Origin of the sequence: Paenibacillus barcinonensis (assembly GCF_003217495.1) — a bacterium.
Taxonomy (GTDB): domain Bacteria; phylum Bacillota; class Bacilli; order Paenibacillales; family Paenibacillaceae; genus Paenibacillus; species Paenibacillus barcinonensis.
This window is the reverse complement of the sequence record NZ_QJSW01000011.1, coordinates 78,021-132,751: the sequence shown is the minus strand read 5'-3', so window position 1 is coordinate 132,751 and position 54,731 is coordinate 78,021. Positions and strand designations below refer to the sequence as shown.

The following is a 54,731-nucleotide window of genomic DNA, read 5'->3' as shown; positions in this document are numbered from 1 at the left end:
TAAGGCTGAAATCCATCATCTGATTGATGCGTGAGTCGATCTGACTGGACAGAAACGTGAGCTGCTTCGTATTGGAGATTTGCAGTTCTTTGCTAACCACTTCATAGGTGACGCTGTTCGAATACGTGTACATGATCACAATCGGGATGAACAGAATGATGATCAACAGATTGATTTTGGCGAACAGGCTGAAGCGGGATCGGATACCCTTTTGAAAAATGTTAAAGCGCTCCCATGTATGCATGAAAAGTCTCCTTTGTTTTCACAAACTAACAAAACCCTATCGACCCTAACAATGTTATATAGTCAGACCTCGGAATGGCTTGATACTATTTATATCAGAGAACCCGAACACACACAAAAACTTTTTTTGGGAACAGGAGAAGGTCATATGGAGGCTAAATTGGAGGGTCAACGGCTCCCGCAGGCGAAGGTGGGCAACAAGCTGGAACAGAAGAGAAAAAAACGATACAAGCAGCCGTGGGTGCTGCACTTCATGGTACTGCCAGCGGCTATTATGGTCTTTATTTTTTCATATATCCCGATGTCGGGTATTCTGATGGCGTTTCAGGATTACAAGCCTGCGCTGGGATTCGCGAATTCGGAATGGGTAGGACTGAAGCATTTCAGGTATATGTGGGAAAATGATTACTTCCTGCAGATTACGTGGAACACGCTGTTCTTTGCCTGCTCGAAAATTATTATGAATCTGATCATTCCGTTTATCTTTGCACTATTGCTTAATGAGGTGCGGAAGATGGCACTGAAACGCACGATTCAGACACTGGTGTATCTGCCACACTTTCTGTCCTGGGTTACGCTGTCCGGTATTCTGATTGATATTCTGGCACAGACGGGCATATTAAATCAGTTTCTGGTATCGGTATTTGGCATCAAGCCAATCTTCTTCCTTGGGGATGGCAACTGGTTCCGCTTCACGGTTATTGTCAGCGATGTCTGGAAGGAGTTCGGCTTCAACACGATTATCTTCCTAGCAGCCTTGGCGGGCATCAATCCTTCTCTGTATGAAGCGGCTGAAGTGGATGGAGCGGGGCGCTGGAAGCAGACGATGTACATTACGATTCCAGCTCTGATTCCCATCGGGATTGTTATCGCTACACTGGCGCTGGGGAATGTGCTCAATGCCAACTTTGACCAAATCTTCAACCTGTATAGTCCATTAATCTATCAGCAAGGGGATATCATTGATACGTTTGTGTATCGCGAAGGTCTCCTGAGCGGTCAGTTCAGCTTTGCTACGGCGGTCAATCTGTTCAAATCGGTCATCAGTCTGATCCTCATCGTGATCTCGTACCGACTGGCGTACCGTTTTGCCGGATACCGAATTTTCTAAGAAAGGATGATGATGAACCATGTATCATAAAACGCTGCCTTATCGCATCTTCAGCATCTTCAACAATGTGTTTCTGACCATCCTTTCGGTGCTCTGCTTGCTGCCGCTGTATCACTTGCTGATGGTATCCCTCAGCTCGTCCGCACCTGCGAATGCCGGACTGGTCACATTCTGGCCGATAGGTTTCACGTTCGAAGCCTATGCCAAGACGTTTGATAACGCCAACTTCCTGTCCTCCCTGTGGGTATCCGTGAAGCGGACGGTGCTGGGTACGGGGCTTGCGCTCATCGTTAATACGCTTGCGGCGTATGCACTATCGAAGGAAACGCGTGTGTTCCGCGCTCGGAACATCTATCTGTGGTATTTTGTCATCACGATGCTGTTCAGCGGCGGGCTCATTCCGGGATATATCCTCATTCTAAAGCTCGGTCTGATGAATACGCTTTGGGCATTGATTTTACCGGGGCTGGTGGCGGTATTCAACATCATTCTGCTGCTGAATTTCTTCCGTACGGTGCCGAAGGACTTGGAGGAAGCGGCCTTTATTGATGGTGCAGGTCATTTCCAGTCGTTTATCAAAATCTACCTGCCTGTGTCCGTGCCGGTTATTGCTACAGTGTCCCTCTTTATGATGGTTGGCCACTGGAACGCGTATTTTGACGGGATCATCTACATCCGCGATTCGGAGAAGCTGCCGCTCGCGACGTTTATGCAGACGATCATCGTGCAGGCTGATATGACCAAGCTTGACCCGCAAGCGATTGCGAACCTGTCCCAACGGACGATCCGGGCATCGCAAATCTTCATCAGCGCACTGCCGATCCTGCTCGTGTACCCGTTCCTGCAACGTTACTTTGTAAGCGGGATTGTGGTTGGGGCTGTGAAGGAGTAGGGATGTAAGCGTAATTTGCAGGACAACAAAAGGATTGTGAAAAGGGAGCCGCCAAACTGGGGAAGGCCAGGGAGGTGGCTTCTTTTGTTGTTGTTAAAAATGCCTGATTTGTTTGGTTAAATTTATTTGAATAAAATGGTACGATAGGAAAAATAAAAATGATATTCAAAATCTCTATTAACCATAGAGGGGGCGGTTACATCGTGAAAAAGATGATGGTGGCCTCAAGAGTTCGAGATTGAAGCGGGCCTATCCAGCCCTTTCATTTAAATGTGCAATTAATCTATAGCGACCCCTTTCAGCCAATTGAGGTTACAGACGAATACGTCATTATGCCAATCAGAACGGATTACTTCATGAAGCCGGACTGGTGGAACGAGCGCTTCAAAGAGAGGTATTGAGAACGGCAGTTTTGCTATGGCCTAATTACAGGGGGGCAGTTCACACTATATTAGGGGGAAATGAAATGGAATTCAGAAAAATTACGTGGGATAATTTCATTGAATGTATCGAACTCAAAGTCTCTCCAGACCAGCAGCAATTTATCTCTTCGAATCAGCATGCACTTGCAGAAGCGTACATAGCCTCGGATGAGGGGCAGATCATTATTACCTTTGCGGTATATAAGGAAGAACGAATGGTCGGATTTATTTCGATGTATTATGACGATGGGGATGGGAATTTCGATTACAGCAGCTATGGCATCTTCAAAATGATGATTGATCATCGGTACCAAGGCCAAGGATACGGCAGAGAAATGGTCGAGAAAGCGATTGAGTATGCACAATCAGCCCCTCGCGGGAAAGCCAAAGTGGTAGAGTTAACATATAAACCAGAGAATACGGCTGCCAAGAAAATCTATGACTCACTTGGTTTTCGGCTTACGGGTGATGTACTAGCTTGTGGTGAGGTGCAGGCGATATTAGCGCTGTAACAAGATTTTCGGAGTAGTTTAATGACATTCGAAGGACGTGAGCGAGATGTTCTCATGGATATATCAGCGTTATAGATTATGGTTTTGGTTCGTTGTATTTGTCGCTTCTGTATCAGGAACTGTGTACAAATGGTCTTCTAAGCAGGAAAGAGGCTAGATATGAGAAAATTGACCTTGGATGAATATGCTTCAGTGCTGCCGCTGCTGGATTCGATTCAGAATAAAGCTGTATATGCACTTTCTGTGATTCACGGTACACAGGAAGGCTGTGTGTATGTCAATGAAGGAAAACGAACCACCTCGGTATTTATTACAAGTTGTGGTGGTTTCTATGGTTTGGCTGGGGACGAAACGAACGATGCTTTTACTCAGGATGTCATTCAGTATATGAATAATGAATCCAACCATCCTGACTTTTTTGCTTTGGGTGTCTATACCAAGGATTGGGAGAACAAGCTGCATGACTACCATATTAAGCATTCGCGGAAAATCTCGCGTACATATTATCGTTTTAATCAAGACCGTTTCATAAATTCATATGGGGAGTTCGATATAACGCTGGAAAAGCCGTTTAAGTATTACCCGCTAGACCTCGATATCTCTACAATATACAGGGAACAGTTCTACCCGTACTATCAGCTCGTATGGTCATCAGCCGAGCAGTTCTGCGCACATGGAATAGGACATTTTATTATGAAGCACGACGAACTGATCAGTGTCTGTACTTCCCCTTATGTGGGTGGAGGATACGCAGAGATCGACGTGATTACGATTGAACAGTATCAGCGGAAGGGATTAGCGAGTGTGGTTGGTTTACATTTTATCCAAGACTGCCTATCCCGAAATCTCATTCCCAACTGGAGCTGTCATACCGATAATGCAGCATCCAATGAGCTGGCTCGCAAATTAGGATTTGAAGAGATCGGGGAACATTCGATGTATTGGTATCATGTATGACAGAAATAATGCCAGTTAACAACATGATATAACATTCGTTGATGACACCTCCAAAGATCAAGTAATTGTTAAGGAGCGGAAGAAGCGCATTGTCCCCTTCCGTCTAGTCCTGTTATAATTCCCGTATATCGACTGCATTGGGGGTTATGACGTGGCAATATGGACTGTGCCGGATTGCTCGTTCGCTAGAAAGCCTTACGCAAAGCCTGAATAGGGGCGGACTTTGTGTAGGGCGCGATAAAAGAGATCGTTTGCCCTGGAAGCAACATTCATATCATGGTTCAACCCGCAGGCTTTGCACCTTATTTGCTTGACTACTATAAATAAGGGGCTGAAGGCCATGCAAACACCATTTATTCATAATCATCAATATAACTACATCTATAAACAAGCTGAATTTCTGCTAAAAACGCTACGCTCGGTCGTGGACCCCAAAGTGTTGGATACGGTCCGCTACACCGTCAGTACGAATGCCGTAGGCATCTTCGATGATCTGACGCTGGAACGGAAACAGCTGCTGGAGCAGCTATCCACGTATGCTACGCCGCATGACGTGCAGCTCTACCTGAATCAGCTGCAGGACTATCTGATTCCATACCCGCAGGTCACAGCTAAGCAGATCCAAAAGCTGTTTCCCAAGGCCAAAAAGCTCAAGCTGCCTAATCTGGAATCCATGGATTACGCACACACCACCTATCTGAGATGGATCGACATTGCGACAAGCCGTTTGTTCATCGTGTATCCGCACGAGGGCAGGTTCCTTGGAATTGAGGGACGAATCACGCCTACGAACAAGAAAGGGTATTGTATGTTCTGCCATCGCCATCAGGAGCTTGGATTCTACAATGTGAAGACCAAGGCTAACTCGGCGGACAATTTTGCCTCCATGGGTCAGTATGTGTGCATGGATGACAAGGCGTGCAACGAGAGTATTACGGAGATCAGCATGCTGGAGAAATTTTTGCTTGCAGCGATTAAATAGCCGGAGATTTGTGAGCAGTGAATAAAGCGAAGCAACGTATAATTGCAAAGCAACACGAAACACACACAAGGTCGCTCAGTTGAGCGGCCTTTTTTGCTGTGTGTGATGCGGGGATTTTTACTTACCATAACCGCTCAAGGAAAGCGGAAACGGGTGATTTATTTTTCAAATGTTGTTAGCGGCTCGGTAGAATGGCTGGCATAGTTAACGCCCAACGCGTACGCCTGATGCAGCAGTTCCTCATAATGCTCCGGCGGGGCTTCTAGGGTATTGTAGAGAAATTCAACCCTCGAATTGCACACGCCACAGTAATCGGCGATACCAACATTGAGCAGATTACGAATCGAATCACTGTAGCTGCGTTTATTCATCTGCTCTTCGGTCACACCGGCAAGGGCAATCCACAGAATCTGCTGATGATGCAGCTTATTCGCACCGTAGGCATATCCGTTGTTCATCACACGGTCAATGTACCCTTTCAGCATCGCTGGCAGATGCCACCACCACAGAGGGAAAACAAAAGCAATGGCATCGTGTTTCTTGAGCCGCTTTATCTCGGTTTCAATCTGAGGGGAGAAGCGCTGAATATCTTGAGAATAGTCTGGTTCATCTGCTGCTCGAAGGATCGGGTCAAAGCCAATCTCATGTAAATCCACAATCTCCGCTTGATGACCTCCTGCTGCCAGACCTTGAATAAAACGATCCGTGACCTGGAAGGTCAGGGAATCTTTACGTGAATGGGACACAACGACTAATACGTTCATGAACAATCACAACCTTTCTGGAGCGTGGTTTGGTAGCCATGGCTCCTTCGATGATGCTATTATAAACAGGACTGAGAACATCTGGAAGTACGCACTTTGATGTTCTATAGGGAGATGAAAGTACCCATGGAACATAAAAACACCTTGGTTGGAAGGTCGTACTGACGCTCGGTATAGAGATGAATGAAAGGTGCAGACAGGTTGTTTTAATGATGAAAAGAGACTGGGTAAACAATGTTGTTCAACGGATATGGGCTATGGGGGGAACTGCGGTGACGGAACAAGACAAGACGGAAGCAAATACGAGTGTTCCTAAGAAATATAAGGTTGGCGTGGAGGCGGCTTTGGAGGTGATGGGCGGGAAGTGGAAGCCGCTCATTATTTATCATTTGTTCACTGGGTGCAAACGGACCTCGGAGCTGCGGCGGCTGATCCCGGACATTACGCAGAAGATGCTGACGACCCAGCTCAGAGGGCTGGAAAAAGACGAGATTGTACAGCGCAAAGTATACTCCGAAGTGCCTCCCAAGGTGGAGTATGAGCTTACGGAATACGGGTGGGGACTCAAGCCTGCGCTGGATCTTCTATGCTACTGGGGGGAAGAGCATCTGGATAAGGTTTATGGGGATCGGTCGAAGGTGCTGGAGGACTTTAAATCTTCAGAAACGTGAAGAACGGGAGGGCAGAAATACATGGACGATACCGTAAATGCTCAAGGTGTAAACCGGGCGAATCAAACGCAACAAGCGAATCAATTCGGCCATTCTGACCAAAACACGCAAGCTACTAAGGCTACACAAGCTGAGCAGTCCACTAAGGTTACTCCGGCAAATCCACCTAATCAACCGGGTAAACCCAAACAGGCTGTGCCCGTTCGCTGTGAGGGGGTTGCTGTCGTACTTTTAAAAAAGTGGCTGGACTAGTACCATGTGCTGATGCTCAAGCGGGATGGTCGGATGCTGCATAACGAATGGTGTTATATCGGAGGCGGTATTGAGCATGGTGAGAAGGCATGGGAAGCCGCCCTTCGGGAAATTCGGGAGGAAACGGGCATCACGGAGGTGCGTTTATATAGTTCGAATCAGTTCGAGCAGTTCTATTCACCTGTAGAGGATTATATCTATATGGCTCCTGTATTTGTAGGTTATGTGCATGAGGATCAGCCTGTACAATTAAATCATGAGCATAGCGAGCAACGATGGATGACGTTTGAAGAAGCGAAACAGCACGCAGCATTGCCCGGGATCGATGATATTCTGGACTTTGTCGAAAAGCATTTTGCCAAGAAGACTCCTTCCAAGTGGCTGCGGATTAACGGGGAGAATAAATAGGAGGGATATCTCATTACATACAAGACGATTTATCCAAGAGCTGTATTGAATCTCATATGTATGCTGGTTATTGAAATTCTTTTTCTGAGAAATGTTATTTTCGACGAGAATGGTATCCTGAAGTATACCCTGATCGTTATTTTGACCTTTATTCTAGGTTATATCATTTTTCTCATTCGGCGTTTGTTGTTCTCCAAACCAAGCATTACGCTGGAAAGTGATCATGTGATTTCTACAAAACATCGGAGATATGATGCATCCCAGATTGAGTGTATTTACATCAATTACAGACGAATCGGGTTTAAATTATATGGCAAACGGCTTGTGCCGATGGATTTATGCTTTTATTTTCACCGAGATCAGGAGATCGCAGGGGTAGAAGTCGTCCATGAATGGGCTGCGCGAAACGACAAAGAGATAAAACACAAATTCTTTCAAACCTTGGCGTAGCAAGATACGTCCGTTGAATATAAGAGTTGTAGAGGTTTTGGAATTCACAAGATCAGTCGTCGCTCACACGGTCATCGAATATGACATGGTCAAAAATCACCCGAAGCAGTTAACCGCGTATTATAAACGGACACATATCCCTGATGCAGCTAAATCTGTACGCATCAATATAGAAGATATAGGACGAAGTTTAACTTGTATAGCAGGAGAGGTGCCTATGAAATATTTAACAAAAGAGTGGTATGAGACTTGTCAGCAGACAGGGCTTCATTTTGGCATGAGAGTACATAAAGGTGCGACTTTACTGGACGAAGCTCTCTTTCAACGGCTGTATAAACGGAAGGAAAAAGAGCATGTCAAGCTCCAGCGAGATGTGTATAATACCGATCCCCGATTCATGCTGGAGCATGATGGTCAGGTCATGACCAGGGTAGACAAAGCATTTAGCGGGGAAGAGGTGACGGAGGAAGATCAGCTCGTGTATCATATGCCTCCCGAAGAGCGTGCCCATATCGAGACGCTGATTGCTGAGTACGATGCTCGTCCTGCTTTTGATGAGAAGCAGTGTAAAGACGAATATGCAGAAGCGATGGAGTGGAACTTCAAATACCAAGCGGAGAGATTACCCTCGGAAATTTTCAGGAAAATAGCGGATATTCGTGTGTTTGCTCTGGGTTATTGCACACGCGAAGTCATGCAGCAGCTCAAGAAAAAGAGTGCAGAATATACAAAAGAGATGGAAGTTGTGCTGCAGGAGTACAGAGATGCTATGGTAAAGCAGGATATTCCGGCTGACGTTCACCTTAAGCTGCAATTTCATGATTGTAAGGTGACGGACCTGCTGACGGGCGATGAGCTTGTCCTGCGGTTTGATACAAGAGGCGGCTTCACCGAGATCAACAAACTCACGCTAACCGATGCTGAAATGCTCAAGCAAGAAGGCAAGATTGTTGGTAGTTACTGGCTGTATGATGAGCTGTATCGAATCGACAATGGATATGAGCTTCATGTCCTTTTGAACGGAGAACCAATGTCGGAATTGATTGTACGTTGCACTGATATTGTTGCCGAGATTGAATGAGGAAGAGAAACTAGATTAGGATTCACATGGATTGCACTATGCGTGTGTCATACCTATACTACATATTATTGATGAGAAGGTGTGACGACGGCGTGAGGCCGCACACTAAAGTGCATCGGGCTTAATTCAGCCTGTTTTATTGCATATGTTACAATGAAAAAATGAACTGAACTTGATGTTAGGAGTGATTGCATGATTGCCAGAACATGGCATGGGGCGGTGCCGCTGGAGAATAAGCAAGCTTTTTTGGATTATGAGTATGAGACAGGGGTAAAAGATACGTTGGCAGTAGAAGGAAATCGCGGCGCGTATTTAAAGGTTGTAGAGCAGGGAGCGTATGCACATTTTTTCCTGTGTACGATGTGGGAGGATATGGAGTCGATGATGGCATTTGCAGGACCTGAGCCTACCATTGCGGTAACGTATCCCAAGGATGAGGAATTAGGCTTGATCTCTGATCCAATCGTGATTATACAGGAAGTGACAAGTGCGGATAATCCGTTTGAGAACACATATGCATAACAACAATCCACACGTTCAAGATATTAATATGCTGTTTCAGGAGCATCGAATTGAGGAAGATATCGTAGAAGCAGAACAACTGTCAGGTACGACGGCGGGACGTGTGTTCAAGCTGCGTGCGAGCTCAGGTGAGCAGTATATTTTGAAATGGGATGATCCAGAACAAATTCGCATTGCCCGGCAGTTTCTGGAGACGTACCGTGATGTAAGGCTGCTGCCAAATCTCCTCTTTACGGGCTCGGACAGCACCTATTTTGTATATAGCTATATGACAGGTGAGACTCATTACAATCGGGGACCGAAGAAGGTGTGGTTAACCCGGCTAGTGAAAGAACTGTTTAATACCTATGTGCGTGTGGTGGATACAGCGTCATGGGGAAGAATGGAGCTTCCATGCAGGACGTGGAGGGAATTCAATCAGATTAGTATTGATGAGGCCAGAGAGAATCTGGGTGACGTGCTTGGCACGGAGGATTATGATCTGGTTCAAATTCTCGTCAATCGTCTATTCCAGAAGGATGAGGACGCGAGGTTTCTTTTGCATGGGGATACAGGAGTTCATAATTTTGTGTTTGAGCAAAAGGAATTGATCGGGGTCATTGACCCTTCTCCCATGGTGGGACCGGTTATTTATGATTTTCTGTACGCCTTTTGTTCCTCACCTGATGACCTTGATCCCGCCATGTTATGGGATGTATTCGGACTTCTGCAACACGCAGACATGGATCAATCCAGATTGGTGGAAGAAGCACTGGTCCATTTGTACTGCCGAATCGGGCTCAGTAATAAACATCATCCGCAGGACTTGCCCGAGTATCTCCAAGCATGGAATGAATGGAGACAGCACCAATAATATAATACATACAGTACAGGAGTGGGATAAATGAAAGCATGGTTATTCGATTATTATCCGCCAAACAACACAATTGAGTTCAGGAGCTCAGATGACCTGGAATTGATATACGAAGCTCTATCCTCTGATCAACCGATGATCCAGGAATGGTCTGCGCTGACAGTAGATTTCGAGGATACGGGCAGGCCAGCAGATATTCTGAACAGGTTCAATGGAGCACTTGTCATTAGTAAAAAGGTAAAAGATATTCTGGAGCAGCAATCCATCGAACAGATCGAGTTTCTCCCCATTTTAACCGATGCAGGAGAAGCATATTATATTCTTCATGTATTAAACATCATCGATTGCATAGATACGGAAACATCGAAAGTAAGAATGGTTCATGGCGACACCAACCAGTTTGACGAGTATTCACTTGTTTTACATGCAGAAGCTTTAGAGCAACAACATATGTTTCGAATTAAATATCCTCAGAAAGAACGAACGCTGCCATACATATATGTATCCGATTCATTACAAGACATGTTAAGTGCATCGATTGTAGGTTATCAGCTCGTTGAAATTTGGGATTCGGAGTTTTCATGGAAAGAGAAGGAAGAAGAGCATGAACGAATGAGTAAGGAAATTGATAAGTCCTTAATGACTTTTTTTGATTTTGAACAAGCGAAGAAGTTCGCCCGCAAAAATAAAGGCAAGATGGTGTTTTCCGGTAAATGGGCAATCAAGGCAGACAAAGACAAGCAGATATGGTTAGGTAATCTTCAGTTGGATGGGAGCTATTCATGGATGGTGCCGAGTTACTATCCTCCTGTGTTGTTAGGGCTTAGGTGGGGAATTGTGGAAAAACGGGACACCTGGTTTAGTCGACTTGGCAAAGGATTCACGCGATAGCTTTTTTATAAAGATTTAAACAGTCCCATTCAGAAGCGATGCTGTCCTTTGAACAAAAGAAGAGGCGTGCGCAGGTGGGGATAAGTTATTTTTTCTCAAAGCACTGGTTAATGATCGGATTCTAGCGGCTGATTTGTTGTTGGGATAGCCAGAGTCGCAAGTTTATGTTGTGTCAGAGTAATGGTATTGTATAGGGCCTTGGTTTCGTGCCAGGGCTCTTGATAATTTTATATTTTATTAAAAATGCCTAAATAAGAATTCTCCTGATCGTTAGCCTTCGTAGCCAAGTTTTTAATGGGGTAGAGGAGGGATTCGCCAATGAGTCGTGATTGATCATGACGCAATAGGTCATGTTACAATAATTATTATTTCTTTTCATAAAGCAATTGTCCAGCTTACATAAGCTATCGCCAAAGTTATTAGACAGGGGAGGAGTATTAGTGATGACAAGCGACTATAAGATTCCAGAGCTGCTGCAAGAAATGATGGTGTGGGAGCAAACAATCAAGCACGAAGTGCCTTATCTGGAGACACCAACGGGTTATTTTCTACAATTTGATCCCCATGATCATGGGGGTTATCTGAGTTCTCCCGCTGATGCTATTGTGTTTGCAAACACGGGAATGGGTGGTATCCATTTTTCGTTTTTAACAGACTTTGGTCATGCTTCTGATTTAAGTTTGGCACCAATAATTTGCGTAGATCCGATGGCTTTTGGTCACTATGCGAGGATCGTTGCCAGCAATATCCGGGAATTTTTTGCTCTTGGTTTCTCAGGTCATGAGGATTTGCTGCTCAATGAATTTGAATCGAAACAACAATACCTCGACTATGTGAAGGAACAGGAGGAGAATACGAGCGAAAGTGAGTATTTTGACAGGAAACGTTGGGATCGTGAAAAAAAACAGGTGCAGGATTGGGCTGTGCAGCATTTTAATTTTAAACTCGTCCCAGACGGCTACTCTTACATTCAGGAAGCCCAGCAACTCAGACGAAGCGAAGTCATAGTTGATACACTTGATGGCCTTGGAGTTGCGCTGGGGAAAGGCGCATGGAGTGATTTTAAGGGAGTCGTTCCGCATCTGCATCCGTGGCATGGGAAAGAGATTCCATATGATCAGGAGGAGCAGTTGAAGTTCTTTATCTCGAGCGCAGATCAGATTGGTCTGTTTAGTTTGATTCGGGACAGTCAGGCACAAGGGTTCGATGATCCAGATGTATATCGAGCGATGGAAGCACGACTTATTTCGTTCGGTCTGGGTATGGAAGCCAAAAAGCTGATGTATTATAGATGATTTTTGAACTGGAATTATAAGGAGCGAAACAGTTATGCGGGACACTCGGTTCACACCCTATTTAAGTTACATCGGTTTCGGCTGGTTATCCTGAGCAACAGTTATATAGTTATCTTGCTGTGTCAACTGGGATATGTGATTTTAAATGGGGATGAGATTGATATTTAGACGTTTATAAGGGGATAGGATACATAACTACGTGATGTAATGAAAGTTCAACTGGATTTATTTCCTTAATATCTATAAAATGGAACAATAAAACGAAATCGTGTTTCATCAAATGAAACAAAAAAGGAGTTGATGAATAATATGACTTATCATTTCAATGGTCCTGATCATGTTCAACTGGCGGCCCCCGAGGGCTGCGAGACGGAAGCTCGACACTTTTTCAATCAGATCTTGGGCTGGACTGAGATTCCAAAGCCTGAAATGTTGAGGGAACGCGGCGGTGTTTGGTTTCAGTGTGGTGATCATCTGGTTCATATTGGTGTGCAGCAAAATTTTGTTCCCGCTGTCAAGGCTCATCCAGCATTTCATGTGCAAAATCTGGATCTGTTGCGTGAGCATCTTCGTCTGCACAACCTTCATGTTGTAGACGACGAGGCAAGGGCTGATGAGGGAGTACGGCGCTTTTATCTGAATGATCCTTTTGGCAATCGACTAGAGTTTCTAGAGTGGGTTTCAGCATAAGCTGATTAAACAAATAAAAAGCCAAACAATCAAGCAAGCAAGCGTAAATTTAAGGCAAACGTCAATATTACAGCAACCAAAAAACAGGGCGATCCTTTTCACGGGAATCGCCCTGTTTGATCTTACAAGATAGAAGCAAGTATCCATCTGCGACAAACTCAATGATGATGATGCGCATGCGCATCTGGTGCGTCACCTTTTACGGTGCAAAGGACCGAGGTGTCGTGAAGATGCTTCTCAGACTCAACCTGCAAGGTGACATGTTTGATTTCTTTGTGCTCCAGCAGATGCTCGATTTTCTGAACCAGAATCTCGGACGCATATACATCCATCGTGCCATCCACGACAATATGTGCGGTCAGTGCATTCAGGTTGCTGGTAATCGACCAAACGTGAACATCGTGTACACCTTTGACGCCATCAACCTGCTGGATGGTCTGCACGAGGTCGTTGACATTAACGTTGGCTGGTGTGCCCTCCATGAGAATGTGGAGTGAAGATTTGGTAACATAAAATCCACTGCGGAGTACCAGTACGGCGACAATTACACTCGCCAGCGGGTCAGCCCAGCCCCAGCCGAAGAACATCATCAGCAGTGCGGCGGCAATAGCGCCAACAGACCCCAGCATGTCACTGATGACGTGCAGGTACGCCCCGCGCATGTTCAGGTTACTCTCCGTATCACTACCGCGCATCATAATCCAGGCGACCAGAATGTTCACGAGTAATCCGATCGTACTGATAATCAGCATGCCCATCGTTGCCACTTCAGGTGGATTAATAAAGCGGCCGATGGCTTCGTAAAAAATGTAAAGCGCAATAGCAATTAACGTAACTCCGTTTAACGTTGCTGCCAGAATCTCAAAACGTCTATAGCCGTAGGTTTTGCCTGTATTGACGGCTTTTTCCCCGAATGTGAACGCGAGTAAAGCAATCCCGAGTGCGATGGAGTCCGAGAGCATGTGGCCTGCATCAGAGATCAGTGCAAGGCTATTGGTGATGAATCCCCCGAAAGCTTCTACGATCATATAAAAGGTAATGATAATGAAGGAAAAGAGCAGTACCTTTTTGTTATTGGTGCCATGTGCGTGATTGTGTCCATGGTCATGCCCATGATTGTGCTGATGTCCCGACATTGTAAATCCTCTCCTTAGGAGTCTGGCTCCGTTATGTAAGTTAGCTGATAGAACTTCTGATCACATGAACATATGAGTGGTTGTTCATATGTTATGAATTTATTATAATTCTGTCTCATAATAGTGTCAACCAGATTTGTGCAAAAATAAACATGAATCGGCACAGACCACTGTACTGACAGCTGCACTGGCAAATAGCTTTCTGTTTGTGCTACCATCGGGGCAGGATGATTATAGAAGGGCGGACAACGAGATGAAACATCTGCTGCTGGCAGACGATGATGCCAATATTCGCGCACTGCTGCGCCATGTCATGACGAAGGAGGGATACCGGGTACATGAAGCACAGGATGGTATGCAGGCAGTCAACATCATACAGGAGACATCCATTGATCTGGCGATTTTGGATGTCATGATGCCGGGCATGAACGGACTTGAACTATGTGATTACATTCGTCAGCATTATGATATCCCGATTATACTGCTGACCGCTAGGGATCAGCTGTCGGACAAGAAGGAAGGGTACCTTAGGGGCACGGATGAATATGTGACGAAGCCATTTGAGCCGGAGGAACTGGTCTACCGTGTCAAAGCGCTATTTCGCAGATATCACCGAACCTCCAGCGATATGATTCGCATGAACCGGATTGTGATTGACCGCAACAATGTGGAAGTGAGCGACGGGGAGTCGATTTTATTTTTACCGATGAAGGAGTTTGAATTATTATCCCAGCTTGCTCAGTTTCCAGGGCGCCTGTTCTCGCGGGATGAGCTCATTCGTCTCGTCTGGGGAGCGGATTATGAGGGGGATGACCGTACAGTGGACGTACATATCAAGCGGCTTCGTGACCGTTTTGCCGATTATTCCGATGATTTTGTCATTCAGACGGTGCGGGGCATCGGATACAAGATCGAGGTGAAGTCGCATTGAGAACGCTCTACGTTCGGATATTTCTCATTACGGTAGCGGTGATTGTGACGAGCAGTCTGCTGGGCTTCCTTTTTTCGAACATATATTATCATGCAAAGCTCAAGACATTTAACGATGAGAAGCTGGTTGGGATTGCGATGGATATGAAGCGGTTTGCCGAGGAGAAGCCCGAGACACTGGAGCGATATTTGCAGAATGCAGCCGCATTAGGATATGAAATCTATGTTACGAATGGGCAAGGTTCTGATCGGTTCTATGGACGTGAATTCCGTGAAAAGGATCTCGATCCACAGGCCGTTCGTCAGGTGCTTGGCGGTGAGGTGTATCATGGGGTCGCCCAGTTTCCGAGCAAACCGTTTATTACCGGATTTTTCGATAATCAGTTAAGCAATACAGTCGGTGTTCCGCTTCAGGTGGGCAATGACCGTTACGCCCTGTTCATGCGCCCTGATGTTATTCTGCAATTCGGGGAACTGCGGATTTTCTTTGCGCTCATTGGAGCCTTGACGGTTGGGATCAGCGTTTTGATCTTTCTGTTCAGCACCCGTTATCTGGTGAATCCGATTGAACGACTGTCCGAAGCAACAAAACGCATTGCGCAAGGCAATTATAATGTGAAGCTAAATACAGCAAGACGTGATGAGATCGGACAGCTGGCCGAGCATTTTATGACGATGAGTCGTGAACTGGAAAGGGTGGATCAGGCACGGCAGCAGTTTGTATCCAACGTATCCCATGAGATTCAGTCGCCATTAACCTCCATTCAGGGATTCGCCCAACTGGTCGCGGATCGGGAGCTGCCGGAGCAGGAACGCGAGCACTATGCGTCCATTATAGAAAAAGAGAGCCGGCATCTGTCCTTACTTAGTAAACAGCTGCTGCTGTTGTCATCGCTAGAACAGGGACATGAGGACTTGACTCAAACGACTTTTACGCTGAGAGCTCAATTCCGTCAGGCCGTTCAAGTGCTGCAATGGCAGCTGGAGGACAAGGAGCTGCTACTGCGCATGTCCGTTCCTGAGTCCATAACGGTTACGGGCAATGAAGTGCTGCTGATGCAGGTCTGGATGAATCTGCTTGGCAATGCCGTGCAGCATCTGCCGAAAGGTCGCAGCATCGAGATTCGAGCCGAGCAGACGGATACGGCATGTGTTGTTCATATCCAGGACACCGGGGACGGGATTGCAGCGGAGCATCTGCCGTTCCTGTTTGACCGCTTCTACCGGGTGGACCATGCGCGTGAACGTTCCTCCGGCGGCACCGGGCTTGGGCTGGCGATTGTGCAGAAAATTATTCGTATCCATCACGGTACGATTGAGGTGTCCAGTTCAGCCGAAGGCACCGTATTTACGGTAACTCTTCCGCAGATGTAATGAGTTATTCATTTTCCGTTCATTTTCACCTCCTATACTTGGGTTATCAAGAGGGAGGTCAGAGCATATGTACTTGGCTATACGGGAAATGAGGTTTGCAAAGGGACGATACGCCTTGATTGCGACCATCATGGTGCTGGTTTCGTTTCTGGTATTGTTTGTAACCGGACTCGCGCAGGGGCTGTCGTATGATAACGCGGCTTCAATTAAAAATATGGCAGCAACCCACTTCGTGCTGGAACAGGATTCGAATCATCGCTTCACACGGTCACAGGTAGGACAGAAGGAGCTGGATGAGGCTCGTGCTGTTGTTGGACAGGACAATGCCGAGCCGCTTGGGGTGAGAATGACCACGGTCAGCCCGGCAGATGATAGCAAAAAGATAGATGTTACGCTCTTCATGGTGAATCCGGGCAGCTGGCTTGCGCCAACCGTCACTGAAGGCAAGGCGATCAACGAGCAGTCCGCAGGTGAGGTGGTAGTTGATCAGAAGCTGGCTAAATCCGGCGTGACCATAGGCACGGTTCTGGTGGATCAAGCCTCGGGAACGGAATGGACGGTCAGCGGTTTTGTGCAAAATGAATCGTTCAGTCATGCGCCAGTTGTCTTCCTGAATGAGAAGGAATGGCTTGCGCTGCAAGCCGGATCACGTACGATGGAAGCAGCTTCCGCAGCAGGTGGAGCAGGTACTGAGGACAAAAGCACCGAAGCTAATGCAGGCTCTGGCAATGAATCTGGAACCAGCACTGAAGCTGTAATCGGTACAGGGGCTTCATCTGGTGCAGAACGTACGCCTGTGTATAATGCGATTGCGGTCAAGGGGCCAGAGGATCAGGTAAGCAACCTGACTGCTGTATTGTCAAAGACAGAGATCATTACGAAATCGGATGCGGTATCTGCGATTCCAGGTTACAAGGAGGAACAGGGCTCATTGCTGATGATGATTGCCTTTTTATATGTCATCTCGGCCTTTGTGCTTGCGGTATTTTTCTACGTCATTACGATTCAGAAGACCAGTCAGTTTGGCATATTAAAAGCCATCGGCACAAGAAACGGTTATCTTGCAGGCAGTGTATCGCTGCAGGTGCTGCTGTTGTCCGTAGGCAGTCTGGTAATCAGTGTGCTGCTTGTGCAGCTGTTTGAATCCGTTCTGCCGGCATCCATGCCATTCCAATTAGGGGTCTCCACGCTTGCATTAACCTGTGTGTTATTCATTCTGATGTCGATGGCAGGGTCGTTATTCTCGGTATGGAAGGTGACCAAAATTGATGCACTTGATGCGATTGGGAGGACGGCAGCATGAGAAAACGACTGGTATTGCAGGGTATTACACAGACATTTGATGACGGGGGCAGCCAGCGCACGATTCTGGATCAGCTTGATCTACAGGTGGGAGAAGGGGAGCTTGTCGCTGTGATGGGCCCATCGGGTTCAGGGAAAAGCACGTTTCTGTCCATTGCAGGCGCACTGCTTGAACCAACGGATGGGGAGGTGCTGCTGGACGGTACTTCGATTATGGGCAAAAGTAAAACAGACATCTCGGATGTGCGGCTGCGTCAGCTCGGATTTATATTTCAAAGTGCGAATCTGATTCCTTACTTGAAGGTAGAGGAGCAGCTGATGGTGGTTGCAAAGCTTGCGGGAATGGACAAAAGTAAAGCCGAGCGCCGTGCAGGTGAACTGCTGGAGACGGTGGGACTGTCCCATCGGCGGAAAGCTTACACCGATAAGCTGTCCGGCGGTGAACGCCAGCGTGTTGCCATTGCGCGGGCGCTGATGAATGATCCGGCCGTGCTGCTGGCGGATGAACCGACAGCCAGCCTGGATGCGGAGCGCGGGCTGGATATTGTAGGCACGATTGCTCGGCTCGTGAAGGAGCAGGGCAAGAGTGCGGTGATGGTTACGCATGATGAGCGTATTTTGCCGCTCTGCAGCCGGGTTCTTTTTTTAGAGAAGGGGAAGCTGGTGGCACATTAGAGGTGTTTGGTGTACGGTTCGATGAAATAAGTTGATGAGAAAATCAGGTTGAACGGTGAGTTCGAATGCGAGGTGAGGGTCACAACTCCTGCTGGGGAAGTGGCCTTCTTTTTGTGTTTTCGACTATACTTGGAAGGTATGGGAGTGAGGATGAGAGTGGAATATGGAAGAATACATCATGGCATTATCATTTCGAGAGGATGGGGCGTGTATGAGCAATTGGAGGATGCATAGTTTGAATACAGAACCATTTCCTGTACTAAGCACGTCGATTCATTGGGGAATCGTTGAGGCAGAGTTCAGACTGGGGGCGCAGGTGCATGAAACGCTAGTTAGCAATGTGAGCATCATTCCGTTTGTCGGGGAACGATGTGTTGTGTTTCAACTGCATAATGGACTGTGGGAGCTGCCCGGAGGAACGCTGGAGGCAGGGGAGCCTTATATGGACGGCTTGAAACGTGAGCTGATGGAAGAACTAGGCGCGGAGCTACGTAGCTATCAGGTTTTCGGTCAGTTCTACTGTACCTCCAGCGCGCTTGAGCCGTATCGTGCATACATTCCGCACCCCAACTTTATCAGAGTGATCGGGTATGGCGATGTGGCAATTGTGAGTGATCCGCTGAATCCGGAGGATGGAGAGCAGGTAGTAGCGGTTGAAGTGGTAGAGATTGCAGAAGCGGTACGGCGTTTCCGGGATCAGAACCGGCATGACATTGCCGAGATGTACCAGCTGGCCTATGAGCTGCGGGAAGCAGATCGACGCTGATTCAGATGCAGAATATTGTTGAAGATTCGTGCGATCACTGTTTGATTCCAGTGAGGTCGCTGCGTAGCGAGTTTAAATCTATTCCCGTGGACGATAAAAAGATTTCTTTAAAGCATCTACATAAGGAGGTTCCATATGGTTCGTGATGAGATTAATCGAATGCTGGATGATTTGCCGAGAAATGAGTTGAATGTGGCTCGTTCATATGTTGAAATGGTTCACCGCAAGTATATGTATCAGAAAACACTCACGGGCAAGGGGGTGAAGGTAACTGAGCTGTGTGAGGAATCCGAGGGAATTATTCAGCGCTGGGATGAGGTGTTTGCACATCAGCTGGATGAACTTTTGAAAGAGGTCATCCACTACAGCCAGTATAAATGGCATATGTTCAGCTACGAACAGCAGGCTTGCCTGCAGAACGATGCGGCCAGAGCAGCCTTTGATGCGGAAGACAAGTCTGAATTATATGTAATGTATCAGCGTTCACCATACATACAGATCTATAACAATGCAAGCGCTGTAGTCGCAGCTGATTTTGATGAGCAGCAGGACATCTATGTATTCGATAAGGCGTTCACATGGACATATGTACATACACATGAATCAATGTGCGGACCGTATTTTTATAAAATTGAAGAGGGGTAGAGAGGATGGAGTTCGATTGCAGGAAGGTGTGTAAAGAGATCATTATGCGTTGTAAATATGATATGAATTTTATGATGGTAAGCCTACATGCTAAGGGATAAGGAGATACCTACATTGAAACTATGGTTAAACGCAAATCCCATTGTACTTGAGACTGGCTATGAATTGGGATATGGACCTGGGACCCAGATCATGAAAAGGCCACAAGAGTGGCAGATATATTACATCGTAACTCGAACAGTAAAGAATGCAAGTTAACTAACGAACAATTAATCAAAGAGTTTCGAAATCAGGAACTGAGTACCATGGATGCTGATCTGATAAATGAAATTCAAGAAGTGTTGTATGAATTAATTACGATTTACGAGTTAAAGGAATATTCAGAATCCGTAAAGAGCTTTATTTTCCCCAAAGTGAAATACCAGAATACGTTGTGGCTAATGCCTTCGGAGATCCCCAATCATTTGAAAAACGTAATGTGGTATAAGCTACAGACAAAAGAAGAGATTGTTATGGCACTAGAATACACGGATTTCTGGTTTAATTGTGTTATTGTTCCCCAAGGAGCACCGCCAGAGAATTTTAATAGTTGCCTACACTATACAGAAGAACATGGTGTTGAAGCAGAAGATCCAGATGGAATGGTGCTCTATATCCAGATCAAGGACAAAGCAAGGTTTATAGAGAATACCCTCCCGAAATTGAGATATTTGGGGCATATCGAAGTCCTCGAAGAGAAAAACCGACAAGCTGAAGGATAAAGAAATATGCCCAGCATGACCTTTCTTTATAGAAAATGGATAGGCTTGAGTGCCCGCTTGTAGTACAATAAGGAAGCTGTGTTAATTTTTATGAGAGAAGGAAGGTAGGTTAGGGTTTCATTAGGAAAAGGAATTTATAGAACGGCAGTCATACATATAAATCACATATAACGGCTGTTAGTACAACATGAGAAAAAGGAAGTGTTAGCAATGGAAACACCTGTACAAGAGCCTGCCCAACAAGCTACAACGGAAAATCGCCCACTCGGAGTATCAGGACTAGGAGGCTGGCTCATTCTTATCCAGATTGGCCTGCTGTTTACCTTGATCATGCTCCTTGCACAGATTAGTCAGTCTATTTTGCCGATCTTGAACACAGAGACATGGGAGATGCTCACTGCTAAGGATTCGGGTTATTATCACCCCTTGTGGGGGCCGATCATTATTTTTGAGGCGGTATTTAATCTCTTGTTTCTCTTATTCACTGTGTATGTTATCGTTGCTTTTTATCAGAGAAAAGCAATTCTTCCTCGTCTTATGATTATTTTTTACAGTGTTAGTCTTATCGTGGGAACTGTGGATTATCTGCTGCTCTATCAGATTCCGATGGCGAGAGAACTCGAAGATGGGGGCTCTATTCGGGACATTGTAAGATCCGGTATTGCTTGTGCAATCTGGATTCCGTATTTTATTAAGTCGGAACGTGTACAGAATACATTTGTTCGATAAACATGAAGCAGGAAATGACCGGGCTTGGATTGAAATGATCCGAGCCTATTTTTTGATAAAATTATGTATAGGTCATATATATTGATTTGATTCGCGAGCGAAAGGTGACGACCAGAAATGAAAATATATGTGGTGCGACATGGTGCAGATGAAGAAGGGTATCGTGGCGGCTGGAGTCAGCGAGGGCTTACCGAAACGGGGGTTAATCAGTCCAAAATGCTGGGTAAGTATCTGCATGAGCATGCAGGGCAATACGATATTCAAACGATTATAAGCAGTGACCTCCAGCGTGCGGTTCAGACGAGTAAGGAGATTGAAGCAGCATTGAATATTCCAGGCAGTCACACATCGGATTGGCGTGAGATGAACAATGGTGAACTGGCGGGTATGCTCCATGCGGAGGCGGAAGAGAAATACCCGGGAATTTATTTTAATACGTTAGAGATGCATACTGCCTTTCCAGGTGGAGAGAGTCCGATTCATTTTTACACAAGAATAAAAAGCGCATTTCAGAATCTATGTACTCAGCTCGAAGCGAAGAAGATGAAATCCAACGTTCTCCTGGTCACACACGGAGGGGTGATTAATATCCTCTACTATGTTTTATTGAACCAGGAGTGGAGCAATACGTCCAGCTTTTATACCATCCACAACACGAGCATTCATACTTTTGGGAAAATGAAGGATAGCTGGAGCGTATTAGACACGAACAGGGAGGTAGGAAAATGATGAGCGACCAAGCTGAAGAGCTGCTTCATCAATTAAATTCCTTATCGGGACCATTTCCGGCCTGGAATTTAGAACAATTGCCTGGTCGTCCAGGAGAGCTATTTTTGGACTGGTTGAGACTGGCGATGGAGAACAACGTAAAGGAACCCCATGCCATGACCCTTGCAACAGTGGATCAACATGGTTATCCAGAAGCGAGAGTGTTAATTTTAAAAGCTATTATGTAGTGAGGACGAGTGGAATCGTTCCATTGAACTGCAGAAGAAACGTCTTCAAGAGAACCCCGATTTTGCCGCGCGTCATTGGCGTTTGTATGCTGTATATGCGCAGGAAGTAGAGTTCTGGCAGGGGGATACGGATCGCAAACACATATGTGTTCAATATACGTGGCAAGATGGGCAGTGGCACAAAAATAGATTATGGCCTTGGTGTACGCGGTTGTTCGAGAAGATTTTGATCCATTGAATAAATGAACTACAGAGAGGAAAGGAAGAAAAGGTTTGAATAAACGAGTGTTAATTATTATTTCATTTGTATTTTTATTGCTCCTCTCAGTTAATGATGTAAAAGCTGCCTCAAGTCAGACTGCTGTGTTTATGGAAGATGAGTTCCAATTCCAGTCTAAATCAAAGGGAATCTCCATCAAGATTGGCTCTACACGTGAAGAGGTTGAGGAGCAGTTGGGTTATGCTACCAACTATTATGCGCATTCTGATACATATGATTATAAAGATATGGTGATCCATTATAAGGAAGGTATCGTGGATGCCATAATGATCAGTAGAGATAGCTGGTTCGATTGGTTTAATACGTATAAAACACCTAGTGGGATAGGCTTAGGAAGTAAATTGCAGAAGGTTATCCAGCAATATGGCAGGGGGGCACTGATGGAACCGACCAATGGAGGAACGGTTCGAATGATTACTTATCTCATGCATAAAAATGCTCAGGGAGAATATCGCGTCAAATCGTCATTCCATTATGAAGAAACGAGAAAAATATATAAAGATATGAACACAATAGGTATGGTTGTAGATGATAGAGGGTATGTTCAATTTATCATGTTGGCTACTTTCGAATATGCCTATCGACCTGATTTTGAATAGGTAATCAATTGAACAGGAAGGATCTCGTGAGCGTAATAATGATATGTTTTTTCGCAGCCATGACACCTGAATGTACATAATGTCATATCATCTCCAACGGGTGCTTCGCTATAATTTTCAGGTTATCAGCAGGTTGAAACTGAAATGTAGCAAGGAATCAGGAGGTATGGTTATGACGATCAGAAACAAATATAAAGCACTTGAACTGGAAATTCCAGGCGTTTATGAGCTGGAAGGGCTGGAGGTGGGGGTGACCTCCAATTGTAATTATAAATGCGATTACTGCTGCGCCTACAATCGGGATGATGGCGAGTGCATCGGCAGCAAGGAAGTCATCCGAATCATCCGTGAGCTTCCTCATCTCAAGCGGGTACGCTTGTCAGGCGGCGAAGTAACGCTGAAGTACCAGGACTGTCTTGAGATTGTAACCTACTGCGCTGCACATGGCATTGATACACAGCTGAACACCAATGCCAGCCTGCTGACAGAGGAACGAATCGTTGCCCTGCGGGATGCGGGCTTGTCCAACATCCATATCTCATTTAACTATACCGATGCGGAGTCATATGCTGCCTACTACCGTGTGCATCCACGCATGTACGAGCGATTAGAGCAGAACATTCGTCTATGTACGAATCTGGGTCTGGAGACCGTGCTGGAGACGTTGCTGTTTGAAGGCAATCAGGAAAATATGCAGGCCATCAGCGATAAGGTTTATGAGCTGGGGGTACGTATTCATGAGATACAGAACAGCATCAAGATGCCGCATAGCGACTGGAGTCAGGTTGTCTCCAAAGCGTCGCTTGTGCAGTCGGTCCAGGCATTAATTGAACATAAAAGGCCGGATACAACGCTCTATTTTACATGTATGGATCGCTTTGCCGAGCAATTGAATCTGCGCGAGCAGCCGGGGGTATATTTCTCAAATTGTGTGGATGGTACGAAGCAGCTGCATTTACATGGCAATGGAGATATTCTGATCTGTGAGCTGTGTCATCCGGTGGTGATTGGTAACATCTATAAAGGAACGTTGCTGAAGGATATCTATAAGCAACAGCCCGCTGCGTTGACAGACTTTCTGGAAAAGCGACCTTGTCCGGCATACGATGCTTTGTTTACGTAAGAGAATATTACGAACACGGAGGTCTTCTGAATTCCTTGATGGAATCAGAGGGCCTTTTTATAAGCCCTTTAGTACGCCTTTTACTATTTACAATGCTAACATTGGATCGTTGACATTCGATCTCCTCTCTTTCAGATTCATTTAAGATATCGAGCCTAATATGGCTGTAAGAACTTAATTGAAGAGGTGAACTTCACATGAAGAAACTGTTTAAAAAACCAAATCTGAAAGACCAGCATATAACACCTGTTTCGCAAAAAAAACGCAGGTGGCTTACGATAACACTCGTCGTAATCCTGACCATCGGAGGTATTCTGTACAGCCTGGCTGACCGATATCTGATCCGACATGTACAGGTGGTTGTTGCGGATGGAAACTTGGCATCTGCAAGCACAGGCACAACAGCTTCCAGTCTCCCCACCTCGACAACGACATCGACAGATGAGCATGCAGCATTGGATGACTGGAATTATACGACTGATGATCTGAAGGTGCAGATTCAGAAGGTACAGAAGGGGTCAGGGGCGGATCAGATTACGTATTATGTGGCTGATGTACAGGCGAAGGATGCGAGCAGTTTGCGAAGTGCATTCGCGGATAACAGCTTTGGAACAAATATTACGGAGGACACTTCGGAGATTGCTGTAGCGAATAATGCCATCTTCGCCGTGAATGGAGATTATTATGGTTTCCGTGATAATGGTGTCATTATCCGTAACGGGGTGCTTTATCGTGACAGCCCGACAAGGGATGGACTGGCTTTATTCAATGACGGGACGATCAAAACGTACAACGAAAATGATATCTCTTCTTCTGAACTGCTGGCACAAGGAGTCACCAATACGTTATCTTTCGGACCGATTTTGGTACAAGACGGGCAAATCGCCAGTGACTTCAGCAGTGTGAAAATTGACAATAACTTTGGTAATCGCTCTATTCAGGATGCCAACCCTCGAACAGCCATCGGCATGATTGCGCCGAACCATTATGTGTTTGTGGTGGTCGACGGAAGACAGGATGATAGCCGGGGCATGACGCTGGCAGAGCTTGCTCAGACGATGAAGGAGCTGGGTGCAACCGTAGCGTATAATCTGGACGGTGGAGGTTCATCTACGATGTATTTCATGGGCAGGGTGGTTAACAATCCGCTGGGACGTAATCAGGAGCGGGGCGTAAGTGACATTTTGTATGTAACGGAGGGGAAATAACATGACAATCCTCATTCCATCCTATGAACCTGACGTTCGTTTATTAAATCTGATTTTGCAGCTGCAGACGTTTAAGCTAGGTCCGATTGTCATCGTGGATGATGGTAGCGGACCTGACTTTCGGGGGATTTTTGAAACAGCCGAGGCGTATGGATGCACGGTGCTGACTCATGAAGTGAATCAAGGCAAAGGACGGGCGCTTAAAACAGGCTTTCAGCATATTAAAGAGCACGGGCCGCAAGGCGGGGTGGTATGTGCAGACAGTGACGGGCAGCATCTTTCTCATGATATTTGCAAAATCTTCGAGACGCTGCTCACTCAAACCTGTCCCGGAATTGTGCTGGGCAGTCGCCGTTTTACAGGGAAGGTTCCCGCCCGGAGTCGCTTCGGCAATGCGGTCACACGTTCCGTATTTTCACTGACCACAGGCAGCAAGGTTTACGATACACAGACGGGCTTACGAGGGTTTCCCTATGCAATGCTGGACTGGCTGTGCCAGATTCCGGGAGAACGGTTTGAGTATGAGATGAACATGCTGTTAACTGCGCATAAAGAAGGATATGAGATTACAGAAGAATTCATTGATACGGTCTACCTCGACCATAATGAGTCATCTCACTTCCGTCCTCTTGCAGATTCGTTCCGAATTTATCTGCCTATTCTGATGTTCAGCACTTCCTCGGTGTTATCGGCTCTGATTGACTTTGGCTTATTATTCATCATGCAGTATTTTACGCATCATCTGTTCCTGTCCGTGGTTGCGGCAAGACTATGCAGCTCTATGTTCAACTATACGGTGAATCGTAAATATGTTTTCTCCGCAGGTCGAAACTCGAAGATACGGAAGTCGCTGCCCAAATACTTCTCGCTCGTACTGCTGGTGCTGCTGCTTAACTACGGACTGTTGTATTTTTACAATGAAAAACTGATCATCCCGCTGCTCGCAGCCAAGATATTGACTGAAATTTCGATCTTTGTGTTCAGCTACTGGGCGCAGCGCAGATTTGTGTATTAACGATTTATGAATCATTAATCGCTTATAATGAGAGCGGGATGGAGTGAGCCAGATGGCTCGCTCTTTTTCGATTGAAGCAGTTTCCTATTAAGCGGTTTATACGGTACGATGGAGAGAGAGGAACATGCGAAAGTGCAAGAACTGAATCAAGGAGGTGCATCATGTATCTTCGAAGTGTTGAATTGATGTCAGAGCGGGTAGAACAGGCGAGCCGGTATCCGTTCAATATTGCCTCCATTCATGCAATGGGGCGGTTAGCATTCCGCAATAACATTACGTTTTTCGTTGGTGAGAATGGCTCAGGGAAATCAACACTGCTGGAAGGCATCGCTCATCAATGTGGTTTCAACACCGCCGGGGGCGGGCGCAGTAATCAGTTTGAGACGCATGCATCGGAGTCTGTGCTTGGAGAATATCTGAGACTGGCATGGATGCCGAAAATCACCAATGGTTTTTTCATGCGCTCAGAGTCATTCTACCAGTTTGCATCCCATGTGGATCAATTGGGTCCCCAATCAATTCAATATTATGGTGGAAAATCATTGCATGAGCAGTCTCATGGAGAGTCCTTTCTTAACCTGTTCATCAACCGTTTCAGTTCAAAAGGCATTTATCTGCTTGATGAGCCTGAAGCCGCGTTATCTCCTGCCCGGCAGCTCTCGTTACTTCGGATTCTGCATGATCTGTCCAAAACCTCGCAATTTATTATTGCGACGCATTCACCTATTTTGCTGGGGTATCCGGGGGCGGATATTTTAAGTTTTGATGATGGTCATATTCACGAGATTGCGTACGAGGATACGGATCACTATCAGATCACCCGCAGCTTTCTGGAGAATCGGAATCGTATGCTGCATGAATTATTTAGAGAGGATTAATCTGATCATGACCACACAAACGGAAAATCGACTATTCAAAAATGGATCGCTGAAGGAGAGAGCGAATGAAGACAGCATTGTTAATTGTTGATATGCAAGAAAGTATTGTTAGGACCAAGATGGATCAGAAGGCCATAGACCATGCAAGCGAATATATGAATCATGTGGCAAACGTCCTGCGTTCGAACAACCATGTCGTTGTACATGTGCAGGACGTGGAGGGCATGGAAGGAGCCGATCCTGAGTTGTATCGTGTTATTCCCGAAATTGATGTGCAAGACGAGGACCTTATCCTGACCAAAGAAAGTTCCAATGCATTCTGGCAAACGAATCTGGAGCAGATGCTCAAAAGCCAGGGCGTAGAGCTGCTCATTATAGCAGGATTTGCGGCAGAAGAATGTGTGCTGTTCACATACCAGGGTGCAGTGGAGCGTGGCTTCAGACCGGTGATGCTCCAAAATGGCATTCTCAGTACACATCCGGATGCAGTGACTGGCACATATAGAGACCGTCATGTGATCTCGTACTCGGTAGTGGATTATCTAATGGGTTGAAGGGCGACATGAACAGGCAGCTTGAATCAAGCAGCAGCATGTAGTTTCTCAAAGGGGCTGGGGATATGGATGTATTCAACAATGCTTTCTTACTTGTACTGTCTTTGGCAGGTCTGATCTGGGCTATTAAAGGCATGAAGGAAAAGCTGCGGCTGATGGTGTTTTTCGGCGTGATTTTAATGCTGGCACCTGTACTCATCCTTATGGGGTGGGTTAGCGGACTGCCGCTTGTAGGCTCTGTTGCATTTGCAGCTACCCTGTTTGTTCGAAAAGAGAGCAAAAAGGCATAAGTATATCGGTATGCTGTAAGATGGGTGAGGTTACAGTGCTTCGCAATTTAAATAACAACTCTTATTCGAATAGAAGGAAGGTATGCGAAAAGCTGTAATCGTCATGAGACTATAAATTATGAAGAGAGGATACAGCGAATGGAGAATGGCATTAGACTGGTGCATTATGAAGAGCAGTATGATGAGGCTCTAACCCGTTTTGCGTTGAAAAAGGAACAGATTCACTTTACGGCAATGCCTGTAGAGGTTATAGAAGAGGCGGCTGCTAACCCGGACAAAGACCCGGTTGTCATTTTAGTTCAGAAAGTACCTGTTGGATTTTTTGTTTTACATCAAGGTTCAGAATACGTGGAGCCAGCGGAGCGGGATCGCAAAATTCTTGTTCGTGCGTTGTCTATATCGAAGGAACACCAGGGAAAAGGATATGCACTGAAAGCGATGAAACAGCTGCCTGCCTGGGTCCGTGAGTATCACCCTGAAGTCGAAGAGATTATTCTTGCTGTGAATGAAGAAAACAAGGCCGCGCGGCAGCTGTATTTGAAATCCGGTTTTCTCGATTTGGGGTTAACCAGGCAGGGAAACTGGGGAATACAGCATATGTTGCACTACAATTTAAAACAGGAGGTAGAGGATGGCAGAAATACATAAGGGAAGATACTCCGCTCAGATTGAGGGAGAATTCGTTGTTTTTATCATCGGGATGAGAATTAATCGGCTGTGGGCCATTCATAAGTGGCTGCCCGTGTTCAACGCAATGGGGCCCATGATCAAAGAATTATATCAGAACCCGGATACCGGATTTTTGGGCACGGAATTTATGCTGAACTGGCGCGGAGTAACCTTGCTACAATATTGGCGTTCATATGATGAATTGGAAAAGTACGCGCGCGGCGGATTACATCTGGAGGCTTGGAAACGGTTCAATACGTCCATCGGCTCTGATGGTTCTGTGGGGATATACCACGAGACGTATAAAGCTCAATCCGGTTCGTATGAAACCATCTATGCCAACATGCCGAAGTTTGGACTGGCTAAAGTGGCGAATCATGTACCCGCAACGGGAGGCATGGCAACATCACGGCGCAGAATGGGCGGAGAGAACGAGCCAGCAGTTGAGACACCTGAGAATCCATAAAGCTAATCAATAGCTATAAATAAATTGTGTCTAGAATCTGGAGGAACATGGCAGGATGTATCGCCGACGGATCTGGATCACGACTTACAGCTACGGCAGCAAACAGAGATCATATATGCTTCATATCAACAGGCTTCTCAGAAAGCCGTCATTGCTATGAATGATTGGGTCAGGCAGCATCAGGAGATGTTTCTGGAGATGAAGCAAGACCGATGAAGCAAAGCGGAATCGCAGGAGACTACTCTGAACAGGGTAGTTTTTTTGTGTTCTGGTGCAACGAAGCTGCGTGTTGATGCAACAAAACGCAAAATAGTGGGAAGGCTGCTGCCGGGTATGTAATATGAGTAGTGAGAGGAGGCCAGTGAGTAAAATGAAAGTTTATTTTCAAGAAAGTCAGGAGATGCAGCAGAACGAGGTGAAAGTGATTACTCATCCCGCAGAGCGATCCAAATGGAATCCTATTCGGGAGGCAATTGGTCAACTGGATACGGAACTAATCGTCATTCAGGCGAGCAATAATCGCAATGTTATGGTCAAGCTGAGTGCTGTGACGGCTATTGAATCCGAAGAACGGATGTGCGGGGTGCGTGTCATCACAGGAGACAGGTATTTGCTTAACAAACGTCTGAAATATGTGGAAAAGGAATTAGAGGACGTTTCATTGGTACGAATCAACAATCAGACGATCATTAATATCAGGCATATCAGCAACTTTGCAGCTGCGTCGCATGCCAGAATTCAGGTCAATCTGACCGATGGCTCCAGCTATTATGTCAGTCGATTTTATATCCAGAACTTCAGGAGGAGATTATGATGATCAAACAGCTTCAACATTCTTTTTTTCAGGTATTTACAGCTACAACACTGTGGGTAACACTTTTGCTAACGTTGTTCTATCACGACCAGTCGATACAGATGGGATATCTATGGAACGTGGCGGGCATTTCGCTTATTGCGGCAGTGCTGTTCGGGGGGATGTACAATGCGCTGTGGAATCATTTTACATTAAAGCCGATATGGAATATCATCATTTCTTCCACATGTAATATCATCGGAGGCATGGCTATTCTTTGGCTGTTTTCCAGTAAGATGTTCGAATGGATAGCCCCCTGGTTTCCCGCCATGTGGCTGCTCTCGATTGTGCTGCATGTTATAGCGTTTTACTTTTATGCTAAAATAGATAGCAGGAAAAAAGCGGAAGAGTTAAATGATATTTTGAAATAATGAAGGTGAAGATAACGAGGTTCTGAAACTGTTGTGCATCATGCTGTTTGCTGTGGGAAACGTGGAGGATACGGAGCTGATCTGGCAGGATAAAAAGCATATTACAACGTTTGATCCATGGAAGGGGGCGTATGATGAAGTCGGAAACAGTTGAACAGATTCAGAGACAACTATGTGCAAAATATAATGCGGACTTCGTTCCAAGTGAACCACACTTGAAGGTGGGGATCGCCTGGAACGTCAAGGAGGGACGTGAGCCGATTCACGGAATGCGAATCCAGCCTGCAGGCGATACGACCGGGTGGTACGTTTGGGCTGAGGCATATTCGGATGCAGATGACTTCTTTGTACCGCTGCATGTTGCACATACGGATGAATGGGACTCGAAAATTAGTCGATATCTCGGACTTGCTCCGGGGTGGAGGTTTCTGATCGCTGAGGATTATGAGGATGTATGGTTTGATGAAGGGTTATTGAATAGATAAATCATCGTATTGCCACGCTTGCATATTGCATGGACTGTTCCATGCATAGCGGCGTTTTTTTATGGAAGCTAACCTAAACATTGACTTATTTCATATGTGTGCAAATTCCACATTATGGGTTATGATGTACGCGAGATAAAATTTTACAGGGTTAGGAAGTCGCCTGTCCTAAATGGGGAGTGAAGTGCCATGATTCGAAAGTTGGCTTTCATATCTTCCCTTGGCATGATCTTGTTTATAATCGGCTGTCAGAATAAAACAGGACCTGAGGATACACAGAAATCAGCTGTATCAACAAGTTCAGAGCATGAATCCGTTGAGCAGGGGGAAGGAGCAGTCTCTTCTGCACAAGATGAAGATGTCCCGCCTCAATATGTGGACGAGAGCAAATATTCGGGCGATGAACTGGAAATTGTCAAACGAATGAATGCGCGCATGCGTTATTTATATGAACAAGATGAAGAGGGATATGTGGGTCTGTTCACTGCAGAAGCATCCGTCACAGGCAAGCCGGGCTATAAGGTTCGCCACATGATTTCAATGGATGAAATTACGATTACAGAACAGAAGAGCATCTATCAGGCAACGGTGAAGGTTGCGGAATTACGACAGGGAGACGAGATGGAGTACAATCAAATGATTATTTCAGAAAAAGAAAGCGGATGGTAATGCTGCGCAATGGATGATTGCAGACATCGACTAAGCCTGGATACGAGAGAAGGTAGAAAGCCCAGATGCAAAAGACATTATTTGAAATAGTAAATGAAGTGCAGGATGAAGCGACATTTATTGCATTTCTGAGTGCACTCAGTATAGATCGACAGGCACATGGTGATGAATGGCAGCAGGATTCAATTGATTCATTTTTGGAAGCGGCGGTGGATTGGGGACGGGAGTCTGTTGAGGGATTAACGCATTATGAGAAGCCGGATAACCCGTGGAAGCGATGTGCACAGATCATGTATATGGGCAAAATTTATGAATAGCTGGTAGAACGATAACAGCTGAGAAGAATACATAACGGAGGTCTGTGTTAATTATGGATTTTGTAGAGTCGGGGCTGATGGTTGTAACCGTGGCGCTGTTTAGTGGATTTACTGAGGGATGGGCGGTTAGATGACGAATACGGTGAATAGAAACATATCGTACAAGCTAGGGCGAGAACGATTTAACTTTCGGGTGGCTGGCATTGTGATGAATGGGGACAAGATTCTTTTGCATCAGGCGAAACAGGATGATTTCTGGAACTTGCCCGGTGGCAAAGCAGAGTTGAACGAATCTACCGAGGAAGCTATTCGGCGAGAGATGGTAGAGGAATTGGGTATTTCTGCGCAGGTGCAGAGGCTCGCATTTATTTGTGAAGATTTTTATGAATACGATGACATGCATATGCATGAGATCGGATTCTATTATGTTATTTCTTTTCCAGAAGCACATTCCTATTATGATGAACCTGAATTCAATGGCTTGGAAAACGACGGTGAATTAACCTTTCGCTGGTTCCCTATGGGGGAGCTGGAGCAGATGGAGATTTATCCTGTTTTTCTGAGAAAAGAACTCGCTAATCTACGTGATACCAGCGGCATCAAACACTTCATTCAAAAATAACCGATTACATCCGGGTTTGACCGCACAGGGGAAAGAGCAAATTAAAGCTTTATGTAAACTTATACAAGTGAAGCCTGACGATACGATCGTAGTCAGCCCCACGAAACGAACCCTTGAAACAGTGGAACTGTTAACATCCAGCGCACGTGGCAGGGTAATGATTAGTCCATTGGTTGGACCTAGAATGTTTCCTCAAGATTCGAGCTATACTCCACTAGGCTGTGATCAGATCTATTCAAGGGCAGAGGTTGGCATGTTATATCCAGATATACAGGTCATTGATGTTGGCTTGAATGACTGGGAAGAAAGCATAAATCAGATGCCTGCACGGCATTTCACACTCCTGGCAGAGTCGCTTCTGGCATGGTGCCGCAAACAAAAGGGACATATATTTATGGTTTCACATGATGGCACGATTACGAATTACAGAGTGCTGTTAGGTGAGTATGAACTTACGAGAAATGATTTTCTGGGTGAAGCGGGATACTGTACTATTCGTCATGTTTAAGGGGGAGCAAATATGTATCAAAGTAAATATGTTCAGGCGGCTATAAACGCGGTTGCTTACATACATAGCAAAGAAATTTTAAATCCTGTTGACGCTTGGTATCAGGCAACTGGAAAATTATTCGGAGAAGGCAGTTGGGGACAAAAGAAAGGGTGTCCAAGGGCTGCTTTTCTAGGCCTATGTGAAGATGGTTATGTCAGGGGAGTGAACAGAGGCAAATATAATCGTAAGGAGTATTCGTTAAATAAACAATATGCAGTTAATACAGTCAATTTATTTCTAGAGAATTCTAGTAAAGTGCATGAAGACAGCAAAACGTTATGGTTAACAGTTACCGAAGGTAAAAAAATTAAATCAAATTACCAGGTCGATATCGTCAAGGGACTTTGGTTAAACGATCTAATTCTTCAAAAGGAGCTTAACGAAAATGGCAATGGAAAGCGAATATAAGGAGGCGTCTCTCTCATGACACAGCGCAAATTGGTCTTGCTCAGTGATCTGTATTTTGATTCAAATGATGAATTGAACGAGCGGATTCAAAGCTTGTTTCAGCAAAAGCAGCCTTCCATCGGTTATATTCCATCCAGCTCTGATCCGCAGCGAATCTATGTTGAACATACTCGGCGTTATTATCGTCAGCTCGGTATTGAAGATGTGCAGTATTACGATCTCGATACCGAGTATGAGGAGAGTAGGATGGATTCTCTTTTCCAATGTGACGCGATTCATTTGTCGGGTGGCAATACGTTTTATTTTCTAAGTATGCTGCAGAAACGAAATCTGCTTGAGCGGCTGCGTTCCTACGTGAACAGCGGTGGCATTTTAATCGGGGTTAGCGCGGGCAGCATTCTGATGACACCTTCGATCCGTTTGGCGGGATACGGGGAGGATGCAGATGAGAATCATCTGGATTTAAAGGATTTACGCGCGCTCGGGCTTGTGAATTTCGAATTTGCACCACACTGGGACGGTACGGAAGTCATGCTTCTTTCATTCAAAGAATACGCACAATTACACCAAACGAAGGTTTATGCTTGCCCGGATGGCGGTGCTGTCGTTGTAGAAAATGAATCATTGGGGTTATTCGGCGGGGCAATTTCCGCTCAATAAAGTGAGGATGATGAGATCATGCGTACCATTCAAATCTACCACTATGATGCTTTTTCTAGCATTCCAGGCAAAGGAAACCCGGTAGGTGTTGTTCTGGAGGCGGATCATCTGAGTGAGGCTTCGATGCAGCAGATTGCTCATACTAGTACATGCCCAAATAGGCTCATAAGCTATGGAATTTAAAGGGGAATTCAATGATGAAAGAGTCAAAGCGGTTGAAATGGGAGAAACAGCTTGAAAAAGGAAGGACATATCATATTTGGATGCGGGGAGTGCTTGGCTGGGGCTTGCCTCTGGCTTTTCTGTACACTTTGGTCATGACGAGCTGGAGCGGCCAAAACCTCACAATGGATCGTGAGTTCTACGGAAACTTATTAACTGCCCTGATTCTGTTTCCGGCTGGCGGGATATGGTATGGAGCCTGGACGTGGAAGATTCTAAAAATGAAAGTAGAGCAAAGCAGAAGTTAATTCCAAATTTAATTGAGTTCTCGTGGAAAATACTCTTCAGGCAGCGCAGGAGCTGGCGGAAAGGGCTGCACGGAAAGCCGGGGAAGTAGCCAGAATGAATTTTGACCGCATCACCAGTGTTATTGAGAAGGATATTTATGGTGATATGGTCACCGATGTTGACCATGAGGCAGAATGAATCATATGTGAGGCAATCTCGGAGGTTTTCCCGAATCATGAGATTCATAGTGAAGAGAGAGGCCATAACGGGAATAAAAGTGACTGGCTGTGGATGATTGATCCGCTGGACGGGACCAATAATTACGGAATTGGCCTTCCGATATTCTCGGTTTCCATCACATTAATATATCGTTCAGAACCTGTGCTGGGTGTAATTTACGAACCGATTGTAGACCGTCTCTTCGTAGCTTCTCAAGGAAACGGGGCAAGCTGCAATCTGATTCCAATGCATGTGAAAAGCAAAAAGGAGATACAAAAAGGCACCATTGGCTGGATCCAAGGGCATCAAGTCCAAAATGAAGAGAATGCGGTGCGTTTGCGGCAGCATCTGGATGTTCATTTTAAAAGAGTAATGAGACTCTGGGCTCCCACATTGCAGTGGTGCATGCTTGCCAAGGGAGACATCGATGGTATCGTGCTGTATAACTCCGAAGGAGACGATTTGTATTCAGGCATACTCATGGTAAAGGAAGCGGGTGCTATTGTAATTGATTTTGATGGCCATGAATTTAGCGGTATGAGCTCGGAGCCTTATCTGATCGCCTGTCATCCTGCCCATCGGGAGCATTTTCTGAATGTCGTGCGAGAAGGACTGAGTCGATGATTACCGAGCTACATACATCTGAGTTTTACAAAATAAAACATTTAACGGATTCCTGTCCCAATATCGAAGTCAAAGCAGTGGCACTGGGCATGAACCCTGGGCGAATCTATGTGGATGATGCTGATAACATCAAAGCAGCGCTCATATGGGTTCATGGGCAATCCGGTTACCAGCTTGTTGGTGATGCAGAAAGTAAACCCTTTCGAAGTGAATTGCGGACATACATGCAGACACATAACCTGCCCGAGCTGATGGCCTTACAGATGCCCGAGGTAGAGATCGGTGTTGCTGATGATCGCTGGCTAAATGTGCTTGAGCATATGGCTGGTCCGAGTGAGCTTAACTATGACACACAGCATGTGTTCATGCTGCATGCAAAGGATGACAGAACAGATAGTGATATGTGCTATACCTCTTCGGGAGTGCCGATGCTTCCAGCGGAGGGAACCTGGGTGTTGCCCATAGACAAAGCTCTTATCCAGCAGAGTAGTCTGAATAATCTTTCTTTTGTCACAGATAAGATCGGGCATTTCTGGGCAACTGTGGATGCTTTTTTAGAGCATGGTTTAGGCTATGTGTGGTGGTTCATGAAGATGAAATAGTGAGCGTATGCTTCTCTGCTTTTGTTGAAGGGAGCACCCATGCCATTGATATTGAGACGCTGGAAGGTCATCGTCAACGCAATTATGCAGCGCTCGCAGCGCAAGCGTACATGAAGCAATGTCATCGCGTGGGTATTCGCCCATATTGGGACTGCATGCCTGATAACACAGGTTCGATCCGTCTGGCACAAAGCATAGGTTTGTCTCTGGATTTTGATTACCAGGTGTATTGGTACACCATTGAATAACGAACTAAGTGAGAATTACGATAGGGGGAAGGCAGAGTGGATGAAACGTTACAGTCACAGATGCAATTTTTAATAGAAATTGACAAGCTGAAGACAATCGAACGAAGAACCAGGATTATTCATGGGGAACGTTTGGAAAATGATGCAGAGCACTCCTGGCATTTAGCGATGATGGCTCTCATTTTGCAAGGTCATTCAAACAAGGATATTGATATTTTTAAAGTAGTCAAAATGTTACTTGTGCATGATCTGGTTGAAATTGATGCTGGTGATACTTTTGCCTACGATACTCAAGGAAACATAGGTAAGTATGAGCGGGAGCTCAAGGCCGCCCATCGACTCTTTGGCATGCTGCCGGAACAACAGGCTAAGGAATTGCTAAGCTTGTGGATAGAGTTTGAGATGAAAGAAACGCAAGAAGCTCAATTTGCTTCCTCTCTGGATCGCCTGCAGCCTATCATCCATAATCACCAGAATGAAGGTGACACATGGCAGAAGTACAATATAACGAGTGAGCAGGTCTTGATACGAAATGCTGAAATGGCTAACGGCTCTGAGACATTATGGACATACGCACAGCAGTTGGTTCAACACTCGATAGATCAAGGAATTTTGAAGCAATCCTGATGATTAATCATTATTGATTTGTAAATACATTCAGTCACTGGAGGGTCAACATGGGATACATCCTGGAATTGCGGAAGCTGGTGGGTACAAGGCCCTTGATTATGGCAGGTTCATGTGTGCTGGTGTTTAATGAGCAAGGTCACTTGCTGCTTCAAAGGCGAACAGACAGCCTGGATTGGGGCACGCTTGGTGGTTCGCTTGAACCGGGTGAGTCGCTGGAAGAAGCCGCCGCACGTGAATTATACGAGGAAGCCGGACTGCGGGCAGAGGCTTATAAACTGATCACCGTTTTCTCGGGTCAGGATATGTATTATCGGTATCCGCATGGAGACGAGGTCTATAATGTGATGGCTATTTATGAAGCAGCCGGAATTACAGGCAGTCCAACCGTAATGGACGATGAAGGGTTAGAGCTCCGATACTTTGACTTGACTCAGCCGATCCCTGAACTTAATCCGTTCACAAAATACGTGCTGACCAAAGCGGGGTATATTCAAGGTTTGTAATTTAACAAACGCAAGCAGGCAGATGATCATCAAGTTAATCAATTAAACAGTCGGAGACAAGGAACTTTATATTTTTATACGTAACGTCAGAATAAACTGGGAGGAATGAATACTATGTCAAGCATGGATTATGGTTTTGGGTTTACTTCGTTTATTTCGATTATTGCAGTTCTGGTGAATTTATTAGTCTATGGACTCGGTGTATATGAATTATTTCTATTTATCAAGCTGGCGAAACGAGGCATTCAGGCGTTAGATATCTATTTACACGAGAAACGCGGAGGGCGGTATTAACCGCCTGTTCCTTCTCCTCTTTTAAATATCGCACAACATTATCATTTTTCTCTCAGTGATTTACGGATGTCGATTTAGTATGATAATGGTATCATTTTGCAAAGAGAGAGGGTTAGACATGCATACATTTTTGCAGCAGATTAATGAGTTGAGCGAGCTTCAGAGAGAGCTGGTCAGCCTGCATCCTTTTTTTGCAGAGCATCATCCTGTTGTTGTAGCGGACGAAGTATTGTTACATATCTATGATTATTCATCCAGGACCGGGCAATATGAATGGGTCAAGACTGTACCCGATGATCTGTACATTCCCGATGATTGTCTCGCCGCGATGCCAGTGCATCATTTGAATGACCGGATGTGTGCGATTGTGACAGCTTCCGTTTTCAAAGATTTAGAGCAAAAGGTCTTTCTGTTCCATGAATATGTGCACTGTTCTGTATATGGGAAGTATAAGGAGCGGATTGTGGACCGTCTGCAGATTAAACATAAAATGACTCAAATAAAGCGTGTAACCTGGGAGATTGATTACGAATTCCCCTATGAGGATGAGATCATTGCGGAACGAATTAAGTCTCTGCTGTTCGCGTTAAAAAGTGAGGATTTCCAGCAAATTCAGGCAGCCCGCACAGCCTTGTTTGAGTCTCTTACCGAAGAGCAGGCTGAATATTGGAGCTGGCTGGAGTGGAATGAAGGTTACGCGAGGTATGTCGAGAATCTGATTCGGGCCGAATATGGTCTGAAGCTTAATCACTATGGCGACACAGCACCATTTAATCGTCTCGTATTTTACGAGTGCGGCTCGGAATATATTCGTTTGTTAGTCAAGGAGCAGCCCGCATATCATACAGACCTGGAGCAGTTGTTTGACCGAATGCAAGTGGAGAGGTTGGCGGGTTTCGTTAGCCAGTGAGAGATTGAATATCTACCCATTCCTTCATTGAAAAAGGAGATCGGACTATGCCGCTGCCTATGGTACATCTTACTATCGCACAACAGCTCGCTGATACACTGCCTGAACGGCTGGATCGGGGAGCATTCTATCTTGGCAATATCGCCCCGGATGCTATTCACATGCGTGAAGGCGCGACCAGGGATGACAAGCAGCACACTCATTTCGATCCTGAAAAAGAAAACAATTATATCTGGCGTCTTCAGAAGTTATACCATGGTTATATTGGTGAGTGTATGGACGAAGGGTGGACGTCCTTTGTGAAGGGATACTTCATGCATGTAATGACGGATTATTACTGGTTCCGCAGTGTGTATCCCGAATTCGTGGAACGAGTGCAGGAGCACGACAAACGCGAGGGCATCACTCGCACCAAGGAAGAGCTTTCCCGTCTATATTATCAGGAGACAGACCAGATTGACTTCACCCTGTTTCGAACGGCAAGCTGGAGCATACAAGCATGGTTTGTGCTGAACGAGGCTTCAGGGTATGAGTTAACCGATCGTTTAACGGCGGATGAGATTCTGCGCTGGCGGGATCGGACGTATTCTTTTTTGCATGGACAAGAGCCCGGCATTACGCCGTTTTATTTGACCGAAGAGGTTGTACAAGCTTTTGTTGACACAACAGTGCCGCGTTTACTCGAGCTGTTAGCGGGTTGGGAGGCGGTTTGATTGAGGAGCTTCGGGAGGCTGCTGGTACTCATCATCGTAGCATTCATGACAGGGTGTGGTGGTAGCGATTCGAATGGTGGGGATTCCAAGGAGGCTCAGCGGCTAGAACAGGCGGAGGGGCTTCCGTCGCTAATCACGTTAACCTGTAATCCCGCCTTTGGTTCGAGAACGTGCCGGGATGTGAAGTTTGACCGCCCGGATGAGATTCAGATTGTGACAGAGGCCATACTCAAGGCAGAACGCATGCAGGGCATACTTGATTATGCGGCTGAATACACGATGAGGATTACCAACGCGGATGGCTCCATAACCCGTTATGATCTGTCACTGGGCTCAGACCCGAAGACGCAGGGCTTGCTTGTAAACCAGAAGGATACCACCATAGGGTACACTATACCTCTTGTGGAAGCGAATCGACTACGGCAAATCATTCAGCGGCGTACAGATTAATCACAGACGGAGGGGCAGACCAGATCGGAGAGCTGGGTACACTGTATGTGTTGCCAGAATTGCATGGTCAAGGGATTGCTTCGGCATGGATTATCGCTCTTGTCATTGAACTGAAGTGGCGGCGGGAATTTGGAGAGTCGTATACTGTGGTGAACGATTACTGGGGCGAGGGCACCGATCATATGGTATGGTTATGTGAAGTGCAGGACTTTACTGTAAACTAAACAGTTCCGAGAGATGACCCCCCTGCACGGGAACAGGAGTCGTCTTTTTTTATTGGCATGGAAAGTATACGGACAGGAAAGGACGGATGATAGCATGACAGAAGCAATAGAAACTGGGGGAGCCGAGGAATGGAGCTTACCGCAGCAGAAGCTTTCCCCTCATGCCGTAAGTTTGTGGAGAGTCAGTGCGATCATCTACAACATTATCGGTTTACTGGTGCTCGGGATCTTGCTTGTCTTGGATTCTGTCTATGATTGGAGACCGTGGATCGGCTGGATATTGTGGGGGACTACAGTGGTATCACTTGGTTATGCGGTGTGGGATATTTTTCTGCAGCCGGTGTGGCTGTATCGGCATTGGTATTATGGGGTCAGTGCAGAGTTCCTGCAGCTGAAGCACGGTGCTTTAAATAAAGTGCATCAGGTGATTCCGATGGCGAAGGTACAATCTGTGACGACGAATCAGGGGCCACTCATGAGAAGATACGGATTATATTCGGTGTCGATCGGTACAATGGGTTCATCGCATAACATACCGGCTTTGCCGGAAGAAGTGGCTTTTGCGCTGCGGAACCAGATCGCATCCTATGCCCGCATTAACGAGGTGGATGAATGACGGAAATGAAACGACATCATACATTAAGTTTGTTATGGAGTCTGGGTAATCTGATCAAAAGCTCGTTTGCTTTTATTCTGTTTTTGTTCGTTTTTCGAACAGGCCCGGTATCGACATGGGTCTTCTATGCCAGAATCATTTTTTATATCGGTATCTCTATCGCGCTGGTATCGATCATCTGGAAGTGGTTCACAACCCGTTATTCCGCAGATGAGCAGGCTTTTCACATCTACACCGGAGCATTTAGTCGAACACGCAGCACAATTCCGTATACCAAAGTGCAAAATGTGAGCCGGCATACGAGCTTTTTTCATCGCTTATTCGGTGTGACCTCTATCCGCTTCGAAACGGGCATCAAGGGGGAGGAAGCAACATTTCAATTGCAGGTTGTTTCTGTTGCTGAAGCAGAGCAGCTTGAGAAGCAGATGGCCAAATATTTATCGGAAGCACAGGCGCAGGCTGTAATGGAGCAACGCAAAGAACAAGAAGTTCAGGAAGAACAAGAAGCAAGTACGGACGGGCACAACGCAAGTGCGGATGTAGTAAGCACGAGAACAAAGAGTGAGGGTATGGAAAACTCCACTGAAGCTGCACCTGCTGCACGAATCGTACATTATCGCTCTACCCGCAAAGACGTATTCAAAGCATCGTTCACCTCACTCAGCTTTCTGGTACTGATCCCGATTCTGGGCTCTCTGTATTCAACGGTGAAGGATTTCTTCCCGGATGAAACTGTAACGGAAAGTCTGGTGTTATCCTGGTTCGAATCATGGTGGATAACAACGATCATCATCCTGATCCTCATTCTTATATCCCTTGGGCTGGGTATTGTACGCACCTTTGTGAAATACGGAGATTTTCAGATTACGTCAGATGACAAGCGAATCTATATTGCCAAGGGCATGCTGGAGAAGACGGCTTTCTCGATTCAAAAAGATCGTGTGCAGGCTGTGAAAATGACGCAGTCACCGCTGAAACGAATGCTCGGCCTTGCCGAGGTGGAGCTTACCACCGCAGGCAGCTTGGGTGAATCCGGTCAGGAGATAAATTCACTGTATCCTTTTCTGCCCGTAAAAGAAGCCTACCGGATCATTGAAGAGCTTCTGCCTTCTTATCAGATATCTGAGGAGATGGAGAAGCTGCCGCGTAAAGCGTTGTGGCTGCGTCTGCTCAAGCCTAGCTGGTTCTGGATTATAGTGACTGGAGTATTGGTCTATTTCAAACCTGTCCTCTTTGGATTGTCACAGGCTTGGTGGCTGCTCTCGCTGTTGCTTCTGGCAGTTGTTGTCGCCGGACGAATTATTGATTTTTCTCACACAAGGTATGTATTGAATGATCAATTCATCCAGCTTCGCTCGGGTGCACTCACATCTACACTTTTTGTCTCCAAACGGGAGAAGGTTATTGAAGTGAAAATAACCCGTCATCCCTTGCAGCGCAGACTAAGTCTGGCTTCTATTCATACGGTGAATCGTGCCAAACCGGTTATGCATCACCATGTTCACGACTTGCCAAATGAAGCGGCAGCCGAGTTCCAGATGTGGTATATGGGGCGTTCGAGAGAGGTGCAGACCCGATGAGAATGAATCTGTGGAGGGTGCTTGGAGCGTAAAATAAAGGATATCCAGATTGTGGATTTTTATGTAAAATGAATGAAGTGATAAAGCCCTAAAGCATAGGGCGTAAATGAGGAGTGTACAGTTTTATGAAAAAAGGATGGATCATCGTATTATCTCTGATTCTGCTGTTGGGTGTTACATCATCGGCGTATGCACATTCGGGTCGTCTGGACAAGAATGGCGGGCACAATTGCTCTGCCAAATCAATTAAAAAAGGTCTGTGCACAGGCTACCATTATCATAAAAAGAAAAAGTAAGCAGTCGTGGCTTCTAAACGCCACATTCTGAAGGTAATGGGGGACAAGCAGCGTGCAGCATATTAAAGCCGTCATCTTTGACTTAGACAACACCATATTAAATCGGACGCTAACATTTGAAGGTTTCACTCAAAGTCTGCTTCATACGTACTTTGGTCATCTGGAGTTTACCGGGCATATACAGCAGCGAATTATCGAGCTGGATGAGGATGGGTACAAGGATAAAACGCTGCTGTTCAACGAGTTATTGCAAGAACTGCCTTGGGATGAGAAGCCGCCGCATGAGGAGCTCATGGCATTCTATAGTCAGGAATATGTGCGTAATTCAGTGCTTATGGACGAGGCGCGGGAAGTTGTACAATATCTGAGAGGCAAGTATTCCATCGGGTTAATTACCAATGGTCAGACACATATCCAGCAGGGGAAAATAGATCAGCTCGGCATTCGGGAGGACTACGATCACATTATAGTATCGGAAGAAGCAGGTGTGAAAAAGCCTGATTCACGTATTTTTCAAATGGCGCTTGATCATTTTGAACTGAAGCCCGAGCAATGCCTTTACATTGGCGATCATCCGGTAAACGATATTCAGGGGGCAGCGAAGGCGGGTCTGAATACCATTTGGATCAAGGTGAATCAGCCTTGGCTTGAAGGGATCGAAGCGGCACCGATACATACAATCCGGCAGCTCCGCGAATTGAGAGGCCTATTGTAGATGATCTCTTCATTCTCAAGCCTGCAGACAGGTCTACAACTAAGCATGCAGCGCTTCAGCTTGTACCACATATTCTGTTATGATGGCAGGACGTGTCGACTTAGATCGAGATAGAGACAAAGACAAAGACAGAGAGATAGACAGATACAGGAGGGCATGTGTAATGAACAAGTTACAGGAAGAACTGGCGGAGCTGCTACCGCTTGCTCAAGTCGAAGAGATGTCAGGTGAAGAAATCGTAGGTGGCATTGCAATGGATATGTATCGCGCTGAATTTGCAGTGATTCGTGAACGATGCTCTGAGCTGCCGGAAGTGGTAAGGGATATCATGCTGATTATTGATCTGGACACCGAGCTGTCGATGAATGGCTTAACAGGTTACCTGGAGAATGCCAGCGGGCAGTATTTGGGGCAGACGATTGAAGCATTGGTGCGAATAGGTGATGAGACAGATGCGGCGATTTTGCAAAAGGTGCAGCAGCTGCTGTGGGAACATCATGTCACCGTAGAACAGCTCAGAGCCAATGTCGAGAGTCTGTCAGAGCACGATATTACGACAAGTTTGCAGACGCATGGAGCACATATTCATGAGGTGCTGCAGCAAGTGCAGCAGGAAGCGGATTCGCTAAGTTTTCAAACAGATAATGAAGAAAGCTTTGATCTGCTGTATCAGTATGTCGATGAACATAAGGATCGGTTGAGACAGCAGCTGAAGCAGTTTTTCACATGAAAAAAGGGGCTGAATGAGAGCGCATGAACAAACGTTTGGGGATAGAAACGATCGTGGTTACTTTCGTATTGTATTCCTCCCGTTAACAAGCTACCCATCAAAGCAGTTCCTTCCTGAACAGGCTGTAAGAGAGAACTGCTTTGATCGGGGGGATATTACAACGCAAAAGAAGGATTACAGATGTTTGGAGATGACCTCCTCCAGACCTTGTGCGACGGAATGTACCCCTCGCTCCAGATGACGTTCATACAGGTGCAGTCGCACATACGTTTCATCCGTGCCCATAGCCTCCGAGAGAATTCCGCTAAGTCCGCGTGCACGGCGGTCAATCTGTAACAACAGTTCCAGTGAATCGCCCATAGGATAAAAAAGCACTTCCAGTTCGTCCAGATACCCACGGAACTTGCTGGTAGGTACATATTCGAACTCCTGCACAAACGGCAGATTTCCGCCAAGCTTGGGCGCATAGTCGTTGGTCACTTCACGCAGCTTGAATCCGAGCAGATCAATGGCATCCAGAACGATCTGCATCTCATGGGAGGGGATGACATGTAATCGGTCCCGATCCGAAGGATCTACTGCGCTTGAGATATCCAGACCTGTTTCCACCCATACGTCCGCACGGTGGAGCGTAATTGGCAGATTTTCTGGCAGATCGAATTGAAAGTTTTTCTCCAGTTGGTCACCAGGCTTCAGCGTGAATCTCTCTGTGAGCAAATATTTTGCAACAACAGCCGTCTCCTGCATTTTGCGATCGTTGCTCTCTCGAATATAGTGCGTTTTAATAGACAGATAGATGCGATCCACCTGCTGCTCCACGTCCCCGCCTTCAATGTATACAACCCCGGACAGAACGCCTCCCGGCATGACCTCTGTTGTATGTAATTCTGTATTTACCTTTGCTGTACCCACACCAACACTAGCTAACATTTTTTTGAAAAATGACATGATAGCAACCTCCAGATTCCATGGTTTTTGAGGGGGAAAGAGAATACTTCGAGCTTAATACGGTTGCCAGAATAGATGCGTTTCAATTTTTGAGAAAACAGGAGAAACGGCGGATTTTTTGTATAATACTGGTATGATAGACTGGAATTCTGAACAGTAGGATGTCAATGAGCGTGGAATGGTAAGGATGATATACTCCATCGAAATTGTTGAAAAACACATTGGAGGATTAGCATGCGAAAAACGATGCTATTTGGAATAATCGGAGTGGTTTTGCTAGTCTTCGTGAGTCTATGAATATACCTTGATGCTGCACCGAGCCTGACTGCGCAGGGCGTTACAATGACGGGTGCTATACGGCTGCTGGATTCGGAAACGATGGAAGTAGAGTTGCAGGTTACACGGGCCAAGGAAGATACGGGGCAGCATTTTATCTTTCCTATCGTTCCTGGCTGGGCAGTTGGGCAGAAGCTGGATATCGTGAAGGAGGCGGCAGAATGAACAAAGTATATCAAACGGATGAGATTACCGTTCGTTTGCTGGAGACAAGTGACGAGACAACTCTTGTAAAATGGTTGTCTGACCCGGAGGTTCTGCAATACTACGAGGGCAGGGATCAGCCCCATGATCTGGAGCGGGTAAGAGAAAATTTTTACAATCAGGAGGATGCAGCTTCCCGTTGTATCGTCGAATATAGCGGACGGCCGATCGGATACATTCAGTTCTATGAGCTTGAGGCAGAGGAACGGGCAGCGTATGGTTACGGTAAGAAGGATGGGATGATCTATGGAACAGATCAGTTTATTGGTGAACCGGATTGCTGGAATAAAGGCATCGGTACACAATTGGTGCAATCTATGACGTCGTATCTGGTCCAGCAGAAACAAGCCCGTAAAGTCGTGATGGACCCGCAAGCCTGGAATGAACGGGCATTGTCCTGTTATGAGAAATGTGGATTCAGACGAGTTAAACAGCTGCCGCAGCATGAACTGCATGAAGGACAGATGAGAGACTGCTGGCTGATGGAATATACTCCTTAGCGTACAGTGAAGACCGTGTTAAGATGAAGAATAGATTATCGAAGGGGGACATGAAATGGGCTTCAGGTATCCAATTGGGCAGTTTGCACATACAGGTGAAGTTACATTGGCTCATAGGAAGCAGTGGATTCAGGATATAGCCGAACTGCCGCAACAAGCAAGAGAAGCGGTGAAGGGCCTTAGTGAAGAGCAGTTATGTATGCCATACCGTGAAGGCGGCTGGATGCTGAAACAGGTCATTCACCACATAGCAGACAGTCATATGAACAGTGTGATTCGTTTCAAGCTTGCTCTGACAGAGGACACCCCTGCGATTCGGCCTTACGATGAAACACGCTGGGCAGAGCTGAGTGACTCCAGAGAACTGGATATCGAGGTTTCCTTACAGCTGCTGGAGGCTCTGCATCAACGATGGACGGCATTGCTGAATACCTTGTCTGATGAGGATTATGCCAAACAGTTCTATCATCCTGCATCGAAGGAAACGATGCGACTTGACTATTGCGTGGGATTGTATGCGTGGCATGGCAAACATCATGTGGCACACATCACTTCGCTTCGAAATCGACAGGAAATATAACATATGCAGCAAACTTTGGTTGGAGGAGAACAGCGTGAGCGGTATACATATTCGTCTTCTGGATAGACAAGACTCTCAAGTTATTTCACAGGCATTTCAGGAACAGGGATGGTACAAACCGTCAGAGTTATATGAGCGCTATTGGGAAGAGCAACAGAACGGGGAGCGTGTGACGCTGCTCGCTGAACTGGATGGGCAATTTGCCGGTTACGTCAATGTGATCTGGACATCGGATTACCCTTCGTTTCTGGAACAAGGCATTCCGGAGATCAGTGACTTCAATGTGTTGATGAAGCACCAGCGTAAGGGCATTGGTTCCATGCTGATGGACCGCGCCGAGCAGATGGTGCGGGAACGCTCTGAGGTGGCTGGCCTTGGTGTAGGGGTCTATGCCGATTATGGCAAAGCCCAGGTATTATATGCGCATCGTGGATATATTCCAGATGGCCGGGGGCTTCACAGGCATGATCATTACCTTCAACCGGGTGAAGAGACCATTATTGATGACGATGTTGTTCTCTATTTAACCCAAAAGCTGGGGTAACGTGTTATACTCAACGGGAATCTGAGGCAATCTTAATAAATGTATGCCGAGATGACTTGATTAGAGGAGTGGTGAGTGCATGTTTAGCAAAGTAGGCCAGATTATGCTGTATGTGAATGACCAGGATGAATCACTGGCTTTCTGGACGGAGGTTGCCGGATTCCATATCGTGGACGAGGTTACTCTGGATGAGGGCATGCGCTGGATCGAGATCGCACCGACCAAAGATTCACAGACTAGCATCGTTCTGCATGATAAAGAGGTTGTGGCACGGATGTCGGAGGGGGTAAATCTGGGCACACCTTCGTTGATGTTTTTCACAGATGATCTGGATCGGTTATATGCTGATCTGTCCGCTAAACATGTAACGGTTGGAGAGATTATCGAGATGCCGACAGGGCGCGTATTTAACTTTGCAGATAATGAGAAAAATTACTTTGCTGTGATGGAACGTAAAGGCTGAATTTAACGGAGGCCTTAGCCGTACAGCAGTTAGTTCACAGCTCGTATTGCAAGCGGACGACATCATATGTCGCCCGCTTTTTATATGGGGAAAATGCTGGATATTCTACCAAACCTACACATGCAAAATACAGAATGAATGGTTAAAAATGTTATAATAGAGTGTAGGCTGCTGCTCTGAATTTATTAAAAATTGCAGTGATAAACATTCATCTGAAGTGATGAGACGGGAGGAATTCGGACTTTGGAAAAAACGATAAAATGTGTGCAGGATCTCTATGACATGCTCGATGCAGATTTCAGATCGGCGAAGCAATTTTGGGAGCCGTTCTACGAGAATCGGGACCGTCCTATTCCTTTTTTTCCAAACAAGCCTGATGAAAATGTAGTTGCGAATGTAGATGCAGGTCTGTTCCGTGGAGGCAAAGCTCTGGAGCTAGGATGTGGACCAGGCCGAAACGCGTTATATTTGGCTCGTCAAGGATATCAGGTTGATGCGTATGATCTGTCAGAAACGGCAATTGCTTGGGCGAAGGAACGGGCCGTTACAGAGCAGCTCGATGTACATTTTGAATGTCGGTCGGTGTTTGAACTGGCGCCACAGGAGGAATATGACCTTGTCTACGACTCGGGGTGTCTGCATCATCTGCTGCCACATCAGCGTATTCCTTATATCGAGATGATTCAGCATGCGCTGAAGCCGGGAGCTTATTTTGGCATGACCTGTTTTGCGCCAGGATTCGGTGACCAGGGCGGGCCGGAGCATGTGATGCACGATTGGGATGTATACCGCGAGAAGTCGATGCGGGGCGGGCTTGCTTTTACAGAGGAGAAGCTTCGTTATTTACTGGAGGATGCATTGGAGTGTGTAGAGCTGCGCCCCATGAAGGCGATGGGGCAGGAAGAACCGTATTTTGGCTTGCCTATTCTGTGGGCGACGTTGTGGAGAAAGAAGTATTAGAAAGGCGGAGAACTGATGGAGAACAGATACTTGATCATCACAGGTACATCCAGAGGCATCGGAAGGCAGCTTGCGGAGCTATGTTTGGAACAAGGAGACGTAGTCTACGGTATAGCACGCGGCACATCCGACTTGGGGGATACGTACGAGCGATATACTCATGTGCAGTTTGATGTTGAGGACATCCATAGCATTGACGATCTGATCTCGGGCATTTTGGAGCAGATTCCGCTTCTTGAGGTGCAGAGCATCGGACTAATAAACAATGCAGCGATGCTTGAGCCGTTGAAACCGATTGATCAGTGCCTTGCCGATGAGATTAGTGTTAACCTGAATATTAGTTTGGCTGCGCCGATGATTTTCACATCTTCTTTCATCCATTATACGAATCACATGACAGCACAGCGCAACATCATCAATGTAAGTTCTGGATCGGGTAGCTATGCCGCGCCTTTTATGGCAGTCTATTGCACGTCGAAGGCCGGAATCAACATGTTCACACAGTGTGTAGCGATGGAACAGGCATCACAGCCCAATCCGGTGCAGATTATCGCCTTTGATCCGGGCATGGTGGACACGGAATTGCAGGCTGTAGCAAGAGATAAGGATGCAGAGGAATTTGCCCTCTCCAGTGTATTCCAGGAGGCATACGAGTCAGGTCAACTGAAATCCCCGCGTGAGGTGGCGCAGGACATCTTGAAGCTGCTGGAGGAAAGCGGTCATCCGTCCATAAGAACATCGTAAATTATAGGTTGTTGAGATCAACTTGGGGATGAATTGATTCGAGAGGAGAGAACGGGATGTCACGTACCCACATAACACCAAGTACCGAAGAAGATTCAGCATACGTAAGGCAGCAATTAATTGCCTATAATGCGACCCATGTGCACGAAGCGTTGAGGAACAGATACGAGGAGCTTCATTTTCATATTCGAAACGAGTCGGGGCAGATTGTGGCAGGGGTGATCAGTACCTTATGCTGGAACTGGGTTGAGCTGGATATCCTGTGGGTTGATGCCAAGGAAAGACACAGAGGTTACGGAACACAGCTGCTTCAGGAGGTTGAACGGTTAGCTCGTGAGAAGGGCTGTGATTTTGTTATGCTGAACACCTTCTCGTATCAGGCTCCGGATTTTTATCGAAAACACGGGTACGAGCTCATGACCATGATTGAGAATGCACCCACAGGACACCAGCACTATTATTTTAAAAAGAACCTTCTACCAGAGAACGGGGGCAGTGCATCGCAATGATTACAATTAAACGGATTCAACCGCAGGACTTGCCTGCATTAAGCCAGCTATATCACGAATTGATGGGCACACCTTCCAATGAGCAGAAGATGCACAAGACGTTTCAACATATGGAGCAGCAGGGCTGCTACCATTTGCTGGGTGCCTTTGATCAGGAACAGCTTGTTGGTTCAGTCATGGGGATTGAGTGCATGGATCTAGTGGGCGATTGTGAGCCATTTATGGTCCTTGAAAATGTCATCGTCTCGGATCGTGTCCGCAGACAGGGGATCGGGCAGAAGCTGATGCTTGAGATCGAACAGATTGCCAAGGACCGGGGGTGTGCATACATCATTCTGGTGTCCGGGGATCAGCGAAAGGAAGCTCATCAATTTTATGAGAAATTAGGTTTTAGGGACGAATTGGTTCAGGGGTACCGCAAACATATGTAAGACATGAAATAGAAGAAGATGCATTTCATTGGAATACTGAAAGAGAGAGTAGACCTTAGCGGACGCTCTCTTTTTTGTTACACTTTAGGAAAAGGATACATAGGAGGTTACCGAAACATGCGTATTGTGGATAACATCAAAGTCTGGGGAGAACCGCTGGAGAACGCTGTGAGTCAGGCGGTGACCTGTTCTCAATATGGAGACGTGCTGGGTGTAGCTCTTATGGCCGACCATCACAAGGGATACTCGCAGCCGATTGGCGGAGTTGTTGCTTATCGCAACATGATCAGTCCGTCCGGGGTAGGTTATGACATTGCCTGCGGTAACAAAGCTGTACGCACCAATCTGATGTGGGACGATATTCGTGAACGGATTGGCGTCATTATGGATGATATACAAACCACCATCTCGTTCGGCGTAGGCCGTAACAATCCAACCCCGGTGGAGCATGAGCTATTCGATGATCCGAGCTGGAAGCTTTTTGATTCGATCGAAGGTGGACTGCAGCAGAAGCTGAAAGGTTTGGCGCGTAATCAGCTTGGAACCGTGGGCAGCGGCAATCATTTTGTCGATATTTTCGTAGAAGAGAAGACAGACAAGGTATGGATTGCGAATCATTTTGGCAGCCGGGGGTTTGGTCATAAAGTTGCGAGTGGATTCCTCAATCTGGCGGCAGGACGAGCGTTCAGTGGTAAAGCCCCTGGGGAATCCATGGATCAGCCACCGACCCTGTTTAATCTGAACAGTGAAATGGGTGATATGTATTGGGCGGCTATGACCCTTGCGGGTCGTTATGCATATGCGGGACGGGATTACGTGATTGAACAGGTGCTTGGTATTCTCGGAGCGAGTGCTGAATATACCGTGCATAATCATCATAACTTCGCGTGGAAAGAGCAGCATATGGGCGAGGAAGTCGTCGTTGTTCGTAAGGGAGCCACACCGCTGGCGCCAGGGCAGCTTGGTTTTGTCGGCGGAAGCATGGGGGATATGTCGGTCATTGTGGAGGGCATTGAGAGTGAAGAAAATAACGAGTCCTTCCGTAGCACGGTTCACGGAGCGGGGCGCATCATGAGTCGTACTCAGGCCGCAGGCAAAATGAATTACAAGCTCCGCAAACGTATGGGCGGCGAGATCAGTGAAGAGCAGATGCAGGCGGCTATTCGGGCTTACGGGGTAGAGCTACGCGGAGCTGGTACGGATGAAAGCCCGTTTGTATACAAGAAATTGCAGGATGTGCTGATGGCGCATGCAAATACGCTGCAGATCAACCATAGGCTGCGCCCGGTGGGTGTGGCGATGGCTGGCAGCAATGAGTTTGATCCATACAAGGATTGATCCAGCATCAAGACAGAACTCATCATTTTTTTGACAAGAAAGAGGGCGAGCACCATGAGAAATTGTGCGTTATACAGCTCCCAGTTTGATCTGGAGCAGCTATATGAGATCATTCAATCCATCTATCCCGAGGCATCCATTCAGCGAAGAGAAGACCAGACGCACATTCAAGTGACCCGGAAAAAGTGGTTCAGCCAAAAAACAAAAGGTTTCAATATCATGACCAGCCAGACCCATCCCGAACAGTTCACAACGATGATTCAGGGCATGCTTGGTTTTCTGAGTCAGATCGAGGGGCGTAATGCTGCGCTTCAGGAAAAGGTACTGATCAAGTGCTCCACCCTGAACATGGTGATTGGCATTGAGACCGAGGAGGATATCTCGGAAGAGTTCTTCGGCGAGCTATTACAATTGGCTGAAGCGCTGGACGCTGTCATTTTCTGGGGAGGTGGCTCCCTGCTGAATGCTCAAGGTCAGCTGCTTCTGGATGTAAATGGTGAATCCGAGGTAGAGGATTACACGGTAACCGCACACACCAGTTATCTGGATGACACCCGCCCGCCTTCGACGGATGCTGTAGAGCGCAAGGCGCGTTCAGAGCAGCAGCTAGCGGTACATGGGATACCGTATAATGCCAATCTGCCGGCAAGAGCGGGAGAGGAAGACACGACGATTCGTACGAAGGAGGAGGTCGCACAGCGTGCTGTGGCTCTCTGTTTAGCTGCGCTAAAAGGCGAATGTCTGGGAGCAGGTGAAAGTGACGATGACACTGCAGCGCTTGTGCAGGAAGTAATCAATAAATATGATGCATCCACCTTTTTTTCTCCCGATGAAAAGTCGTTTCTGGATCAGCGTGGAGCAGAGCAGCAGGAGGTCATTCGCTTCTCCTGGGGATATGAGGCGTACCATGTGATGCTGTGGGCATTGGGGTACGTGGAGGAATTGGGCGCACCAACAGAGCTGTGCAACGTAAGTAAGGATGTCGGTTATCTACAACAAAAGGACAGCTTTGCGGAGTTTCTGTCACATGCCTCCCTGCGCAGCAAAAGCGAAATATTGGACGAGGCCGACTTGATTTATCGGTACAACTGGGTGTGTGTGAACAGCCGGATTAAAGGGGAATCCCCACTTGCCGGACTGAACCCCGGTGTAGCTTATGAACGGCATCGTGCACTCAATTGGCTGATCTGTTATCTGGATCAGGCGTGGGACGAGGTGCGTACAGATACGTAATAGATCGTGAGGTGATTCAGCAGGTTATAGAAAGTAAGTCAAGTATTTTTCATAAAATACAATGCAATATGCCCTCAAGCCAGTGGACAGCTGGTTTTGGGGGTGTTTTTTTTGACAAAAATCGAGTTTATTTTCATATCTATAACTTTTTATAGATGCGGATGAGGGGGCTTTGATATAAAATCAACGACGATTAATGAACTCATGGGGTGAGACTAACTTGAAAAAGTGGAATAAAATTGTAAGCTGTATGCTGGTTTTGACGATGGCTATGATCCCCTTCATGGATAAGATAGGCGGAACAGCTTATGCGGATTCCCGAAATATTATGGTTACCATTGCGGGTACGGGGGGAACAGGATTAGGCAATGCCGGAGACGGAGGACCCGCAACGGCGGCAGCGGTAAACAGACCTAATGGAATTGCGCTGAACAGTAACGGGGATGTGTTTTTTACAGACTCCAATCATTATACAATTCGCAAAATCAATGCAGCTACAGGCATCATTACTACAGTGGCGGGGAATGGTTTTTATGGCTACTCGGGCGATGGAGGACCAGCGACATCGGCCCGAGTAGGTATCCCCTATGGGATCGCATTGGACAGTAACGATAATCTGTACATCGCGGATACGTCTAATCAGAGGGTCAGGAGGGTTGACGCCGTGACAGGCATCATTACTACGGTGGCAGGCGATGGAAGTGAGGGGTATTCTGGCGACGGAGGGACTGCGTTATCGGCGCAGTTGAATGATCCACTCGACGTAGCGATTGATAGCAATGGAAATGTATATATCGCTGACAGCGATAACGAATCGATTCGTAAAGTAGATCCGGCGGGCACAATTACGACAGTGGCTGGTAATGGACCTGAACATTGGGGGGCATTAAACGATGGGGACGGAGGACCCGCAACGAAAGCCGAGTTTTATCCATCGGGAGTAGCTTTTGATAGCAGTGGCAATCTGTATATATCGGATACAGCGAGCAGTACCATTCGAAAAGTAGACTTCACTACAGGAGAGATTACGAGAGTTGCGGGCAATCGCACCCCTGGTTATTCAGGAGATGGGGGAGCGGCAACTTCGGCTTCCTTAAAATATCCGAGAGGTATCCGATTGGATAGCAATGACAATCTGTATATTGCTGACCGACATAATGCTGCGATTCGAAAAGTAGATAAGTTCACAGGGAACATAAGCACCGTGGCGGGCACGGGCACGGAAGGTTATTCCGGTGATCTGGGTTCTGCGACATCTGCTGCATTAAACAATCCTTATGCGGTTGCAGTAGGCAACAACGGGAATGTGTACATTGCTGATTGGTTTAACAACAGAATCAGAAGAGTGGGTCCCTCCAATGATGCCAGCTTGAGTGGACTGACGTTATCCAGTGGCAGCCTGAGCACAGCTTTTGATCCGGCGGTGACAAGTTATACAGCAAGTGTGCCCCCGGCAGCAGGCAGCATTACAATTACACCGACCGTAAGGGACAGTATGGCAACCGTCACCATCAATGGTACATCTGTGGCAAGCGGTACAGCATCTGATCCGATTTCTCTGGCATTGGGAGACACGGTGACGATTGTGGTGACAGCGGAGGATCACACCATGAAGACATATACCATGACAAGAACTCTGAGCAACAATGCGACCTTACGTGGGGTGACGCTGTCCAGCGGCACACTCAGTCCGGCTTTTGCCTCGGGAACGACAAGTTATACAGCAAATGTGGCAAACGCCGTAAGCAGTCTTGAGATCACACCAACCGTCAGTGACATCACGGCGACAGTCACTGTTAATGGTACGTCTGTACCAAGTGGAACCACCTCGGATCAGATTGGCTTGAACG

Annotated in this window: 79 protein-coding genes (1 of these 79 only partly in view); 75 read left to right on the top strand and 4 right to left on the bottom strand. The window is 46.4% G+C overall.

The window, feature by feature from the left end; all coding sequences use genetic code 11:
* A protein-coding gene (locus DFQ00_RS17430; RefSeq protein ID WP_110897760.1) for a cache domain-containing sensor histidine kinase crosses the window boundary here: on the bottom strand, nt 1-244 show its start. Its footprint begins 1,583 nt before the window's first position; the window shows 244 of its 1,827 coding nt (coding positions 1-244); its start codon is at nt 242-244; its stop codon lies beyond the left edge, outside the window.
* A gap of 252 nt (nt 245-496) precedes the next feature.
* On the opposite strand from DFQ00_RS17430, the gene DFQ00_RS17425 reads away from it, so the two are divergent.
* From DFQ00_RS17425 to DFQ00_RS17405, 6 genes are all read left to right on the top strand, one after another.
* Nucleotides 497-1,354: an ABC transporter permease gene (locus tag DFQ00_RS17425; RefSeq protein WP_174812335.1), complete on the top strand. Its 858-nt coding sequence runs from the start codon at nt 497-499 to the stop codon at nt 1,352-1,354.
* 19 nt (nt 1,355-1,373) lie between these two features.
* Nucleotides 1,374-2,246 (top strand): carbohydrate ABC transporter permease, encoded by an 873-nt coding sequence (locus tag DFQ00_RS17420; RefSeq protein WP_110897759.1) that lies wholly within the window; start codon nt 1,374-1,376, stop codon nt 2,244-2,246.
* Between the two features lie 272 nt (nt 2,247-2,518).
* On the top strand, nt 2,519-2,647 hold the full coding sequence (locus tag DFQ00_RS30170; protein ID WP_279630420.1) for a hypothetical protein: 129 nt from the start codon (nt 2,519-2,521) through the stop codon (nt 2,645-2,647).
* A 65-nt stretch (nt 2,648-2,712) separates the two neighbouring features.
* The gene (locus DFQ00_RS17415; RefSeq protein WP_110897758.1) at nt 2,713-3,180 is read left to right on the top strand and encodes a GNAT family N-acetyltransferase; all 468 of its coding nucleotides are present in this window, start codon (nt 2,713-2,715) and stop codon (nt 3,178-3,180) included.
* Between the two features lie 159 nt (nt 3,181-3,339).
* Nucleotides 3,340-4,137, top strand: a complete 798-nt coding sequence (locus DFQ00_RS17410; RefSeq protein WP_110897757.1) for a GNAT family N-acetyltransferase — start codon at nt 3,340-3,342, stop codon at nt 4,135-4,137.
* Between the two features lie 340 nt (nt 4,138-4,477).
* Entirely contained in the window at nt 4,478-5,119 is a 642-nt protein-coding gene (locus DFQ00_RS17405; RefSeq protein WP_110897756.1) for a FusB/FusC family EF-G-binding protein, read from the top strand.
* Between the two features lie 158 nt (nt 5,120-5,277).
* Here the strand turns inward: DFQ00_RS17405 and DFQ00_RS17400 are convergent, their stop codons facing one another.
* A complete protein-coding gene (locus DFQ00_RS17400; protein ID WP_110897755.1) occupies nt 5,278-5,883 on the bottom strand; it encodes an NAD(P)H oxidoreductase in 606 nt (201 codons plus the stop codon).
* A gap of 257 nt (nt 5,884-6,140) precedes the next feature.
* Here DFQ00_RS17400 and DFQ00_RS17395 point away from each other — a divergent pair, with 257 nt between their 5' ends.
* The 10 genes from DFQ00_RS17395 (at nt 6,141) to DFQ00_RS17355 (ending at nt 12,996) form a co-directional block, all read left to right on the top strand.
* Entirely contained in the window at nt 6,141-6,554 is a 414-nt protein-coding gene (locus DFQ00_RS17395; RefSeq protein WP_110897823.1) for a winged helix-turn-helix transcriptional regulator, read from the top strand.
* Nucleotides 6,555-6,575: 21 nt separating this feature from the next.
* On the top strand, nt 6,576-6,806 hold the full coding sequence (locus DFQ00_RS29885) for a hypothetical protein (RefSeq protein WP_244213903.1): 231 nt from the start codon (nt 6,576-6,578) through the stop codon (nt 6,804-6,806).
* Between the two features lie 12 nt (nt 6,807-6,818).
* Complete coding sequence (locus tag DFQ00_RS29880) at nt 6,819-7,214, top strand: NUDIX domain-containing protein (protein ID WP_244213902.1); 396 nt, start codon at nt 6,819-6,821, stop codon at nt 7,212-7,214.
* Between the two features lie 60 nt (nt 7,215-7,274).
* Nucleotides 7,275-7,664 carry a hypothetical protein gene (locus DFQ00_RS17385; protein WP_110897754.1) on the top strand — a complete coding sequence of 130 codons (390 nt, stop codon included), beginning with the start codon at nt 7,275-7,277 and terminating at the stop codon, nt 7,662-7,664.
* A gap of 217 nt (nt 7,665-7,881) precedes the next feature.
* A complete protein-coding gene (locus DFQ00_RS17380) occupies nt 7,882-8,745 on the top strand; it encodes a DUF4085 family protein (RefSeq protein WP_110897753.1) in 864 nt (287 codons plus the stop codon).
* A gap of 192 nt (nt 8,746-8,937) precedes the next feature.
* Nucleotides 8,938-9,267, top strand: a complete 330-nt coding sequence (locus DFQ00_RS17375) for a hypothetical protein (RefSeq protein WP_110897752.1) — start codon at nt 8,938-8,940, stop codon at nt 9,265-9,267.
* On the top strand, nt 9,248-10,120 hold the full coding sequence (locus tag DFQ00_RS17370; protein ID WP_244213901.1) for a phosphotransferase: 873 nt from the start codon (nt 9,248-9,250) through the stop codon (nt 10,118-10,120). Before DFQ00_RS17375 ends, DFQ00_RS17370 begins: the two co-directional genes overlap by 20 nt.
* A gap of 30 nt (nt 10,121-10,150) precedes the next feature.
* Nucleotides 10,151-11,011 (top strand): imm11 family protein, encoded by an 861-nt coding sequence (locus DFQ00_RS17365; protein ID WP_110897750.1) that lies wholly within the window; start codon nt 10,151-10,153, stop codon nt 11,009-11,011.
* Between the two features lie 443 nt (nt 11,012-11,454).
* Entirely contained in the window at nt 11,455-12,306 is an 852-nt protein-coding gene (locus DFQ00_RS17360) for a hypothetical protein (RefSeq protein WP_110897749.1), read from the top strand.
* Between the two features lie 309 nt (nt 12,307-12,615).
* On the top strand, nt 12,616-12,996 hold the full coding sequence (locus DFQ00_RS17355) for a VOC family protein (RefSeq protein ID WP_110897748.1): 381 nt from the start codon (nt 12,616-12,618) through the stop codon (nt 12,994-12,996).
* A gap of 158 nt (nt 12,997-13,154) precedes the next feature.
* Here DFQ00_RS17355 and DFQ00_RS17350 read toward each other — a convergent pair whose 3' ends face one another.
* Nucleotides 13,155-14,132, bottom strand: a complete 978-nt coding sequence (locus DFQ00_RS17350; RefSeq protein ID WP_110897747.1) for a cation diffusion facilitator family transporter — start codon at nt 14,130-14,132, stop codon at nt 13,155-13,157.
* A gap of 253 nt (nt 14,133-14,385) precedes the next feature.
* Here DFQ00_RS17350 and DFQ00_RS17345 point away from each other — a divergent pair, with 253 nt between their 5' ends.
* The 47 genes from DFQ00_RS17345 (at nt 14,386) to DFQ00_RS17125 (ending at nt 44,091) form a co-directional block, all read left to right on the top strand.
* Nucleotides 14,386-15,063: a response regulator transcription factor gene (locus tag DFQ00_RS17345; RefSeq protein WP_110897746.1), complete on the top strand. Its 678-nt coding sequence runs from the start codon at nt 14,386-14,388 to the stop codon at nt 15,061-15,063.
* On the top strand, nt 15,060-16,436 hold the full coding sequence (locus DFQ00_RS17340) for a sensor histidine kinase (protein WP_110897745.1): 1,377 nt from the start codon (nt 15,060-15,062) through the stop codon (nt 16,434-16,436). Before DFQ00_RS17345 ends, DFQ00_RS17340 begins: the two co-directional genes overlap by 4 nt.
* Before the next feature lie 67 nt (nt 16,437-16,503).
* Entirely contained in the window at nt 16,504-17,739 is a 1,236-nt protein-coding gene (locus tag DFQ00_RS17335; protein ID WP_110897744.1) for an ABC transporter permease, read from the top strand.
* Nucleotides 17,736-18,413 (top strand): ABC transporter ATP-binding protein, encoded by a 678-nt coding sequence (locus DFQ00_RS17330; protein ID WP_110897743.1) that lies wholly within the window; start codon nt 17,736-17,738, stop codon nt 18,411-18,413. The genes DFQ00_RS17335 and DFQ00_RS17330 overlap by 4 nt, the downstream gene beginning before the upstream one ends.
* Nucleotides 18,414-18,648: 235 nt before the next feature.
* Nucleotides 18,649-19,179: an NUDIX domain-containing protein gene (locus DFQ00_RS17325; RefSeq protein ID WP_244213900.1), complete on the top strand. Its 531-nt coding sequence runs from the start codon at nt 18,649-18,651 to the stop codon at nt 19,177-19,179.
* A gap of 135 nt (nt 19,180-19,314) precedes the next feature.
* Nucleotides 19,315-19,824 carry a DUF4275 family protein gene (locus tag DFQ00_RS17320; RefSeq protein ID WP_110897742.1) on the top strand — a complete coding sequence of 170 codons (510 nt, stop codon included), beginning with the start codon at nt 19,315-19,317 and terminating at the stop codon, nt 19,822-19,824.
* Between the two features lie 305 nt (nt 19,825-20,129).
* Nucleotides 20,130-20,585, top strand: coding sequence for a hypothetical protein (locus DFQ00_RS17315; RefSeq protein WP_110897741.1), 456 nt, complete (start codon nt 20,130-20,132; stop codon nt 20,583-20,585).
* 210 nt (nt 20,586-20,795) lie between these two features.
* The gene (locus tag DFQ00_RS17310) at nt 20,796-21,314 is read left to right on the top strand and encodes a DUF2569 domain-containing protein (protein WP_110897740.1); all 519 of its coding nucleotides are present in this window, start codon (nt 20,796-20,798) and stop codon (nt 21,312-21,314) included.
* 117 nt (nt 21,315-21,431) lie between these two features.
* Nucleotides 21,432-22,043, top strand: a complete 612-nt coding sequence (locus tag DFQ00_RS17305; protein ID WP_110897739.1) for a histidine phosphatase family protein — start codon at nt 21,432-21,434, stop codon at nt 22,041-22,043.
* Nucleotides 22,043-22,270 carry a pyridoxamine 5'-phosphate oxidase family protein gene (locus tag DFQ00_RS29875; protein WP_244213899.1) on the top strand — a complete coding sequence of 76 codons (228 nt, stop codon included), beginning with the start codon at nt 22,043-22,045 and terminating at the stop codon, nt 22,268-22,270. The genes DFQ00_RS17305 and DFQ00_RS29875 overlap by 1 nt, the downstream gene beginning before the upstream one ends.
* A gap of 82 nt (nt 22,271-22,352) precedes the next feature.
* Complete coding sequence (locus DFQ00_RS29870) at nt 22,353-22,508, top strand: pyridoxine 5'-phosphate oxidase C-terminal domain-containing protein (protein ID WP_244213898.1); 156 nt, start codon at nt 22,353-22,355, stop codon at nt 22,506-22,508.
* Between the two features lie 35 nt (nt 22,509-22,543).
* The gene (locus DFQ00_RS17295; protein ID WP_110897738.1) at nt 22,544-23,149 is read left to right on the top strand and encodes a hypothetical protein; all 606 of its coding nucleotides are present in this window, start codon (nt 22,544-22,546) and stop codon (nt 23,147-23,149) included.
* Nucleotides 23,150-23,321: 172 nt separating this feature from the next.
* On the top strand, nt 23,322-24,272 hold the full coding sequence (locus tag DFQ00_RS17290) for a radical SAM protein (RefSeq protein WP_110897737.1): 951 nt from the start codon (nt 23,322-23,324) through the stop codon (nt 24,270-24,272).
* A 197-nt stretch (nt 24,273-24,469) separates the two neighbouring features.
* A complete protein-coding gene (locus tag DFQ00_RS17285) occupies nt 24,470-25,480 on the top strand; it encodes a phosphodiester glycosidase family protein (RefSeq protein ID WP_174812257.1) in 1,011 nt (336 codons plus the stop codon).
* Nucleotide 25,481: 1 nt separating this feature from the next.
* Nucleotides 25,482-26,495 carry a bifunctional glycosyltransferase family 2/GtrA family protein gene (locus DFQ00_RS17280; protein ID WP_110897736.1) on the top strand — a complete coding sequence of 338 codons (1,014 nt, stop codon included), beginning with the start codon at nt 25,482-25,484 and terminating at the stop codon, nt 26,493-26,495.
* A gap of 161 nt (nt 26,496-26,656) precedes the next feature.
* Nucleotides 26,657-27,373 carry an AAA family ATPase gene (locus tag DFQ00_RS17275; protein WP_110897735.1) on the top strand — a complete coding sequence of 239 codons (717 nt, stop codon included), beginning with the start codon at nt 26,657-26,659 and terminating at the stop codon, nt 27,371-27,373.
* A 65-nt stretch (nt 27,374-27,438) separates the two neighbouring features.
* Nucleotides 27,439-27,927 (top strand): cysteine hydrolase family protein, encoded by a 489-nt coding sequence (locus DFQ00_RS17270; RefSeq protein WP_110897734.1) that lies wholly within the window; start codon nt 27,439-27,441, stop codon nt 27,925-27,927.
* Between the two features lie 65 nt (nt 27,928-27,992).
* Nucleotides 27,993-28,217 (top strand): hypothetical protein, encoded by a 225-nt coding sequence (locus DFQ00_RS17265; RefSeq protein WP_110897733.1) that lies wholly within the window; start codon nt 27,993-27,995, stop codon nt 28,215-28,217.
* A 138-nt stretch (nt 28,218-28,355) separates the two neighbouring features.
* Nucleotides 28,356-28,865 (top strand): GNAT family N-acetyltransferase, encoded by a 510-nt coding sequence (locus DFQ00_RS17260; protein ID WP_110897732.1) that lies wholly within the window; start codon nt 28,356-28,358, stop codon nt 28,863-28,865.
* On the top strand, nt 28,849-29,352 hold the full coding sequence (locus DFQ00_RS17255) for a DUF4188 domain-containing protein (RefSeq protein ID WP_110897731.1): 504 nt from the start codon (nt 28,849-28,851) through the stop codon (nt 29,350-29,352). Before DFQ00_RS17260 ends, DFQ00_RS17255 begins: the two co-directional genes overlap by 17 nt.
* A 370-nt stretch (nt 29,353-29,722) precedes the next feature.
* Entirely contained in the window at nt 29,723-30,166 is a 444-nt protein-coding gene (locus DFQ00_RS17245) for a LytTR family DNA-binding domain-containing protein (protein WP_167433753.1), read from the top strand.
* Complete coding sequence (locus tag DFQ00_RS17240) at nt 30,166-30,576, top strand: hypothetical protein (protein ID WP_110897728.1); 411 nt, start codon at nt 30,166-30,168, stop codon at nt 30,574-30,576. The genes DFQ00_RS17245 and DFQ00_RS17240 overlap by 1 nt, the downstream gene beginning before the upstream one ends.
* Nucleotides 30,577-30,710: 134 nt before the next feature.
* Entirely contained in the window at nt 30,711-31,061 is a 351-nt protein-coding gene (locus tag DFQ00_RS17235; RefSeq protein ID WP_110897727.1) for an immunity protein Imm33 domain-containing protein, read from the top strand.
* 189 nt (nt 31,062-31,250) lie between these two features.
* Nucleotides 31,251-31,730, top strand: a complete 480-nt coding sequence (locus DFQ00_RS17230; protein WP_110897726.1) for a hypothetical protein — start codon at nt 31,251-31,253, stop codon at nt 31,728-31,730.
* Nucleotides 31,731-31,795: 65 nt separating this feature from the next.
* On the top strand, nt 31,796-32,047 hold the full coding sequence (locus DFQ00_RS17225; RefSeq protein WP_110897725.1) for a DUF7660 family protein: 252 nt from the start codon (nt 31,796-31,798) through the stop codon (nt 32,045-32,047).
* Nucleotides 32,048-32,177: 130 nt separating this feature from the next.
* On the top strand, nt 32,178-32,669 hold the full coding sequence (locus DFQ00_RS17220) for an NUDIX hydrolase (RefSeq protein WP_110897724.1): 492 nt from the start codon (nt 32,178-32,180) through the stop codon (nt 32,667-32,669).
* Nucleotides 32,632-33,177, top strand: a complete 546-nt coding sequence (locus DFQ00_RS17215) for a histidine phosphatase family protein (protein WP_244213897.1) — start codon at nt 32,632-32,634, stop codon at nt 33,175-33,177. The genes DFQ00_RS17220 and DFQ00_RS17215 overlap by 38 nt, the downstream gene beginning before the upstream one ends.
* A 12-nt stretch (nt 33,178-33,189) precedes the next feature.
* Nucleotides 33,190-33,627 (top strand): DUF6979 family protein, encoded by a 438-nt coding sequence (locus tag DFQ00_RS17210; protein WP_110897722.1) that lies wholly within the window; start codon nt 33,190-33,192, stop codon nt 33,625-33,627.
* A gap of 15 nt (nt 33,628-33,642) precedes the next feature.
* Nucleotides 33,643-34,287, top strand: coding sequence for a Type 1 glutamine amidotransferase-like domain-containing protein (locus tag DFQ00_RS17205; protein ID WP_110897721.1), 645 nt, complete (start codon nt 33,643-33,645; stop codon nt 34,285-34,287).
* Nucleotides 34,288-34,305: 18 nt separating this feature from the next.
* A complete protein-coding gene (locus tag DFQ00_RS17200; protein ID WP_110897720.1) occupies nt 34,306-34,470 on the top strand; it encodes a PhzF family phenazine biosynthesis protein in 165 nt (54 codons plus the stop codon).
* A 14-nt stretch (nt 34,471-34,484) separates the two neighbouring features.
* Nucleotides 34,485-34,757 (top strand): hypothetical protein, encoded by a 273-nt coding sequence (locus DFQ00_RS17195; protein WP_110897719.1) that lies wholly within the window; start codon nt 34,485-34,487, stop codon nt 34,755-34,757.
* A gap of 22 nt (nt 34,758-34,779) precedes the next feature.
* The gene (locus DFQ00_RS30260) at nt 34,780-34,935 is read left to right on the top strand and encodes a hypothetical protein (RefSeq protein WP_341866272.1); all 156 of its coding nucleotides are present in this window, start codon (nt 34,780-34,782) and stop codon (nt 34,933-34,935) included.
* Nucleotides 34,936-35,580, top strand: a complete 645-nt coding sequence (locus DFQ00_RS17190) for an inositol monophosphatase family protein (RefSeq protein WP_341866274.1) — start codon at nt 34,936-34,938, stop codon at nt 35,578-35,580.
* Complete coding sequence (locus DFQ00_RS17185; protein WP_244213896.1) at nt 35,577-36,182, top strand: GNAT family N-acetyltransferase; 606 nt, start codon at nt 35,577-35,579, stop codon at nt 36,180-36,182. Before DFQ00_RS17190 ends, DFQ00_RS17185 begins: the two co-directional genes overlap by 4 nt.
* Nucleotides 36,182-36,430 (top strand): GNAT family N-acetyltransferase, encoded by a 249-nt coding sequence (locus tag DFQ00_RS29865; protein WP_244213895.1) that lies wholly within the window; start codon nt 36,182-36,184, stop codon nt 36,428-36,430. Before DFQ00_RS17185 ends, DFQ00_RS29865 begins: the two co-directional genes overlap by 1 nt.
* Before the next feature lie 36 nt (nt 36,431-36,466).
* On the top strand, nt 36,467-37,057 hold the full coding sequence (locus DFQ00_RS17180; protein ID WP_110897718.1) for an HD domain-containing protein: 591 nt from the start codon (nt 36,467-36,469) through the stop codon (nt 37,055-37,057).
* Nucleotides 37,058-37,107: 50 nt separating this feature from the next.
* Complete coding sequence (locus DFQ00_RS17175) at nt 37,108-37,563, top strand: NUDIX hydrolase (protein WP_110897717.1); 456 nt, start codon at nt 37,108-37,110, stop codon at nt 37,561-37,563.
* Between the two features lie 114 nt (nt 37,564-37,677).
* Entirely contained in the window at nt 37,678-37,857 is a 180-nt protein-coding gene (locus DFQ00_RS17170; protein ID WP_110897716.1) for a hypothetical protein, read from the top strand.
* A 118-nt stretch (nt 37,858-37,975) separates the two neighbouring features.
* Nucleotides 37,976-38,767 carry a hypothetical protein gene (locus DFQ00_RS17165; RefSeq protein WP_110897715.1) on the top strand — a complete coding sequence of 264 codons (792 nt, stop codon included), beginning with the start codon at nt 37,976-37,978 and terminating at the stop codon, nt 38,765-38,767.
* Nucleotides 38,768-38,814: 47 nt separating this feature from the next.
* Nucleotides 38,815-39,480: a zinc dependent phospholipase C family protein gene (locus DFQ00_RS17160; protein WP_110897714.1), complete on the top strand. Its 666-nt coding sequence runs from the start codon at nt 38,815-38,817 to the stop codon at nt 39,478-39,480.
* Nucleotides 39,481-39,930 (top strand): YhfM domain-containing protein, encoded by a 450-nt coding sequence (locus tag DFQ00_RS17155; protein WP_110897713.1) that lies wholly within the window; start codon nt 39,481-39,483, stop codon nt 39,928-39,930.
* Between the two features lie 50 nt (nt 39,931-39,980).
* Nucleotides 39,981-40,154, top strand: a complete 174-nt coding sequence (locus tag DFQ00_RS17150; RefSeq protein ID WP_174812259.1) for a hypothetical protein — start codon at nt 39,981-39,983, stop codon at nt 40,152-40,154.
* Between the two features lie 94 nt (nt 40,155-40,248).
* Entirely contained in the window at nt 40,249-40,770 is a 522-nt protein-coding gene (locus tag DFQ00_RS17145) for a PH domain-containing protein (RefSeq protein ID WP_110897820.1), read from the top strand.
* Nucleotides 40,767-42,350: a PH domain-containing protein gene (locus tag DFQ00_RS17140; RefSeq protein ID WP_110897712.1), complete on the top strand. Its 1,584-nt coding sequence runs from the start codon at nt 40,767-40,769 to the stop codon at nt 42,348-42,350. Before DFQ00_RS17145 ends, DFQ00_RS17140 begins: the two co-directional genes overlap by 4 nt.
* A gap of 125 nt (nt 42,351-42,475) precedes the next feature.
* Complete coding sequence (locus DFQ00_RS17135) at nt 42,476-42,646, top strand: YHYH domain-containing protein (protein WP_110897711.1); 171 nt, start codon at nt 42,476-42,478, stop codon at nt 42,644-42,646.
* A 52-nt stretch (nt 42,647-42,698) separates the two neighbouring features.
* Nucleotides 42,699-43,361: an HAD family hydrolase gene (locus DFQ00_RS17130; protein WP_110897710.1), complete on the top strand. Its 663-nt coding sequence runs from the start codon at nt 42,699-42,701 to the stop codon at nt 43,359-43,361.
* 163 nt (nt 43,362-43,524) lie between these two features.
* Complete coding sequence (locus tag DFQ00_RS17125) at nt 43,525-44,091, top strand: DMP19 family protein (protein ID WP_167433752.1); 567 nt, start codon at nt 43,525-43,527, stop codon at nt 44,089-44,091.
* Nucleotides 44,092-44,265: 174 nt separating this feature from the next.
* Here the strand turns inward: DFQ00_RS17125 and DFQ00_RS17120 are convergent, their stop codons facing one another.
* Nucleotides 44,266-45,039 (bottom strand): sporulation protein, encoded by a 774-nt coding sequence (locus DFQ00_RS17120; protein WP_110897708.1) that lies wholly within the window; start codon nt 45,037-45,039, stop codon nt 44,266-44,268.
* Between the two features lie 342 nt (nt 45,040-45,381).
* Between DFQ00_RS17120 and DFQ00_RS29245 the strand changes: the two genes are divergently transcribed.
* The 12 genes from DFQ00_RS29245 to DFQ00_RS29240 all read left to right on the top strand — a co-directional run.
* The gene (locus tag DFQ00_RS29245) at nt 45,382-45,540 is read left to right on the top strand and encodes a hypothetical protein (RefSeq protein WP_167433751.1); all 159 of its coding nucleotides are present in this window, start codon (nt 45,382-45,384) and stop codon (nt 45,538-45,540) included.
* A complete protein-coding gene (locus DFQ00_RS17115; RefSeq protein WP_110897707.1) occupies nt 45,537-46,079 on the top strand; it encodes a GNAT family N-acetyltransferase in 543 nt (180 codons plus the stop codon). The genes DFQ00_RS29245 and DFQ00_RS17115 overlap by 4 nt, the downstream gene beginning before the upstream one ends.
* 55 nt (nt 46,080-46,134) lie before the next feature.
* Complete coding sequence (locus DFQ00_RS17110; protein ID WP_110897706.1) at nt 46,135-46,659, top strand: YfiT family bacillithiol transferase; 525 nt, start codon at nt 46,135-46,137, stop codon at nt 46,657-46,659.
* A 34-nt stretch (nt 46,660-46,693) separates the two neighbouring features.
* A complete protein-coding gene (locus DFQ00_RS17105) occupies nt 46,694-47,203 on the top strand; it encodes a GNAT family N-acetyltransferase (protein ID WP_244213894.1) in 510 nt (169 codons plus the stop codon).
* Between the two features lie 79 nt (nt 47,204-47,282).
* Nucleotides 47,283-47,666: a VOC family protein gene (locus DFQ00_RS17100; protein WP_110897704.1), complete on the top strand. Its 384-nt coding sequence runs from the start codon at nt 47,283-47,285 to the stop codon at nt 47,664-47,666.
* Between the two features lie 282 nt (nt 47,667-47,948).
* A complete protein-coding gene (locus DFQ00_RS17095; RefSeq protein ID WP_167433758.1) occupies nt 47,949-48,626 on the top strand; it encodes a class I SAM-dependent methyltransferase in 678 nt (225 codons plus the stop codon).
* 15 nt (nt 48,627-48,641) lie between these two features.
* A complete protein-coding gene (locus DFQ00_RS17090; RefSeq protein WP_110897702.1) occupies nt 48,642-49,370 on the top strand; it encodes an SDR family NAD(P)-dependent oxidoreductase in 729 nt (242 codons plus the stop codon).
* 56 nt (nt 49,371-49,426) lie between these two features.
* A complete protein-coding gene (locus DFQ00_RS17085; protein ID WP_110897701.1) occupies nt 49,427-49,879 on the top strand; it encodes a GNAT family N-acetyltransferase in 453 nt (150 codons plus the stop codon).
* The gene (locus DFQ00_RS17080; protein WP_110897700.1) at nt 49,876-50,310 is read left to right on the top strand and encodes a GNAT family N-acetyltransferase; all 435 of its coding nucleotides are present in this window, start codon (nt 49,876-49,878) and stop codon (nt 50,308-50,310) included. Before DFQ00_RS17085 ends, DFQ00_RS17080 begins: the two co-directional genes overlap by 4 nt.
* A 117-nt stretch (nt 50,311-50,427) precedes the next feature.
* Nucleotides 50,428-51,648, top strand: coding sequence for an RtcB family protein (locus DFQ00_RS17075; RefSeq protein WP_110897699.1), 1,221 nt, complete (start codon nt 50,428-50,430; stop codon nt 51,646-51,648).
* A gap of 54 nt (nt 51,649-51,702) precedes the next feature.
* Nucleotides 51,703-52,881 (top strand): DUF4272 domain-containing protein, encoded by a 1,179-nt coding sequence (locus DFQ00_RS17070; protein ID WP_110897698.1) that lies wholly within the window; start codon nt 51,703-51,705, stop codon nt 52,879-52,881.
* 196 nt (nt 52,882-53,077) lie between these two features.
* A partial coding sequence (locus DFQ00_RS29240; protein WP_208643793.1) for an NHL domain-containing protein occupies nt 53,078-54,731 on the top strand: 1,654 nt, incomplete at its 3' end.

Bases quoted from the DNA above. Each gene is read 5' to 3' on its own strand.
- DFQ00_RS17425 (WP_174812335.1), top strand. From the start codon at position 497: ATGGTACTGCCAGCGGCTATTATGGTCTTTATTTTTTCATATATCCCG.
- DFQ00_RS17420 (WP_110897759.1), top strand. From the start codon at position 1,374: ATGTATCATAAAACGCTGCCTTATCGCATCTTCAGCATCTTCAACAAT.
- DFQ00_RS17415 (WP_110897758.1), top strand. From the start codon at position 2,713: ATGGAATTCAGAAAAATTACGTGGGATAATTTCATTGAATGTATCGAA.
- DFQ00_RS17410 (WP_110897757.1), top strand. From the start codon at position 3,340: ATGAGAAAATTGACCTTGGATGAATATGCTTCAGTGCTGCCGCTGCTG.
- DFQ00_RS17405 (WP_110897756.1), top strand. From the start codon at position 4,478: ATGCAAACACCATTTATTCATAATCATCAATATAACTACATCTATAAA.
- DFQ00_RS17400 (WP_110897755.1), bottom strand. From the start codon at position 5,883: ATGAACGTATTAGTCGTTGTGTCCCATTCACGTAAAGATTCCCTGACC.
- DFQ00_RS17395 (WP_110897823.1), top strand. From the start codon at position 6,141: ATGGGGGGAACTGCGGTGACGGAACAAGACAAGACGGAAGCAAATACG.
- DFQ00_RS29885 (WP_244213903.1), top strand. From the start codon at position 6,576: ATGGACGATACCGTAAATGCTCAAGGTGTAAACCGGGCGAATCAAACG.
- DFQ00_RS29880 (WP_244213902.1), top strand. From the start codon at position 6,819: ATGCTCAAGCGGGATGGTCGGATGCTGCATAACGAATGGTGTTATATC.
- DFQ00_RS17385 (WP_110897754.1), top strand. From the start codon at position 7,275: ATGCTGGTTATTGAAATTCTTTTTCTGAGAAATGTTATTTTCGACGAG.
- DFQ00_RS17380 (WP_110897753.1), top strand. From the start codon at position 7,882: ATGAAATATTTAACAAAAGAGTGGTATGAGACTTGTCAGCAGACAGGG.
- DFQ00_RS17375 (WP_110897752.1), top strand. From the start codon at position 8,938: ATGATTGCCAGAACATGGCATGGGGCGGTGCCGCTGGAGAATAAGCAA.
- DFQ00_RS17365 (WP_110897750.1), top strand. From the start codon at position 10,151: ATGAAAGCATGGTTATTCGATTATTATCCGCCAAACAACACAATTGAG.
- DFQ00_RS17360 (WP_110897749.1), top strand. From the start codon at position 11,455: ATGACAAGCGACTATAAGATTCCAGAGCTGCTGCAAGAAATGATGGTG.
- DFQ00_RS17355 (WP_110897748.1), top strand. From the start codon at position 12,616: ATGACTTATCATTTCAATGGTCCTGATCATGTTCAACTGGCGGCCCCC.
- DFQ00_RS17350 (WP_110897747.1), bottom strand. From the start codon at position 14,132: ATGTCGGGACATCAGCACAATCATGGGCATGACCATGGACACAATCAC.
- DFQ00_RS17345 (WP_110897746.1), top strand. From the start codon at position 14,386: ATGAAACATCTGCTGCTGGCAGACGATGATGCCAATATTCGCGCACTG.
- DFQ00_RS17335 (WP_110897744.1), top strand. From the start codon at position 16,504: ATGTACTTGGCTATACGGGAAATGAGGTTTGCAAAGGGACGATACGCC.
- DFQ00_RS17330 (WP_110897743.1), top strand. From the start codon at position 17,736: ATGAGAAAACGACTGGTATTGCAGGGTATTACACAGACATTTGATGAC.
- DFQ00_RS17320 (WP_110897742.1), top strand. From the start codon at position 19,315: ATGGTTCGTGATGAGATTAATCGAATGCTGGATGATTTGCCGAGAAAT.
- DFQ00_RS17315 (WP_110897741.1), top strand. From the start codon at position 20,130: ATGGATGCTGATCTGATAAATGAAATTCAAGAAGTGTTGTATGAATTA.
- DFQ00_RS17310 (WP_110897740.1), top strand. From the start codon at position 20,796: ATGGAAACACCTGTACAAGAGCCTGCCCAACAAGCTACAACGGAAAAT.
- DFQ00_RS17305 (WP_110897739.1), top strand. From the start codon at position 21,432: ATGAAAATATATGTGGTGCGACATGGTGCAGATGAAGAAGGGTATCGT.
- DFQ00_RS29875 (WP_244213899.1), top strand. From the start codon at position 22,043: ATGAGCGACCAAGCTGAAGAGCTGCTTCATCAATTAAATTCCTTATCG.
- DFQ00_RS17290 (WP_110897737.1), top strand. From the start codon at position 23,322: ATGACGATCAGAAACAAATATAAAGCACTTGAACTGGAAATTCCAGGC.
- DFQ00_RS17285 (WP_174812257.1), top strand. From the start codon at position 24,470: ATGAAGAAACTGTTTAAAAAACCAAATCTGAAAGACCAGCATATAACA.
- DFQ00_RS17280 (WP_110897736.1), top strand. From the start codon at position 25,482: ATGACAATCCTCATTCCATCCTATGAACCTGACGTTCGTTTATTAAAT.
- DFQ00_RS17275 (WP_110897735.1), top strand. From the start codon at position 26,657: ATGTATCTTCGAAGTGTTGAATTGATGTCAGAGCGGGTAGAACAGGCG.
- DFQ00_RS17270 (WP_110897734.1), top strand. From the start codon at position 27,439: ATGAAGACAGCATTGTTAATTGTTGATATGCAAGAAAGTATTGTTAGG.
- DFQ00_RS17265 (WP_110897733.1), top strand. From the start codon at position 27,993: ATGGATGTATTCAACAATGCTTTCTTACTTGTACTGTCTTTGGCAGGT.
- DFQ00_RS17260 (WP_110897732.1), top strand. From the start codon at position 28,356: ATGGAGAATGGCATTAGACTGGTGCATTATGAAGAGCAGTATGATGAG.
- DFQ00_RS17255 (WP_110897731.1), top strand. From the start codon at position 28,849: ATGGCAGAAATACATAAGGGAAGATACTCCGCTCAGATTGAGGGAGAA.
- DFQ00_RS17245 (WP_167433753.1), top strand. From the start codon at position 29,723: ATGAAAGTTTATTTTCAAGAAAGTCAGGAGATGCAGCAGAACGAGGTG.
- DFQ00_RS17240 (WP_110897728.1), top strand. From the start codon at position 30,166: ATGATCAAACAGCTTCAACATTCTTTTTTTCAGGTATTTACAGCTACA.
- DFQ00_RS17235 (WP_110897727.1), top strand. From the start codon at position 30,711: ATGAAGTCGGAAACAGTTGAACAGATTCAGAGACAACTATGTGCAAAA.
- DFQ00_RS17230 (WP_110897726.1), top strand. From the start codon at position 31,251: ATGATTCGAAAGTTGGCTTTCATATCTTCCCTTGGCATGATCTTGTTT.
- DFQ00_RS17225 (WP_110897725.1), top strand. From the start codon at position 31,796: ATGCAAAAGACATTATTTGAAATAGTAAATGAAGTGCAGGATGAAGCG.
- DFQ00_RS17220 (WP_110897724.1), top strand. From the start codon at position 32,178: ATGACGAATACGGTGAATAGAAACATATCGTACAAGCTAGGGCGAGAA.
- DFQ00_RS17210 (WP_110897722.1), top strand. From the start codon at position 33,190: ATGTATCAAAGTAAATATGTTCAGGCGGCTATAAACGCGGTTGCTTAC.
- DFQ00_RS17205 (WP_110897721.1), top strand. From the start codon at position 33,643: ATGACACAGCGCAAATTGGTCTTGCTCAGTGATCTGTATTTTGATTCA.
- DFQ00_RS17200 (WP_110897720.1), top strand. From the start codon at position 34,306: ATGCGTACCATTCAAATCTACCACTATGATGCTTTTTCTAGCATTCCA.
- DFQ00_RS17195 (WP_110897719.1), top strand. From the start codon at position 34,485: ATGAAAGAGTCAAAGCGGTTGAAATGGGAGAAACAGCTTGAAAAAGGA.
- DFQ00_RS17185 (WP_244213896.1), top strand. From the start codon at position 35,577: ATGATTACCGAGCTACATACATCTGAGTTTTACAAAATAAAACATTTA.
- DFQ00_RS17175 (WP_110897717.1), top strand. From the start codon at position 37,108: ATGGGATACATCCTGGAATTGCGGAAGCTGGTGGGTACAAGGCCCTTG.
- DFQ00_RS17170 (WP_110897716.1), top strand. From the start codon at position 37,678: ATGTCAAGCATGGATTATGGTTTTGGGTTTACTTCGTTTATTTCGATT.
- DFQ00_RS17165 (WP_110897715.1), top strand. From the start codon at position 37,976: ATGCATACATTTTTGCAGCAGATTAATGAGTTGAGCGAGCTTCAGAGA.
- DFQ00_RS17160 (WP_110897714.1), top strand. From the start codon at position 38,815: ATGCCGCTGCCTATGGTACATCTTACTATCGCACAACAGCTCGCTGAT.
- DFQ00_RS17145 (WP_110897820.1), top strand. From the start codon at position 40,249: ATGACAGAAGCAATAGAAACTGGGGGAGCCGAGGAATGGAGCTTACCG.
- DFQ00_RS17140 (WP_110897712.1), top strand. From the start codon at position 40,767: ATGACGGAAATGAAACGACATCATACATTAAGTTTGTTATGGAGTCTG.
- DFQ00_RS17135 (WP_110897711.1), top strand. From the start codon at position 42,476: ATGAAAAAAGGATGGATCATCGTATTATCTCTGATTCTGCTGTTGGGT.
- DFQ00_RS17125 (WP_167433752.1), top strand. From the start codon at position 43,525: ATGAACAAGTTACAGGAAGAACTGGCGGAGCTGCTACCGCTTGCTCAA.
- DFQ00_RS17120 (WP_110897708.1), bottom strand. From the start codon at position 45,039: ATGTCATTTTTCAAAAAAATGTTAGCTAGTGTTGGTGTGGGTACAGCA.
- DFQ00_RS29245 (WP_167433751.1), top strand. From the start codon at position 45,382: ATGACGGGTGCTATACGGCTGCTGGATTCGGAAACGATGGAAGTAGAG.
- DFQ00_RS17115 (WP_110897707.1), top strand. From the start codon at position 45,537: ATGAACAAAGTATATCAAACGGATGAGATTACCGTTCGTTTGCTGGAG.
- DFQ00_RS17110 (WP_110897706.1), top strand. From the start codon at position 46,135: ATGGGCTTCAGGTATCCAATTGGGCAGTTTGCACATACAGGTGAAGTT.
- DFQ00_RS17100 (WP_110897704.1), top strand. From the start codon at position 47,283: ATGTTTAGCAAAGTAGGCCAGATTATGCTGTATGTGAATGACCAGGAT.
- DFQ00_RS17095 (WP_167433758.1), top strand. From the start codon at position 47,949: ATGCTCGATGCAGATTTCAGATCGGCGAAGCAATTTTGGGAGCCGTTC.
- DFQ00_RS17090 (WP_110897702.1), top strand. From the start codon at position 48,642: ATGGAGAACAGATACTTGATCATCACAGGTACATCCAGAGGCATCGGA.
- DFQ00_RS17085 (WP_110897701.1), top strand. From the start codon at position 49,427: ATGTCACGTACCCACATAACACCAAGTACCGAAGAAGATTCAGCATAC.
- DFQ00_RS17080 (WP_110897700.1), top strand. From the start codon at position 49,876: ATGATTACAATTAAACGGATTCAACCGCAGGACTTGCCTGCATTAAGC.
- DFQ00_RS17075 (WP_110897699.1), top strand. From the start codon at position 50,428: ATGCGTATTGTGGATAACATCAAAGTCTGGGGAGAACCGCTGGAGAAC.
- DFQ00_RS17070 (WP_110897698.1), top strand. From the start codon at position 51,703: ATGAGAAATTGTGCGTTATACAGCTCCCAGTTTGATCTGGAGCAGCTA.